Genomic DNA, 57,671 nt, shown 5'->3' on the forward strand with positions numbered 1-57,671 from the left:
ACCGCCGAAGCGGAAAATCATTCATCAGATTTTTTGCTGGTTCTGTATTTAACAAATGCAGGGCTGTCAGAACAATTACGTTCTGGAGAGCTATCTCACCTGTGCGATTCAGATAATATTGTCTGTATAAAAGCAATGGGGAGATTTTCTCCCTGTTGCTTTTTTTATTGTCGTAAACAGTTGAGAAATAATGTTAGGGAAGAGGAAATAAAGTGGGAATCATTGTACAAAAATTTGGCGGTACTTCAGTAGGATCGGTTGAAAAAATACATCACGTCGCAAACAGAGTGATCCTTGAGAAGGAAAAGGGAAATGACGTCATTGTTGTTGTATCCGCAATGGGAAAAACAACTGATGAATTAGTCAGGCTTGCTGGAGAGATGACTTCGCGGCCTGAAAAAAGAGAAATGGATATGCTGCTGACGACTGGTGAGCAGATGTCTACGTCTTTACTTGCAATGGCACTGCAGAACAGAGGCTATAAAAGTACATCTTTAACCGGATGGCAGGCGGGAATCCGCACAGAGCCTGTATTCAGCAATGCAAGAATTACTGAAGTGAAGACAAATCGCGTTGAAAGCCTGCTCGGAGAAGGGCGTGTCATTGTTGTTGCAGGATTCCAGGGCATGGATGAAAACGGTGAAATCACAACGCTTGGCCGGGGTGGCTCTGATACAACAGCCGTTGCGCTTGCTGCAGCTTTAAATGCTGAAAGATGCGATATATATACAGATGTAGATGGTGTATATTCTACCGACCCGCGTTATGTGAAAGGCGCCAGGAAGCTAAACGGGATTTCATATGATGAAATGCTTGAACTTGCGAACCTTGGAGCGGGTGTGCTGCATCCGAGAGCAGTTGAGTTTGCAAAAAATTACGGGATTAAATTAACAGTCAGATCAAGTATGGAAGAAATTGAAGGAACGTTAATTGAGGAGGATGCACCAATGGAAGAGCATTTAGTAGTAAGGGGCGTAGCGTTTGATAAGGGTATCGTAAGAATGACGGTTGTAGGTCTTGAGAATGAATTGACAGGATTCCCTGCAGTGTTCTCCATTCTTGCTGAAAATCATATAGATGTGGATATCATTATTCAAAGTAAGCTTGATACAGGGAAAGTAAATTTGTCATTTTCGATAAAAGAGTCGTCACTTGAAGAGACTTTACAGATTCTCGCGCGCAACAAAGAAGAAATTGGCTACGAGGAAATTGAGCATGAAACAAATCTGTCAAAAGTTTCGATTGTCGGATCAGGGATGGTTTCAAACCCTGGTGTGGCGGCGCAGATGTTCCGTGTGCTTGCAGAGCAGAACATTCAGGTGAAAATGGTCAGCACGTCTGAGATCAAAGTATCAGTTGTTGTTGATTCACATGAGATGATCAATGCTGCAAATGCAATTCATGAAAGCTTTGGGCTTAACAAAAATACTGTAGAAGCATAAAACAGCAGGCTCCTGTAAAACATGGAGCCTGCTGAATTTTTATAAACTGGCTTTTCTCGAAGGTAATGAATAGGGGTCTTTTTGATCCCATTTTAGCTCGATCTGAACGCAGTGTTTTTTATTGCGGGTATAAACAGCCTCGGTCTGATATTGCTTAATCATCGCAATCTGTTCAGCAATAAAGCCTGCTTCGAGTGTAAACAGCGGGTCATTGTGCTGAATTCTTTCCTGCACCACATTGCCTGCGAGTTCGAAATGTATTTCATAATTTTTTTGTTTTATGATAGAGAGGTCACCCCACTCTGCCCGGATGAAAAAAGAAATAATTTCGCCTTCGTTACTGCATGGGTAGCTTCTGGCAAGTTTTTTTCCTGCCCAGTACAGGATATCTTTTGTATGGTTACCTAAAAGATCCGGTATCAGTTCATCCCTGATCAACCGGTAGCCAAATAAGTCCTGTGTCATATTGTCATTATCGCTCATTGATTAACCGAACCTCACTTTCAATCTCTTCATTATAAATTGTTGTGTGTGAAAGTGTAAGGTCAAATAGAGATTTTCTAGCGAAATCGGCATATTGTCATATAGATAAGCAGTTTTTTGAAATAATAAATTGTGAAAAGTGATTTTGTGAATTTTTTGTGAAAAACAGCAGAAAAATATAGGAAAATCCCCTATAACTGAGCAGATAGAATAAAAAATATTTAGAATCGTTTTTATGTATACGTTTTCTTGACGCTCCATTACGAGAGGAGTACAATAAATTTGTCACATAAATGTTATACTGTGCGAAAATTTTGCTGAATCTATCATTCTAGGGAATAGCTTTCAGCAGCTGTATTTATTTTAGAGGGGGTTACATTCGATGGCGGAAAATCGAGAGTTTTATTGGAGGAGGCTGCATTCTTTACTAGGGGTTATACCAGTAGGGATCTTCCTGATTCAACATTTAGTTGTCAACCATTTCGCTACTAGAGGCGAACAGGCTTTCAACGATGCAGCGCATTTCATGGAAAGTTTACCATTCAGAATTTTCTTAGAACTATTTATTATCTTTATTCCTTTATACTTCCACGCAATCTATGGAGTATATATCGCATTCACTGCTAAGAACAACACAAGACGTTATGGAACACTTCGTAACTACATGTTTTTCTGGCAGCGTATTTCAGGTGTCATCACATTGATTTTCGTGACTTGGCACGTATGGGAAACTCGTATTCAGGCTGCACTTGGAGCTGAAGTAAACTTCGGTATGATGGAGCAGATCTTAGCGAATCCATGGATGGTTGCATTCTACATACTTGGAGTCGTATCGACAACGTTCCACTTCTCTAACGGTCTATGGTCATTTATGGTCAGCTGGGGTATCACGGTGAGCGCTCGTTCACAAAAGATTTCAACGTATGCAACACTTGGTGTGTTTGTAGTACTGACAATCATTGGTATCCGTTCAATTCTTGCATTTGTTTAATTCGTTAACTTTTTCAGCTGCAGTAAGCAGCTTTTGATATCAGTAAGGAGAGTGACAAAATGAGTAAAGGTAGAATCATCGTTGTAGGTGGCGGTCTGGCCGGCCTAATGGCAACGATTAAAGCAGCTGAAGCAGGAATGTCAGTAGACCTCTTCTCGCTTGTACCTGTAAAAAGATCACACTCTGTTTGTGCACAGGGCGGTATAAATGGAGCTGTTAATACAAAAGGAGAAGGGGATTCTCCTTGGGAGCACTTTGATGACACAGTATACGGTGGAGATTTCCTTGCAAACCAGCCTCCGGTTAAAGCAATGTGTGATGCAGCACCGGGAATTATTCACCTTCTTGACCGTATGGGCGTTATGTTCAACAGAACACCTGAAGGTCTGCTTGATTTCCGCCGCTTTGGTGGTACACAGCACCACCGTACAGCATTTGCCGGTGCTACAACTGGTCAGCAGCTGCTATATGCATTAGATGAGCAGGTACGCAGACACGAAGTAGCCGGTCTTGTAACAAAATATGAAGGCTGGGAATTCCTTGGTTCAGTTCTTGATGACGATGGTGTTTGCCGCGGGGTTGTATCTCAGGATCTGAAGACAATGGAGATCAAATCTTTCAAAGGGGACGCAGTTATTCTTGCAACAGGCGGACCTGGCATTATCTTCGGAAAATCTACAAACTCTGTAATCAACACAGGTGCTGCTGCATCTGTTGCTTATCAGCAGGGCGTATATTACGCAAACGGTGAGTTCATTCAGATTCACCCGACAGCAATTCCGGGAGATGACAAGCTTCGTCTGATGAGTGAATCAGCTCGTGGTGAAGGCGGACGTGTATGGACGTATAAAGACGGTAAGCCTTGGTACTTCCTTGAAGAGAAATATCCTGCCTACGGTAACCTTGTTCCGCGTGATATCGCAACACGTGAAATCTTTGATGTATGTGTCAGACAGAAGCTTGGAATCAATGGTGAAAATATGGTTTACCTTGATCTGTCCCACAAAGATCCAAAAGAGCTTGATATCAAACTCGGAGGCATCATTGAGATCTATGAAAAATTCATGGGTGATGACCCGCGTAAAGTACCAATGAAGATCTTCCCGGCCGTTCACTATTCAATGGGTGGACTTTGGGTAGACTTTGATCAGATGACAAACATTCCTGGACTGTTCGCAGCAGGTGAATGTGATTACTCTATCCATGGTGCGAACCGTCTTGGAGCAAATTCACTGCTTTCTTCTATTTATGGTGGAATGGTCGCAGGACCAAACGCAGTGAAATACATCCAGGGACTTGAGAAGACTGTTGAAGATATGCCTGAGGAAATCTACACGCGTTTCGAGAATGAAAAGAAGCAGGAGTGGGATGAAATCATGGCAATGGACGGCGATGAAAATGCCTATGTGATCCATAAAGAGCTTGGTGAGTGGATGACTGATAATGTAACGGTTGTTCGTCACAACGATAAGCTGCGTGAAACGGATGCAAAAATCCAGGAGCTTCAGGAACGCTTTAATCGTATTAACATTAACGATACAGCTAAATGGAGTAACCAGGGCGCAGTATTTACCCGTCAGCTGAAAGGCATGCTGCACTTAGCACGCGTTGTAACAATCGGTGCACTGAACCGTGATGAAAGCCGTGGAGCCCACTATAAGCCGGACTTCCCGGAACGTAACGATGAGAAGTTCCTGAAAACAACAATGGCTAAATTCAATCCGGGAACAAACTCACCGGAATTCCACTTTGAAGATGTCGATGTATCACTGATCGAACCGCGTAAGCGTGATTACTCTAAGAAGAAAGGAGCAAAATAATCATGGCAACAGCAACAGAAGAAAAAGTCATCAGATTTGAAATACACCGCCAGGACGATGAGAATTCTGCGCCTTATTTCGAAGAGTTTGAGATTCCATACCGTGCAAACATGAACGTCATTTCTGCACTAATGGAGATCAGACGAAATCCTTTCAATAAAAAAGGTGAAAAAACAACTCCTGTCTCTTGGGATATGGGGTGTCTTGAGGAAGTATGTGGAGCCTGCTCAATGGTCATCAACGGCAAGCCGCGTCAGTCATGTACGGCACTTGTCGATCAACTGGAGCAGCCAATTAAGCTTGAGCCAATGAAAACATTCCCGGTTGTACGTGACCTTCAGGTAGATCGCAGCCGCATGTTCGACTCACTGAAAAAAGTGAAGGCGTGGATTCCGATTGACGGTACTTATGACCTTGGTCCCGGACCGCGTATGCCTGAGAAAAAGCGTCAGTGGGCATATGAACTTTCTAAATGTATGACTTGTGGTGTCTGCCTTGAAGCGTGTCCAAACGTGAATAGTAAATCAGACTTCATTGGTCCTGCACCGTTATCTCAGGTTCGCCTGTTCAATGCACATCCAACCGGTGCAATGAATAAAAATGAGCGTCTTGAATCAATTATGGGCGATGGTGGACTATCAAACTGCGGTAACTCACAAAACTGTGTTCAGGCGTGTCCTAAGGGCATTCCGCTTACAACATCAATAGCAGCACTGAACCGCGATACAAACCTTCAGATGTTCAGAAACTTCTTCGGAAGTGACAAAGAAGTATAAAATCACTCATCCAGGTGCTTATCCGGCACCTGGATTTTTCTGTTCAAATAGGCATTGTTCATGTAGAATACAAATGAATGATCATTCATTTATTGAAGGGGATGCGGAAAATGAAGATACCATACATAAAGGATATGGAAGAGTGGAAAGCGGGATTTGAATTTTATTACCCAGTAAAAGTACGATTTTCTGAAACTGATTTATTCGGCCATTTAAATAATACAGTGCCGTTTATTTATTTTGAGCAGGCAAGAATTGAGTTTCTAAAGCACCTTGGATTTATGCAGAACTGGCTTCAGACATCTCATGAGTCAATTCCGGTTGTTGCGAATCTGCAGTGCGATTTTTTAAAGCAGGTATTTTTTGATCAGGAGCTAAAGGTTTATGTAAAAGCTGAATCAGTAGGGAATTCTTCAGTCGATATTCACTATATGGGGATGAATGCTGGCGGCGAACCGGTATTCTGTGGAAGAGGTACGATGGTGCAGATGGGTAAGGCGACCGGTAAAGGTGTACCCTGGACGGATCAGCAGAGAGAACTCCTTCTTCATCCGGCATTAAAAATAGACGTTTGATTCCTCACTTCTTCTCCCTGCCATTCATACACTGAACAAACGGTGTTATTGAATAAGGGGGAAGAAAGTGTGGCTCGGAGAACGTCAATTCTAACGAAAAGAGAAAAGGAAGTTTTTAACCTTTTACTTAAAGATAAGACAACAAAAGAAATTGCTTCTGAATTATTTATCAGTGAAAAAACAGTCCGGAATCACATTTCTAATGTGATTCAAAAGCTTGGTGTTAAAGGAAGGTCTCAGGCAATTGTAGAACTGCTAAGGCTAGAAGAACTGTCTCTCTGATCGGGAGACAGTTTTTTTGTTACATCGTGTAAATTTAAATGTTCTTGATTATTAACAATAAAAAGGCGACAATATTAGTAGAACGAAACATAGGGAGTGTATGAACCGATGGAAACTAAAGGAGTACAAGAGCTTCATCCAAAAGAGGTTGTAGCAGATATCGAAAAGGACCTCCGCTATATTTCCGGACTGATCAAACAAAAAGGCAGAGAAATTCTTAGTCAGTACACAATCACGCCACCACAATTCGTGGCGCTGCAGTGGCTGTTTGAAGCAGGAGATATGACGATTGGTGAATTATCGAATAAAATGTATCTTGCCTGCAGCACAACAACAGATTTAATTGATCGGATGGAAAGAAGCAGTCTGGTTGTCAGAGTGAAAGATGAACATGACCGCCGGGTAGTAAGAATTCATCTGTTAGAAGAAGGCGAAAGAATTATTGAAGAAGTAATTAAAAAGCGTCAGCAGGACTTAAGTGATGTGCTATCAGGATTTACTGAAGATGAAGTCACTTCTCTTGCAAAAGTGCTGAGTAAATTACACGGCGAAATGAAATAAGAGTGAGGCGTTTTTCTTGAGCAGAGCAATCGACGTAATGGATTCTGGTGTTGGCGGCCTGACAGTTGCCAGGGAAATTATCTACCAGCTTCCAAATGAACAGATCATCTATTTAGGAGACACAGCCCGCTGCCCATATGGACCAAGACCTGAAGAAGAGGTTAGAAAATACACGTGGGAAATGGCTGAGTTTCTATACAGACAGGACATCAAAATGCTGGTGATTGCCTGCAACACTGCAACAGCAGCTGCACTTGAAGAGATCAGGACAGCTTTTGATATCCCGGTTATTGGGGTCATCTCACCGGGTGCACGCTCAGCGATCAAATACACTAAGAATAACTGTGTAGGCATACTTGGTACTGACGGAACGATCAAAAGCAGGGCTTATGAAAAAGTGCTGTGCAGTTTAAAAGAGAGTATTCAGACATATCCTAAAGCATGTCCAAAGTTTGTGCCGCTTGTTGAAAGTGGAGAATATAACAGTTCAATGGCGAAGAAAATTGTTGCAGAAACGTTGAATGACATGAGGCATCATCCGATTGATACGCTGATTCTTGGATGTACACACTACCCTTTACTGCAGCCTTTAATTGAACAGTATATGGGACCGTCAGTAAAAGTGATCAGCTCAGGTGATGAAACCGCCAGAGAAGTTAGTGCGATCCTGTCTTACCGCGGAGAGTTAAATGCCCGCCATGAAAGACAGCAGCACATTTATTACACAACAGGTTCCCCTGTTATATTTGGACAAGTTGCAAGGGAATGGATGAACGATGATTCCCTGGTAGTAGAATCCGTAAAATTGCCGTGAGCTAATCACGGCTTTTATCGTTAAAATTTAAATTTATAGTAAATAATCGTAGTATTTACGTAACTGAAGATGTGTGCAAAAAACATCAGCCGGCTTATTAGAAGTCAACACAAAAGATGGAGTGAATAAATGTGAGACCTGATGGAAGAGCTGTCTCAGATATGAGACAAATTACGATAGAAAAGAATTATCTGATGCACCCTGAAGGATCGGTGCTTGTTGCCTTTGGTGACACTAAAGTTATTTGCACCGCGAGTATTGAAGACAGAGTGCCGCCTTTTATGAGAGGTCAGGGGAAGGGCTGGATTACAGCTGAGTATGCGATGCTTCCAAGAGCGACCGGACAGCGGACAATCCGTGAATCCTCCAAAGGAAAAGTCAGTGGGCGTACAATGGAAATTCAGCGTTTGATCGGACGGGCGTTGCGTGCCGTTGTAGACCTTGATGCGCTTGGAGAAAAAACGGTATGGATTGACTGCGATGTCATTCAGGCAGACGGCGGGACAAGAACTGCTTCGATTTCAGGCGCTTTTGCTGCAATGGCGCTTGCAATAGAAAAACTGACTCTCGAAAAAGAACTTCCTTTATTTCCTGTAAAAGACTTTCTGGCTGCTGTGTCAGCAGGCATTAATTCAGACGGGGAACCGATCCTTGATTTGAACTATGCTGAAGATAGTACAGCAGATGTTGATATGAACATTGTGATGACGGGTAAGGGTGAATTTGTAGAGCTTCAGGGAACTGGGGAAGAAGCTGCATTCACGCATCAGGAACTGCTCGATATGCTGAGTATCGGACGAGCGGGAATTGAACGCATTATTGATGAACAAAAATCAATTCTCGGTCAAGAATTAACAGCTAAGATTGTGAGTGATGTAAAATCATGAAAAAGATCATTATCGCCACAAACAATAAAGGGAAAGCGAAGGATTTTGAGAAGCTGCTAAATCCGCTGGGCTATGAAGTCAAAACGCTTGCTGATTATCCTGCATTAGAGGAAGTTGAAGAAACGGGTGTTACATTTGCTGAGAATGCTGCTTTAAAAGCTGAAACAATTGCACGAAAGCTTGATGTCAGTGTGATTGCAGATGACAGTGGATTGATTGTCGATGCACTTGACGGTGAACCCGGCGTGTTTTCTGCACGATATGCGGGTGCTGAAAAAAATGATCAGAAGAATATTGAAAAAGTGTTATTAAAGTTAGATGGTGTCCCTGATGGCAAAAGAACTGCGCGTTTCCACTGCACACTTGCACTGGCTGAACCAGGGAAAGCAACCAGGTTGTTTACTGGCGAAGCGGAAGGGTATATAACTTCAAAACCAAGTGGTGAAAATGGCTTCGGCTATGACCCGATCTTTTATACAGAGGTATATCAAAAAACTTTTGCAGAGTTGACATCTGATGAAAAAAATCAAATCAGCCATCGTGCAAACGCGCTCAGAAAATTACAATCACAGTTTCAGTGAGGTGATCTGATGAAGTTGTTAATTGTAAGTGATAATCATGGTGATGCACATATTATTACTGAAGTAAGGAAACACTGGGAAGATAAAGTTGATTATATGTTACATGCCGGAGATTCAGAGCTTCCCTTTGACTCTGAGGCAATGAAACCATTTGTGAAAGTTAGAGGCAATTGTGACTTTGACTCTTCATATCCTGAGGATGAAGTCGTGGATTGCGGAGATATTAAGATATTTATCACTCACGGCCATCTGTATGGAATTAAATCATCATTAGACAGAGTCCGTTATAAAGCGGATGAAAATAACGCTGATGTTGTTATTTTCGGGCATTCTCATCAGTTGGGAGCGGAGATACTTGACCATAAGCTGTTTCTGAATCCAGGCAGCATCAGGCTCCCGCGTGATCGCAATGAACCGACATATGCAGTCGTCAATGTTGAAAATCTTCAGGTTGAAGTCGTGTTTTATACAAATCAGCATGATAAACTATTATCATGGACCGGTTCATTTAATGACTAAATGATAAAAGGTGTACCGTCCAGAGTGCATGCAAGCTGGACGGTACAGCGTATAAACCGGTATCTTTTAACCCGTTTAAAATACTTTAAAATAATATTTGAAAATGCATTGACTTTTATTGAATATATTTATATAATAATAATTGTCCTTAACAAGACGTACTACATAATGTCCCAGTAGCTCAGTTGGATAGAGCAACAGCCTTCTAAGCTGTCGGTCGGGCGTTCGAGTCGCTCCTGGGACGCTAACTGAAAGCCCGCCTGTTACAAATGTAACAGGCGGGCTTTTTTATTTTTGCATAGTGCTTTTCTTGGCATTTTGTAAAAGACAATGCTACACTCAATTCAAAAAGATTACGGAAGGTGGTTCATCATATATGGCTGAGCAGCAGGGCAGGCGTGTAATACCGTTCCCGGGATTAAAAGACCGGCTCGTAGAACGAGGATTGGACATGCTGCAAAATCAGGAGAATGTTGAAGCCATCAGCCTTTTGGAGCAGGCGCTTGAACTTGATGAACATGATGCGGCGGCAGGTACTTCACTTGCAGTTGCGTATTATGAAAATAATCAATGGTCAGAATCTGCAGACCTTTGCAGACAAATGCTCCGGGAAGGGTCAGGGGAATATGACGAATTAATTGAACTTTACGTTATGAACCTGATTCAGTTAAGGAAGTTCAATGAGATTTCATCATTCATACAACCTTTATTAGAAGAAAATGAATTACAACCTGAAAAAGCCGTGCGACTTCAGAATCTGATCGAGCTTAGTGAGCAGCAAAAGGAACAGAAAGAGGCTGAGGAAGAATCATTTCAATCCTTTCAGCTTCAAAGAGACCTTGAGCAGCAAATGATTCAGGCGGCAGCACTTGCAAAACAGAATATCAGACCGATGAAGGACGATATTATTGATGAAATTGAAAAAGATCAGACGCATCCATTTATCAAAACACTGCTTTTAAACATTCTTAGAGAGCAGGGGATTTTTGAAGAAACGGTCGTCTGCAAATGGAATAAAGAAATATCCGTCTGTCCGGCGGAATTGGTGGAGCCTTTTGATCAAGAGATGTATGTTGAGGCTGCTAAGTTTATCTCAAATGAGAGTGCACAGCCGCAATTAGCAGAAATTGCAGCAGAGCTCTTGCAAAAGCATGCCTTTTTACTTTATCCTTTCACATGGAGAACAGATTCTCCGGAGGTAATTTCTGATGCTTACCTGAGACTTGCTAATGAGTATCTGGGTGTTCAGAATTCATTTGAAGATTTTGAATATAATGAACTCCTGGCAGAAATCAGAAGGCTTGAAAAAGTGGAAATGGTCTAATGGTTTGCAGTTGAAAGACAAACCGCGTATGTTATAATGAAATGGTTGCATAATGGGATTCTTAATAGATAAATGAAAGAATCATTGATTTCATGTCGAACATGAAACCATTAACTTAATAGATGTTTTGGAGGGAATTATTTATGTCAGCAAAATGGGAAAAGCAAGAAGGTAATGAAGGCGTACTAACAGTAGAAGTAGACGCTGAAACAGTTAATAAAGGCCTTGACAGTGCCTTCAAAAAGGTTGTAAAGCAAATCAACGTACCTGGATTCCGTAAAGGTAAAATGCCTCGCCAGATGTTTGAAAAGCGTTTCGGAGTGGAATCACTTTATCAGGACGCTCTTGATGAAATCCTTCCTGAAGCTTACGCAAATGCAGTTGACGAAGCTGGTATCGTACCGGTTGATCGTCCTGAAATCGACGTAGAGCAAATGGAAAAAGGTAAAGAGCTTATCTTCACTGCAAAAGTTACTGTTAAGCCAGAAGTTAAACTTGGTGAATACAAAGGACTTGAAGTGGAAAAGCTTGATGCAGAAGTAACTGATGAAGATGTAGATGCAGAACTTAAGCAGCTGCAGGAACGCCAGGCAGAGCTTGTAGTAAAAGAAGACGGTAAAGTAGAAGACGGCGATACAGTCGTTCTTGACTTTGAAGGATTCGTTGATGGAGAAGCATTTGAAGGCGGACAAGCTGATAACTATTCTCTTGAAATCGGTTCAGGTTCTTTCATTCCAGGTTTTGAAGAGCAGTTAGTTGGTCTTTCAACAGGAGATGAAAAAGACGTTGAAGTTAATTTCCCTGAAGAATACCACGCTGAAGAGCTTGCTGGTAAGCCGGCAACATTCAAAGTGAAAGTTCATGAAATCAAAGCAAAAGAACTTCCTGAACTTGACGATGAATTTGCTAAAGATGCAGATGAAGAAGTGGAAACACTTGCTGAGCTGAAGGAAAAGACGAAGAACCGTCTGACTGAAGAGAAGAAAAATGCTGCTGAAATGGCACTTCGCGATTCAGTAGTTGAAAAAGCTTCTGAGAACGCTGAAATCGACATCCCAGAATCAATGGTTAACACTGAAGTTGACCGCATGATGCAGGAATTCGAACAGCGCCTTAGCGCTCAGGGTATGAACCTTGACCTTTACTTCCAGTTTAGTGGTCAGGATGAAGATGCTCTTCGCGGACAAATGCAGGAAGACGCAGCAAAGCGTGTGCGTACGAACCTTGTACTTGAAGCAATTGCTGAAGCTGAAAACATCTCTGTTACCGAAGAAGACGTTGAGTCTGAACTTAGCAGCATGACTGAGCAGTTCAATATGTCCGTTGATCAGATCAAAGCTGCACTTGGCGGATCTACTGAAATCCTTGAAAATGACCTGCGTGTACAAAAAGCAATCGATTTTCTTGTGGAAAACAGCAAGACTGTTGCATAATAATAAGTAAGAATGGAGCAAGGCGCGATTAGATCGTGCCTTGTTTTATACCATAAGCAAGTATTAGCGGCTACTGACCGCAAAGTTATTACATACATACAGGTTTATTAGCAAAACATATCGGGAAATTCGAGTTAGTTCCGTCAAAAGGATCAATGTGATACAATTTTTTTTACAGAGTTAAAGAAGTGCTCTATTAAAGAGCAAGACTGATAAAGGGGTGAAAGTAATGTTTAAATTTAACGATGAAAAAGGACAACTGAAATGTTCTTTTTGCGGAAAAACCCAGGAGCAGGTACGTAAACTTGTTGCCGGACCGGGTGTATATATTTGTGATGAATGTATAGAGCTTTGTACTGAGATTGTGGAAGAGGAACTTGGTACAGAAGAAGAAGTGGAATTTAAAGATGTACCGAAACCGAAAGAAATCCTTTCAATTCTCGGTGATTATGTAATTGGCCAGGAACGTGCGAAGAAGTCCCTTTCTGTAGCCGTTTATAACCATTACAAACGAATTAAATCAAACAGTAAAGTGGATGATGTTGAGCTTGCAAAAAGTAACATCTGTCTGATTGGACCAACCGGTTCAGGTAAGACACTTCTTGCCCAGACGCTTGCAAGAATTCTGAATGTACCATTTGCAATTGCGGATGCTACATCACTGACAGAAGCCGGTTATGTGGGTGAAGATGTTGAAAACATTCTTCTGAAGCTGATTCAGGCTGCTGATTATGATGTAGAGCGTGCTGAAAAAGGCATTATTTACATTGACGAAATTGATAAAGTAGCCCGCAAGTCTGAAAACCCATCTATTACACGTGATGTTTCAGGTGAAGGTGTTCAGCAGGCGCTACTGAAAATTCTTGAAGGAACAACTGCAAGTGTTCCTCCACAAGGCGGAAGAAAGCACCCGCATCAGGAATTTATCCAAATCGACACGACGAATATTCTCTTCATTGTCGGCGGTGCGTTTGATGGAGTAGACCAGATCATTAAGCGCCGTCTTGGTCAAAAAGTGATCGGCTTTGGTTCAGGTGAATCAAAAGGTGACCTGACAGAACGCGAATTGCTTGCTAAGCTGGTTCCGGAAGATCTGCTGAAATTCGGTTTGATTCCTGAATTTATTGGTCGTCTTCCAGTTACTGCGACACTTGAAACATTAGATGAAGAAGCATTAATCTCTATTTTAACGCAGCCGAAAAATGCGCTCGTAAAACAATATCAGAAAATGCTTGAGCTTGATGATGTGGAACTTGAATTTGAAGAAGAAGCTTTACGTGAGATTTCAAGAAAAGCAATTGAACGTAAAACCGGTGCTCGCGGACTGCGATCAATCATTGAAAACCTGATGCTTGATGTTATGTTTGATCTTCCTTCAAGAGAAGAGATCAAGAAATGTATTATCACACCAGGTGCGGTTGAGCAGACTGAGCGTCCAATTCTTCTCAGAGAAGATGGATCTGAAATTAATCTGGATGATGAAGAAAAAACATCTGCTTAAAGTCTAAGACAAAAGCTGGCTCATCATATCGAGTCAGCTTTTTTCTTCTCTTAATCAACGGCTCGTCTCATTAGGTCACGGTTATCAAAATTTTTGGATCTTTTACGGGCTGAATGGGTAAAGTATTACTGAGTTCAAAGCAAAGAAATACATGAAATAACATGGAGGTGCTACATATGGCGGAACACAAATCACAGACCCTACCATTGCTGCCATTGCGTGGATTGTTAGTCTATCCAACAATGGTGCTGCATATAGATGTCGGTCGTGAGCGGTCAATTCAGGCACTGGAACAGGCCATGATGGATGACCATATGATTTTCCTTTCTACACAGAAAGATATGGCGATCGATCAGCCGGAGCAGGATGATCTGGCTGAAATGGGAACATTAACAAAAGTAAAGCAAATGCTGAAATTACCTAACGGGACAATCAGAGTACTGGTTGAAGGAATCGAACGTGGTAAAATTACATCGTTCGAAGAAAATGATCCGTTTTTCACGGTAACTGTGGAATCCTATCCTGACGATCCTGAAAAGTCTCCGGAATTTGAGGCGTTGATGCGCACGCTTACTGATTACTTTGAGCAATATATTGCACTTTCTAAGAAAGTTTCTAAAGAAACGCTGAATACCGTATTGGATATTGAGGAGCCGGGACGTCTCGCAGATATAATTGCATCCCACTTACCGCTCAAGTTAAAAATGAAGCAGGAAGTTCTTGATACAACTGATATTAAAAAGCGGATTACAAAGCTGATTGAAACGATTAATAATGAGAAAGAAGTATTGAGTCTCGAGAAAAAAATCGGTCAGCGTGTTAAAAAGTCGATGGAAAGAACACAAAAAGAATATTATCTCCGTGAACAGATGAAAGCGATTCAAAAAGAACTTGGTGATAAAGATGGCAAAACCGGTGAAATTTCGGATCTTGCTAAAAGAATTAGACAGGCCGCGATGCCGGAATCGATAGAAAAGATTGCACGTAAAGAGCTGGATCGTTATGAAAAAGTTCCTGCAACATCTGCTGAAAGCTCTGTGATCCGTAATTATATTGAATGGCTGATTACGGTTCCATGGTCTCAGTCAACAAAAGACGACCTGAATATCAAGAAGGCTGAAAAAATTCTTGATCGAGACCACTACGGGCTTGAAAAAGTGAAAGAACGCGTACTTGAATATCTTGCTGTACAGCAGCTGACAAAGTCTTTAAAAGGTCCTATTCTCTGCCTTGCGGGCCCTCCTGGAGTAGGTAAAACGAGTCTTGCGCGCTCGATTGCTGAATCAGTTGGCCGCAAATTTGTCCGAGCATCACTTGGTGGTGTAAGAGACGAATCAGAAATACGCGGTCACAGAAGAACCTACGTCGGTGCAATGCCCGGCCGTATTATCCAGGGAATGAAAAAAGCAGGGACGGTTAATCCTGTATTCCTCCTTGATGAGATTGATAAAATGTCAAATGATTTCAGAGGAGATCCTTCTTCTGCGATGCTTGAAGTGCTGGACCCTGAACAGAACAATTCATTTAGTGATCACTTTATTGAAGAGCCCTATGATCTATCGAAGGTCATGTTCATTGCAACTGCAAACAACCTGTCAACAATTCCCGGACCTTTACGCGACCGTATGGAAATCATCACAATTGCAGGTTATACAGAGATTGAAAAGATTAATATCGCGAAAAATCATCTTCTTCCAAAACAGATCAAAGAAAACGGACTGACGAAATCACAGGTCCAGTTCAGGGACGAGGCGATTAAAGAGATTGTCCGTTTCCATACACGTGAAGCTGGTGTCAGAAGTCTGGAGCGTCAACTGGCGACAGTCTGCAGAAAAGCAGCAAAAATGATTGTTGGAGAAGAAAAGAAAAAGGTTGTCATTACTTCAAACAGCCTTTCTGATTTTCTCGGCAAGAAAAAATTCCGCTACGGCCAGGCAGAGGCTGAAGATCAAATCGGTGTGGCAACAGGACTTGCCTACACAACTGTGGGTGGTGACACGCTCCAGATCGAAGTATCGCTCTCACCAGGTAAAGGTAAGCTTGTGCTGACTGGTAAGCTGGGTGATGTGATGAAAGAGTCCGCGCAGACGGCATTCTCATTCGTCAGATCAAGAGCTGAGCAGTTAAATCTTGAAGAAAACTTCCATGAAAAGCACGATATCCATATTCACGTTCCTGAGGGAGCTGTTCCTAAAGACGGACCTTCAGCAGGGATCACAATTGTCACAGCGCTTGTATCCGCGTTAACTGAACATCCGATTAAAAAAGAAGTTGGTATGACCGGTGAAGTAACACTTAGAGGAAGAGTCCTGCCAATCGGCGGACTGAAAGAAAAGTCGCTAAGTGCTCACAGAGCAGGACTTACAACCATTATTATTCCAAAAGATAACGAGCGCGATATTGATGATATTCCGGAAAGTGTACGTAATGAACTGACGTTTATCCCGGTTTCTCATGTAGATGAAGTACTTGAAATTGCGCTAGCAGGTGAAAAAGAATGAAAATAACACAATCTGAAATCGTCATCAGTGCTGTAAAGCCTGAACAATATCCTGAAGGAGATCTGCCCGAGTTTGCATTAGCGGGCAGATCCAACGTTGGGAAATCATCGTTTATTAATAAAATGATCAACCGTAAAGCATTGGCACGTATCTCGTCAAAGCCGGGAAAAACACAGACCCTGAATTTCTATCTGTTGAACGAAGCACTCTATTTTGTAGACGTACCCGGTTACGGCTATGCCAAGGTATCCAAAACAGAGCGTGCAGCATGGGGTAAAATGATTGAGACTTACATGACGGATAGAGCGCCACTGAAAGCAGTCATTATGATCGTCGACCTGAGGCACCCGCCAACTAAGGATGACATCATGATGTATGACTTCCTGAAGCACTTTGATATCCCTTGTCTCATCGTTGCAACAAAAGCGGACAAAATCCCCAAAGGTAAATGGCAAAAACACCTTAGCGTCACCCGCAAAGCCCTGGATATCGAAGAAGGCGACGAACTCATCATGTTCTCATCAGAAACAGGTTTAGGTAAAGACAATGCGTGGCATTTTATTGAAAGAAAAATGAAAGAGTAATAGTTTTAAAGATTAAAAGAGGAACGCCTGATTACAGTGCGTTCTTTTTTCATGCTCTATTAAATAAGGTAGCTAAATATGCTTCATTCCCTTGCAGTGGTGAAACAACATTGTCCTTTAATGTTTATAGAATTGTTTGTAAAACTTTACTCAGCTGGATCTTGTAGAGGTGGGCGGAGACTCCCGCCCCAGGAAGGGACAGGTGAGACCCCGCAAACGAAGCTGAGGAGGCTCATCGCCCGGGGGCAGGAAAGCGTAGCCCTCCACTACAAGATCCAGCGGTTCAGGAAGTATTTCTACGTTATAAAAGAAATGTTTATAAAACACGAAAGTAGTGAAAGATTAAACTAGTAAAACGTTTTCATAGAAGATTCTGATATTGAGCAGAACTATTGAAAACAATAAGGTGCTTTGGTAACCTTAGTTCAGATGAAATCTTGATACAGCAGTGCGAACCGGCTAATACCGGACGCTGTATACGTACTTTCAACGCTTGTTCACATTTACCATTAAGACATGCTGTAAATCGTGTTATAATGGGAGTAATGATTAATTCGTGGGGGTGTCATTCAGCACATGCACATTATAGTGGTAGGTTTGAATTACAAAACGGCCCCTGTAGAGATGAGAGAGCGTCTTTCTTTTCAGGAAGCGGATCTTAGTAAAGCAATGACGGAACTTCAGTCACGTAAAAGCATACTGGAGAACGTCATCGTTTCGACATGTAATCGTACTGAGATATATGCAGTAGTAGATCAGCTTCATACAGGTCGTTATTATATAAAACAATTTTTAGCTGACTGGTTTAATCTGGACAAGGATGAGTTTAGTCCCTATCTGTTTATTTATGAGAAAGATGGTGCAATGGAGCACCTGTTCAAAGTAAGCTGCGGGCTCGATTCAATGATTGTCGGGGAAACACAGATTCTCGGTCAGGTACGTAAAAGTTTCTTTACAGGTCAGGAAAATGGTACGACAGGCACTGTATTTAATGAACTATTCAAACAGGCTGTCACATTAGCAAAAAAAGCACATTCAGAAACTGATATTGCCTCAAATGCTGTATCAGTGTCATATGCTGCTGTAGAACTGGCTAAAAAGATTTTCGGAGATTTAAATAAAAAGCATGTATTAATTCTTGGTGCAGGTAAAATGGGTGAACTGGCGATTCAGAATCTTCAGGGCAGTGGCGCTACAAAAGTAACGGTGATTAACCGCACATTTGAAAAAGCGGCTGCACTTGCAGATAAGTTCTCCGGTAATGCGAAAGAGCTGAGAGAGCTCCAGTGTGCATTAATTGAAGCGGATATTCTTATTACTTCAACCGGCGCACAGGAAACCTTGATCAGTAAAGATATGATGACTGACGTTGAGAGGATGCGTAAGGGTCGTCCTTTCTTCATGGTAGATATTGCAGTACCAAGAGACCTCGATCCATCCATAAATGAACTGGATAACGTATTTCTCTATGATATTGACGACCTTGAAGGGATCGTACAGGCGAATCTTGAAGAGCGTAAGCAGGCTGCAGAACAGATTGGCTTAATGGTAGAGGAATCTATTGTTGCGTTCAAAGAATGGTTGAACATGCTGGGTGTCGTTCCTGTGATTTCAGAACTGCGTGAAAAAGCACTTGCGATTCAGGCTGAAACGATGGAGAGTATTGAACGTAAGATGCCAAGTCTGACAGATCGTGAACGTAAAGTGCTGAACAAGCATACAAAGAGTATCATTAACCAACTATTAAAAGACCCAATTTTGCAGGCAAAAGAGCTGGCAGCTTTACCTGATGGTGATGAAAAGCTGGAACTGTTCAAACAGATTTTTAATTTGACGCAGGATGCAGAATGCCAGGAAATAAAAACTGCTGAATCAGTCAAACTGAAGCCCGAGCTTTCACTGCAGAGTTGATTGGGGAGGATCACACATGTTTGAATTGTCAATGACACGGCTGCATGAAGTCATGATTATCCTCTATGCAATCAGCGTGCTATTATATTTCATGGATTATCTACAAAAAGACCAGAAGGCAAATCGTGTTGCCTTCTGGCTTTTATCAATTGTTTGGGTTCTTCAAACAATTTTTTTATTTCTCTACATGTTCAGAACGGGCAGATTTCCGGTTCTGACACTGTTTGAAGGAATTTATTTTTATGCCTGGGTGCTGCTCACGATTTCGCTGGTGCTGAATCGACTGATGCAAATTGATTTTACCGTCTTTTTTGTCAACGTGATCGGTTTTACCTTTATGGCGATCCATACATTTGCACCTGTACAGGCAAGCACAGAAGCTGCAGCTGAAAGACTGATGTCTGAGCTGCTGCTCGTTCATATTACAATGGCGATCGTTTCTTACGCTGCATTTTCCGTGTCAGTTGTTTTTTCTATTCTTTACTTACTTCAGTACAGATTGTTAAAGCAGAAAAAATGGGGTCAGAAAATTCAGCGTATCACGGATCTTGCAAAATTAGAAAAAGGATCCGTTATATTGAACAGCATCGGCTTTCCAATGCTGCTGCTCAGCCTCATATTAGGCGTTCAGTGGGCCGTTGTATCATTGCCGACTGTACTTTGGTATGACATTAAAATTTCAGGATCATTCCTGCTGCTCGCGATTTACGGAGTATTTTTATACAGAAGGTTTGGAAAAGGGCAGTCAGGTAAATCGCTGGCACTGTTCAATGCAGCCGCATTTGGCTGTTTACTGATCAATTTCCTGCTTGGTAGCAGGTTATCTTCATTCCACTTCTGGTCAGTATAATTACAGATAACTAATCATTGGAGGCATTCTTTTATGAGAAAAATCATTGTAGGATCACGCAGGAGTAAGCTTGCGATTACACAGACTAAATGGGTCATTGAACAGCTGAAGGCACTTGAACCGGGAACGGAATTCGAGATCAAAGAAATCGTCACAAAAGGCGATCAGATCCAGAATATAAAGCTTTCAAAAGTAGGAGGCAAGGGGCTCTTTGTAAAGGAAATTGAACAGGCAATGATTGATGGAGAGATTGATATGGCTGTTCACAGTATGAAAGATATGCCAGCTGAGCTTCCACCTGGTCTGATTATCGGCAGTATTCCTGAACGTGAAGATCCAAGGGATGCTTTAATTTCAAAGAATAAAGAAACGCTGGCAGAATTACCAGCAGGTTCGATTATTGGTACAAGTAGTCTGAGACGTGGTGCACAGATTCTTGCGGTACGCCCGGACCTGAAAGTTGAATGGATCCGCGGGAATATTGATACCCGCCTTAAAAAGCTTGAAACTGAAAATTTTGATGCGATTATTCTTGCTGCTGCAGGTCTTTCAAGAATGGGATGGTCAAAAGATGTTGTATCGGAGTTTCTATCTCCTGAAGATTGTCTTCCTGCTATTGGCCAGGGTGCGCTTTCAATTGAATGCAGAGAAACTGATACTGAGTTAAGAGAATTACTTGACCGCTTCAGTGATCAGGAAACGGCTTTAACCGTTACCGCCGAGCGTACATTCCTTCACAAAATGGAAGGCGGATGTCAAGTGCCGATTGCTGGCTACGCAACGCAGATCGAGGACGGAGTATCACTTACAGCATTAGTCGCCTCGCCTGACGGGAAAAAAGTCTATAAAGAAGTAATCAGAGGAAATGATCCGATTGAAGTAGGGCTGAAAGCTGCAGAAATTCTGACTGAACAGGGTGCGAAGGCACTAATCGATCAGGTAAAGATTGAACAGGAAGGTCAGTAAAATGAATTCCCTGAATGGGATGAAAATTGTATTGACCAGAGATGAGCGATCATCTGAATCTGATCGTCAGCTGATAGAAGCGAAGGGCGGTATATCCGTTATTGCGCCAATGATCCGAATTGAACCGGAATCGTTACAATTCGATCAGCAGAGAAAAGAAGAGCTTAAAAAAGCCGACTGGATAATATTCACTAGTAAGCACGGTGTTTATTACTTTCTCAGATTGATACAAATAGCAGGCGCTGAAGGTCTGCTGACAGGGAAAAAAATAGGAGCTGTCGGCTCAAAAACAGCTGACGCGTTGAAAGCCGAGGGACTGCTGGTTCACTATACTCCGCCCCTTTATTCTGCTGCAAGTTTTAAACAACATTTCAGTGAATCTGTTGATGGGGCTATTCTTTTTCCGCAGGGTAATTTATCCCGCGGTGAAATTGCAAAGTTTCTTAAAAGAAAAGGTCATGAATGCATCAGCTGGACAGTTTATAAAAACGTGGTACCTAATATGTCAGCAGACCTGCTGAATGAGCTTAAAGATGCAGATGTTATCACATTCTTTTCACCCTCAGCTGCAGAGCGTTTTCACAAGGCTGCAGGGACTGATCAGCAGCTGCTTTCAGCGATTAGGCAGGGGTTGATTAAAATAGCGAGTGTAGGACCTACAACGACCGATGCGCTGCATTCTATATCTCTTCCTGTGCATATCGAACCTTCAGAATATACAATGGAAGCGATGATTGAAGAGATCGCCTCTGTGAATAAATAGCCAATGAAATGAACCTATGAATAACAGTACTCAGGAGGGTTATTGAATGAATGAACTACAATTTCACCGTCATCGCAGACTGAGAGGATCTGACTCGCTGCGTTCGATGGTGCGTGAAACCTGGCTTCGTCCGGAAGATTTTATTTATCCGCTTTTTGTGGTAGAAGGAGAGAACATTCATCGTGAAGTTCCTTCCATGCCGGGTGTTTTTCACGTATCACTTGACGGCGTGATGGATGAAATCAATGAATGTCAGTTACTAGGAATCAAATCTGTGATACTTTTTGGTGTTCCAAAAGAAAAGGATGCTGTTGGCAGTCAGGCTTATGCTGAAGAAGGAATTGTTCAGCAGGCTACAAGACTGATTAAAAAAGAAGCACCTGAAATGGTTGTAGTTGCAGATACATGCCTTTGCCAATACACGGACCACGGGCACTGCGGCGTAATTGAAGGCGGTAAAGTACTGAATGACCCGACGCTTGACCTTCTTGCAAAAACAGCTGTCAGTCAGGCAAAAGCAGGCGCTGATATTATTGCACCATCTAATATGATGGATGGTTTTGTTGCTGCGATCCGTTTTGGTCTGGATGAAGCAGGATTTCATGGCGTGCCGATTATGAGTTATGCAGTTAAGTATTCTTCAAGTTTTTATGGACCTTTCAGAGATGCAGCACATAGCTCTCCGCAGTTTGGTGACCGCAAAACCTATCAGATGGATCCGGCTAACCGTCTTGAAGCACTGAGAGAAGCTGATTCGGACGTTAATGAAGGGGCAGATTTTCTAATTGTCAAACCTGCGCTTTCTTATCTTGATATTATGCGTGAGGTAAAAGACCGCCACACACTGCCGGTTGTAGCTTACAATGTAAGCGGTGAGTACTCAATGATTAAAGCAGCTGCAGCAAACGGCTGGATCAACGAGCAGGAAGTCATTCTTGAAAAACTCACAAGTATGAAGCGTGCCGGTGCAGATCTAATTATCACATATCACGCAAAAGAAGCATCACGCTGGCTGAAAGATCAATAAACTTTAAAAGGAGCGGTAGCATGCGTTCATATGAAAAGTCACAGGAAGCATTTACTACAGCATTAGAACTAATGCCTGGCGGGGTGAACAGTCCCGTACGTGCATTTAAATCAGTAAACATGGATCCGATTTTCATGGAAAAAGGAAAAGGATCAAAGATCTACGACATTGATGGCAATGAATATATCGACTATGTATTATCATGGGGGCCCTTAATTCTTGGACACGCAGATGATCATGTCATTGAAGAAATCAAAAAAACAGCTGAAAGCGGAACAAGCTTTGGGGCCCCAAGCCTTGCTGAAAATATGCTTGCAGAGCTTGTGATCGACCGTGTACCTTCAATTGAAAAAGTCAGAATGGTATCTTCAGGCACAGAAGCGACGATGAGTGCGCTCAGACTTGCACGCGGGTTTACAGGCCGTGACAAGATCGTGAAATTTGAGGGCTGCTATCACGGACATGGTGACAGCTTATTAATTAAAGCAGGTTCAGGTGTAGCAACACTTGGACTGCCGGACTCTCCGGGGGTTCCTGCAAGTGTGGCGCAAAATACAATTACTGTCCCTTATAATGATTTTGAAAGCATACAATATGTGTTCAAAGAGTATGGCAGTGAAATCGCCGGCGTGATTGTCGAGCCGGTTGCCGGTAATATGGGCGTTGTACCACCGGTTGAAGGTTTTCTTGAAGAACTGAGAAGCCTGACAACTGAACACGGTTCGCTTCTTATTTTTGATGAAGTCATGACCGGCTTCCGTGTCGGCTATAACTGTGCGCAGGGACATCTTGGCGTTACGCCTGACCTTACATGCCTTGGTAAAGTAATTGGCGGCGGCCTGCCGGTAGGCGCATTTGGCGGGCGTAAAGACATTATGGAAATGATTGCACCGGCCGGCCCGATTTATCAGGCTGGAACCTTATCAGGAAATCCGCTGGCGATGGCTGCAGGTTACGCAACATTGTCACAGCTTACAGAAGAAAGCTACAATCAATTTGTAGAGGCTGGGGATAAGCTGCAGGCAGGATTTACAGAGCTTGCTGAAAAGTACAATATTCCACATTCAGTTAATCGTGCAGGATCAATGCTTGGCTTCTTCTTTACAAATGAAAAAGTTACAAATTTTGATCAGGCAAAAACATCAGACCTTGACCTGTTTGGTGAGTTTTACAGATTGATGGCTGAAAACGGCGTATTCCTCCCACCGTCACAGTTTGAAGGTTGGTTCCTTTCAACAGTGCACAGTGATGAGGATATTGAGCGTACATTAAAAGCCGTTGAAGCTTCATTCAAGGAAATTGCATCTAAGCGCTAATATCTACCAGCCCGTCATCGTATACGGGCTGGTTTTTTATCATACCTGCCTCTTTTTTTCATAAGCTGTAAAAGAACTGATTACAAGGAGGCAGCGATGGCTAAAAATACAATTTATAAACTGCAGGAAAATATCATTTTTAAGGGTAAGCATGTACTGAGTGAATTGCGCTCGCTTTCATTTGAGCCGAGCGTTTCAATTACTGAGCACGCTGATCAGCTTGTTGTGGAAGGTACACTTCATCTCGCAGGAGAAGGCAGCTATGAAGCCGGAACTGAAAAATATCGTGACCTTAAGGACCCAGAAGTACAGGAATCGACTGTGATGGAAGATCTCATCTATTTTGAACACCACTTTCCGCTGTCGATCTCAATATCATCGGCGAGAGTGCTAAGAAAGCAGGATGTTGAAGTATATATCGATCATGTAGATTATGAAATTCCTGAAGACGGGATATTAAATGTGACTGCTGACATTATGATTGAAGGGATTTCTGAGCCTGAAAAGCATAAACCTGAAGAAACACGTGAGGAATTAAGAGTTCTCCCAAACCCTCTGGAACAGTGGGAGGGAATGGCTGCCACAGAAGAAGCTGTTAAGGAAGATCAAAAAACAGAACAAGCGGTTGAGGCAGGTGAAGTGTCGGCAGCTGAACCTGTCACTGAAGAGCCTTCTGTGGAAACGATTTTAGAACCGGTTGCAGAACAAGCAGATGAATCCAGCCGTGAAGAGGAGACCGAAGCGTTAAGCAGTGAAGCAAAGGACGATGAAGACAGTGAAGACGAAGTATCCAATCAAAAAAATCGGGAAGATACTTTTACTCGGTTCATTAAGGCACTTGAAGAAGAGCGTACAGTAATTAAAATACATATCGCTCAGCAGGACGAGACACCAGAAATTGTCGCAGAGCGATATGGAGTTCCGATGCTCCAGCTGATGAAAGTAAATCAGTTTGAATCAAGACGCCCTTTTGACAGAGGAGAGCTGATCCGGATTCCAAGTAGTCAAATCCATTCAAAATAAAGTACACACGCAATGCCTACTAAAAAGCCGAGTATTAACACGTCAATAGTGGATGGAAGTAAAAGCAGTCGGATTGTCTGGAAGATACAGAGTGGAATAATGATTTTCTGAAGGGTACATCTGCACTTTCTCCACCATGGCGGCTTCGGTTTTGGAAACAATCTTTTTCCCATCATAAACTCCTCTCCTGCGCATTCATAAGATATCTTATGCAGAGAGAGGTTTTTTGCGATTTTTATTGACGAAACAGCAGTATTTTGATTATGATAGAGCATATATGAGATGCATTGATCAGGAGTAGTATGCAGATTATCGTTCTTCAGAGAAGAAATTCATTTGGTGAGAGAATTTCCAGAATTGATCCTGCAGAAGTCGCCTGTGAGCAGTACCGGTGAACGATTAGTAGCCGGTGCCGGTTTGAAGCCGTTATCTGAATTAAGTGCACAGAATGAGTCTGTGTAAAAAGGTGGTACCGCGAATCAAATCCCTTCGTCCTTTTATGGCGAACGGGATTTTTTTATTTGTTGGCTATTTTAAAGGTCATTGTAGTTTCTGCACAGCTGTTGATTTTAGCGGAAGGGGGGCGACTCCAGCAGGAGAAATCGGACAGGTGGGACAGTGCGAAGCACGAGGAGGCTCACCGCCGATCCTGCGGAAAGCGTCCCCCCGTGGAGCTGCAATCAACAGCCAGCTTTAATATAGCCTATTTGTTAAGCGCTGCTGAAAAATTTTTTTGATGGAGGTAAGACATATGAACGAAACATCAATGCCTACTAAGTATGATCCAAAAGCGATAGAAGAAGGCCGCTATGAATGGTGGCTGAAAGAAAAAGTATTTGAAGCACAGAGTGATGAAAGTAAAGATCCATACACAATTGTCATCCCGCCGCCAAACGTGACAGGAAAACTTCACCTTGGCCATGCCTGGGATACAGCGCTTCAGGATATCCTGACAAGAATGAAGCGTATGCAGGGCTATGACGTATTATGGCTTCCTGGAATGGACCACGCAGGAATTGCAACGCAGGCAAAAGTAGACCAGAAGCTTCGTGAGCAGGGGAAATCCCGCTATGAACTTGGTCGTGAAGCATTCCTTGAAGAGTCATGGAAGTGGAAGGAAGAATACGCATCGCACATCCGTGAACAGTGGTCGAAGCTTGGTCTTGGACTTGACTATAGCAGAGAACGTTTTACGCTTGATGATGGCTTGTCCAAAGCAGTTCAGAAGGTATTTATTGACCTTTATAATAAAGGGCTGATCTACCGCGGAGAATACATTATTAACTGGGACCCGGCAACGAAAACCGCTCTTTCAGATATCGAGGTTATCCATAAAGACGTACAGGGTGCATTTTACCATATGAGATACCCGCTTACTGACGGCAGCGGACATATTGAAATCGCTACGACTCGTCCTGAGACAATGCTTGGCGATACAGCGGTTGCTGTACACCCGGAAGACGACCGCTACAAGCATTTAATCGGAAAAACAGTTAAGCTTCCGATTGTCGGCCGTGAAATCGAAATTGTAGCAGATGATTATGTGGACATGGAATTTGGTTCAGGTGCTGTGAAAATTACACCTGCACATGATCCAAATGACTTTGAAATCGGCAACCGTCATAACCTTGAGCGCGTCCTTGTGATGAATGAAGACGGTTCTATGAATGAAAATGCCGGAAAATACACGGGGTTGGACCGTTTTGAGTGCCGTAAACAGATCGTAAAAGACCTGCAGGAAGACGGCGTACTGTTTGAAATTGAAGAGCACCTGCATTCAGTAGGTCATTCAGAGAGAAGCGGAGCAGTCGTTGAGCCGTATCTGTCAACGCAGTGGTTTGTTAAAATGGAGCCGCTTGCCAAGCAGGCAATGGACATTCAGGGTACTGAAGGAAAAGTAAACTTTGTGCCGAACCGTTTTGAAAACTCATATATGAGATGGATGGAAAATATCAGAGACTGGTGTATTTCAAGACAGCTCTGGTGGGGTCACAGAATCCCTGCCTGGTACCATAAGGAAACAGGCGAGCTGTACGTAGGTGAAGAAGCACCTGAAGATATTGAAAACTGGAATCAGGATGAAGATGTACTTGATACATGGTTCTCATCAGCATTATGGCCGTTTTCAACAATGGGCTGGCCGGATGAGGAAGCTGCTGACCTTAAGCGCTACTATCCTACATCAGCACTTGTAACAGGCTATGACATTATCGCGTTCTGGGTATCACGTATGATTTTCCAGGGTGTAGAATTTACAGGTCAGCGTCCATTTAAAGATGTGCTGATCCACGGTCTTGTACGAGATGCAGAAGGCCGTAAAATGTCGAAGTCTCTCGGCAATGGAATTGATCCGATGGATGTAATTGCACAGTATGGAGCCGATTCACTTCGCTATGTACTGACAACCGGTTCATCACCTGGTCAGGATCTGCGTTTCTCAATGGAAAAAGTTGAATCAGTCTGGAACTTTGCCAATAAGATCTGGAATGCTTCAAGATTTGCACTCATGAATATGGACGGTCTGACATTTGATGAAATTGATCTGAGCGGTGAAAAATCAGTTGCTGATAAATGGATTCTGACAAGATTAAATGACACGATTGAAAATGTAACAAGTCTTGCAGACCGCTATGAATTCGGTGAAGTTGGTCGTACGCTGTACAACTTTATCTGGGATGATTTCTGCAGCTGGTATATTGAAATGGCGAAGCTGCCACTGAACGGTGAAGACGAGGAAGCGAAGAAAACGACACGCTCAGTCCTTGCTCACGTGCTGGATCAGACAATGCGTCTGCTTCATCCGTTCATGCCATTTATCACTGAAGAGATCTGGCAGAACCTTCCTCATAAAGGAAAATCAATTACTGAAGCAGCATGGCCTGAAGTAAATCAGGACCTTATTGACCGCGAAGCGGATGAAGAGATGAAGCTGCTGATTGAAGTGATCCGCTCTGTCAGAAACATCCGTGCAGAAGTGAACACGCCAATGAGTAAAAAGGTCAATCTGACGATCCGTGCCGCAAATGATCAGACAGCTGAACGCCTGACAAAGAACGAAGCTTATATCGAAAAGTTCTGTAATCCTGAAAATCTGACGATCGGTACAGACGTAAAAGCGCCTGAAAAAGCGATGTCAGCTGTTGTAACAAACGCTGAGCTGTTTCTTCCTTTGGAAGGGCTGATCAATATTGATGAAGAAATTGAGCGTCTTGAAAAAGAGCTTGATAAGTGGACAAAAGAAGTTGAGCGCGTAGAGAAAAAGCTTGGTAATGAGCGTTTTGTCAGCAAAGCGCCTGAAGCAGTTGTAGAAGAAGAACGTGCAAAGCAGAAAGATTACCTGTCAAAACAGGAAGCTGTTAAGACAAGAATTGAAGAACTTCGCACGGTATAAAAGTTTGAGCGGATAGACACTGCTGTCTGTCCGCTTTTTTAAGGAGTGAGGACATTGATACAGAACTTTGAGGAAGCAGTAAACTGGATTCACGGAAGGTTAAGGCTGGGGATCAAACCTGGCCTTGAGCGGATGAAATGGATGATGGAGCGGCTTGGGAACCCCCACTTAAAGATCAATGCGGTCCATATAGGCGGAACGAACGGAAAAGGTTCAACACTTAGTTTTCTAAGACACATTCTTCAGGAGGAAGGCTATACAGTTGGCAGTTTTACATCTCCTTATTTTGAAGTCTTTAATGAAAGAATCGCAGTCAATGGAAAGCCTGCCCCTGAAGAAGACTGGACCGAGTTAGTTAATATGATCAAACCACTCGCTGATGAACTTGAAGATCACGAGCTTGGCGGTCCTACAGAATTTGAAGTGATTACTGCAATGATGTTTTATTATTTCGGTGAAATGAAAAAAGTGGACTTTATACTAATTGAAGTCGGTCTTGGCGGAAGGTTTGACTCAACGAATATTGTTGAACCGATCTGTACGTGCATTACTTCGATTGGTCTTGATCACGTAAGCATTCTCGGTGATACATATGAGGATATCGCATTTGAAAAAGCAGGCATTATCAAAAATGAAACGCCGCTTGTATTGAACGTAAAGCATGAGGGGGCAAAGGAAGTCATCTTATCTCAGGCTGAGAAAATGAAGGCACCAGTATACGAATATGGTCACCAATTCACTGTCAGACATCAGGAAAACAGTGGAGTGGGGGAACAATTTGTGTATACTGACGAACTTCAGCTGAAAACGTCAATGAGCGGCTATCATCAGGCTGAAAATGCATCACTTGCTGTGACAATTGCCCGGCTGATCAAAAAGAATATTTCTAAACAGGCAATTCAGGCAGGGCTCGTAAAAACTTACTGGCCAGGAAGATTTGAGATCATCAGTGAGGATCCGCTTGTGATCATGGACGGCGCGCATAATCCGGAAGGAATCGAGATGATGATGAAAACCATTCAGCAGAAATACAGCAGCAGAAAGATTCATTTTATATTTGCTGCAGTATCCGATAAAGATTTATCTCAAATGATCAGCAAACTGGACCAATATGCAGATCAGATCACATTTACATCATTTGATTTCCCGAGGGCAGCAAAAGCGGGTCAGCTTTATCAAATCAGCAGTCACCCTCATAAAAAGGCGATTGAAGGGGCTGACTGGATATCGCAGCTTACACCATCAGAGAATACTGTTTATATGGTCACCGGCTCTTTATATTTCCTGTCGGGTATCTACAGAACGTTAAAGAACAAGCTGAATAATTAAAAGAATATTTCCATTTGTTAAAAACCTTGTGACGGCTGATCTTTTATTTGTTATGATAAAAGTTAAGTGTGACTATTATCATAAAAAAGCGTGGTGAGATAAGGTGAAAGAAGTGAAAATGTCAGTTAAGTGGGCACTATGGATCATTTGGCTGACGGCATTTCCATCAGTTCTTTATTTAGCATGGAAGCTCAGCCCGATGACAGAATTCGATTGGACGATTTTCATCAGTTTAATTGGTTTAGCGGTCATTTCAGCTTATCTCCCATTTAAAGTGGATCATTCAACGATCTTCATTATCCATTGGATTAACCTGGCAGCATTTTTAGCATACGGCATGTTTTTTGAAATGCTGTTAATGCAAGTCGTTCTGATTCCGATATTGATCAAGTCACGTATTACATTGAAAACCTCATATCGTTTTCCGCTGAATTCAACAATGTTTATGCTGATCAGTTTACTTTCAGGACTGAGTTTCTTTCAAATCGGTATAGATACTTCAGCCGGTTTCTGGCCGTTTTTCATGGCTTCCGGTATCTATATCTTTATTCATATTTTTGCAAATCATATTTATTTATACGTATTTAACTGGATCATTGGAAACCGATATGCATTTTTCAGCAGTGATACAAAGCTCGATTATGTGTCCACTATGCTGAGTATGCCTTTTGGACTGGCGCTGTTCTATTTACTGCAGCTGATAGGGCCTGCAGCGACACTATTACTGGGTCTCCCGTTTTTGGCTGTTACAGTTATATTAAGGCTCTATAATACCTCTGAAAGAGTCAATACTGACCTTGCAAAGTCTGCTAAAATCGGTCATCAGCTTGCTGAGCGTCTGAATGTCAACGAAGTTCTCGATCTATTTACAAATAAATTGTCAGACCTCATGCCGCTTGATTATACATATATACTGGATGTTCACTCGAAAAATGATGAACTGGTACTGCTGAGACGAATTGAAAACGGCAAGGTTGAGCCGAATAATTTATCGCCCGTCAGAAAAGGTGAAGGAATCTCGGGGAAAGTATGGGAAACAGGAGAAGCCACGCTGTTTAACAAAAAATCAGAATGGGTGGAAGAAGTAGAAGGATATGTACCTGCAGATATTGAAAGTATCATCTGCGTTCCCATCCAGCGGAATAAAAAGACTGTAGCAGTGCTTCTGGCAGCATCTAAAAAGAAAAATGCCTTTGGAACCCACCTGGTTGCTATTCTTGAAATTCTGTGTTCTTATCTGGCAATTGCGATACAAAACGCAAGGAACTACCAGCGCAATGTAAAGAGGAGTGAGCGCTGCGGGCTGACAGGCTTGTATAATTTCAGGTATTTCAGTGAGCAGCTTGACAAGGAATTCAGCAAACTGCAAGAAGGAAAACTGAGTGCACTCTCACTCATTCTCCTTGACATTGACCACTTTAAAAAAGTAAACGATACATATGGGCACGAAAGCGGGAACGATCTCCTGAAAGAACTTGCTGGTATATTAGTTGAAACAGCAGGTGATGAGGCGTTGATCGCGAGGTACGGTGGTGAAGAGTTTGTTCTTTTAGTGAGCGATAAAATCAAACAGGAAGCTGTGATTACCGGCGAGAAGATTAGATGTGCAATTGAAAAACATGATTTTCAAATCAGGCACGATTTAAGTAACGATAGAGAATTGATTCATATAAATGTAACAGTGAGTATAGGAGTTGCATCCTCCCCTGAAGACTCTGATTCATCACAGAACCTGATGAGAAACGCTGACAGAGCACTTTATATAGGAGCAAAGCAAAAGGGTAGAAATAAAGTGGCTGTCTATGTAAAGTGAGACCTGCATTCATGCTGTTAGGAGAGATAAAAGTAGGATTTTTATTTTTATGTGATAAAATGATTATATAGACTTAGTTAAAAAGGAGTGGTGTGCTTTGAGGAGATTATTATTAGTCCTGTTAACACTTATTTTGGTATGGGTGCCTTTCAGTACCCACATATTGCAAACTGCATTAGCAAACAGCACGAAAGAGAACCAGGTACATTTTCTTGTTATCTATGCAGAAACTCCGCCACAAAATTTATCATTTAATAGTAACGACAGCTATGAAATTACTTATGAAGCGATGTCAATGAAAAGATTTGTCGCAGACAGAGCTGATTTAAATGGAAAGTATGATGGCATTATCATCTCAGAAGGAAACTATTCAACTGAAGGCGTAAAAGTGAATAGCAAAGATCATGCCACGCAGCGTTTAATGAATGATATAACAAATAATAAAGCTGATCAGATCATAAAACATTACGTTCAAAAAAATCAGCCTGTATTTATTCATGCAGATAGTATAGCTAACGGTGGAAAGTTGCAAGCAAAATTATCTAATCTAGCAGGAAATTCAGTCAAATATTATCGCGGTGGGCAAAATCAACTACTGCAGACTGTTGCCGCATATATGAATACAGCATTTATTAAAAAGCCGTCATTTAACGTGACTCAAAAGCCGGAAGATGTGAGTAAAAAGGTTTATAGAAAAAATGAGGAAATCTCATATTCAATCAATATTCATAATACTAATGTGAGTGGAATGAAGCTGAGATTATATATTGACCAGAATTTTAATGATAGGTTTGAATCTGGTGAAGTTGTAAAAGAGGTGAATGTAACCAATCACCAGCAGACGCTAACATTTAAACTACCTCATGGTTTCTCAGGTCCGAGAACGTGGAAACTTGAACTGGTTCAACCGCGCGGACAATTCGCTGTAAGCGATTATGAGACGGGAAGCTTCTTATTTGAAGATAAAGAGATTGAAATTAACGTTTTACAGGTACACCCAAGTAACAGCAGTGCTAGCTCACTGAAGAAATCTCAAAATATGAAGCAAAGTTATCTAGAAAGAGACGGCCAGTATAAGATCAATATTGATGTGACCAAATTTGATGTGTTTAACAGCAGTCCCGGATCAGGAGGAGATTCTGGTAAATACTCTCATTCTTTGATCAACGGAAAATATGATATGATTATTTTTGGTTTTGGTGATTCCTATAACAGTAATACAAACCTGAGTGCCGGTGCAATAAAGTCTGTAGAGAACTTTATTGAGTCAGGACAAAGTGTCATGTTTACACATGATACAATTTTTCAGACTAATAATGATTGGGTTAAGCATTTTATGGATGAGACAGGTCAGATTGCTCCCCATACAAATATGGGATACGGGGCTCCGAACCGGTCAACACAAACGAAAAAGGTAAATGAAGGAATGATGACATCTTTTCCATATGATCTTCCTGAAAATGTATCAATCGCGTCAACGCACAATCAATACTATACACTTGACCTTGAAGATGAGAATCTCATTCCATGGTATAACATTACCGGCAGCAACAGAGATGTAAATGACAGCTGGAATCATTATTATACTTACTCTAAAGGAAACGTAACTTATTCCGGCACGGGGCATACGTCTACAGGATTTCCTGATGGCGAGCAGCGGCTATTTGTAAATACAATGTATCGTGCATTTACAGGTGCAAATCAGGCCCCGGAAATCAATGTGGAATCACCTGATGATGCTGAAGAGTTTCCATTGAATCAGACGATACCTATCAGTTTTACTGTAACCGATGATCATCTTTCATCAAAAAGAAATAAAGTGAAAGTATATCTGAATAATCAGGTAGTTTTCGAAAAGAATGATGTAAGAAATAATGAGTTTATCTCTTTTCAGGCAGAACATGGCATGGAAAGTGAAGGGGAAGTTGACATCAGAATTGTTGCGCAGGATGAAAAAGGCGCGGAAACTGTTAAAACGAGAACCGTAACATTATTTGAACTACCTGATAACCTGCTTGAATTATCAAGAAAGCTAGACCCGGTTAAACAGGTATATGAAGTAGAACGGGATTTGATTAAAGTAAATTATACAATTGATCTAAAGCCTATTGAAAGAAATGAAATCGGCGGGCAAAAATCGTTCTGGATTGAAAATGTTCAATATGAAGAAGTCTTTCCGCCAAATGTGGAAATTATGGACCTGCCATCCTTTTTAACAAAAAAAGGAACGCTTCAATCAGGGTATACAGTAACAGGTCTGATCGAAGAACGGATTGATTATACAAAGGATTACGATGATTGGAAAGGAAAGTGGCGCGGGGCTGATCCAGTCAGCTTTTCAATCGGTATAAAAGTGACAGAGGGCGGTAAGTACTCACTTAATGATACGACGTTAACACATGATCAGGTATACGAAAAGGAAAAGAAAAATAATGGAAATAAAGAAGATTATTCCGGGACATTTGAAAGCAGCTTCAACAGGCTTGATTTTGTCGCAGGGAATCCGATCATTGATGTCAAGTTGACTGAATCTATCGTCCTTGACAAAGGAATTGAAAGAAACCTCCTTGCATCAGGTGACTTCAGCTATGAGCCGGATGAAGCGCAGGTGGATCGAATTGAATGGTCCACATCAGATCCGGCAATTGTAACAGTAACCCCTAATGGCGTCATTGAAGCAACTGGAAGTGGGGAAGCCTTAATTACTGTAAAAGTAACTGATATGTTTGGCAATGAAATCACTAGAACTTCAAACGTGTCTGTAAGAGTACCGATTGAATCCATAGACTTAGGCAGTGTTGAACTGTATGTTGGTGAAACTGCTGAACTGCCGCTCACGGTCAATCCGTCTGATGCTTCCGGAAGTATTGAAATTTCTTTTGAAAACACTACAGTTGCATCAGTCAATACAGCCACACGAACTGTAACAGGGCTGCAGCCTGGAACAACAAAGGCTATAGCAAAGGGTATTAACGCAAATGGTACTGAAGTAAGAGCTGAAGCACTGATTACTGTAAAAACGAGAGAAATTGAATCTCTTAATGTAGAACCTGGAGAAATTACAATTAATAAGAATGACAGCTTTGATTCGTTTACAGTTTCAGTTCAACCTGACTACGCTGAGATTGACAGTCTGGAGTGGAGCTCTGATAACCCTTCAATAGCAGAAGTAACTTCACCGGGCGTCATTGTTGGTAAGGGAGCAGGAACGACGGTCATTCGTATTCAGGCGCCTAATGGTGTGCGTGATGAAGTGACTGTCAATGTCGTATCGCCACTGACTGATGCAGGATTTATCTCAGATTCAGTTACGATCAGTAAAGGCGATGAGTATCCGTTATCTTCAGAGCTACAAATTACACCTACTGATGCGACTGACATCGCAAGTATTGTCTATGAAGACATTACTGAGGGTGGTGTGAATCCATCTATCACACTTGAAAGTAATGGGAACGTCTACGGTTTACGTACTGGAGAAAATAATTATGTCCGGGTTACCGTGACGACTGAGGACGGAAAAATTTTCACCGATACGATTAAAGTTATTGTTACAGATAGAGCAGATCAGGCAGACCCTGAAGATGGAGACAGATACTAAAAGGCTGAGCAATCAGCCTTTTCTTTTTTCGTAACCGCTTTTGTAAGGAGGTATGATCATGAAAAAACGTATATTAATCGCACTCGTAGTCCTTTTATTAGCAGTGTTTGCTGTAACCTTTTATGTCTTTGGCAGACCGGCTGAAATAGATAACGAAGCTTTATTTAATGCAATAGCAGAAGGTGATCAGGCAGCAGTCTCATCTATGATTGAAAATGGTCAGGCAGTTAATCTCACAAATGATGCAGGTATGACCGCTTTTCAGGTATCAGTAACGTCGCTACAGCCGGGGGTTGGTGAATTGCTGCTTGACGAAGGCGCAGACCCGTCACAAGAAGATGCGTGGCTGATTGCCCAATCTATGATTGATCCCGCGTTAGATGAAGAAGGGATAAACGATCAGATGTTTTCCCTGATTCAAAAGCTGCACGAACAGGATAGCGATTTGATTTTCGAACTGAATGATGAAGATGAGACCCTGCTATTTGAAGCAGTGAGGATGCACCACGAAGCTTTATTTGCCTGGTTGACTGAACAGGGAGTCGATACAGGTGCCATTAATTCCTCAGGGGATACGTTGTTTCATACAGCTGCAAGGTTTCCATACAAATCTGTATCCTTTGTGACTGAATTTGTATCGTATCCGGGAGGTAAAGTGAATGGTAACAGTGATATGCCAATCACGGCTGCAGTAAAGTCAAACAATCCGGAATGGGTGAGGGTATTTGCAGAAGCCGATGAAGTAAATTGGCAAAATCAACAAGGCTGGACGGCACTCATGTTTGCCTCCGATTACGGTTTCACTGAAAGTGTTTCAATGTTACTCGAACTGGGGGCAGACACTGATATTGAAAATGATAACGGGAATACAGCTGCAGATCTTGCAGCAAATTATGATAATGGAGAAATACTTTCCCTGCTCAATCAAAACTAAAAAATCAGCGGAATCTATCCCGCTGATTTTTTTATTCTTCACGATTTATTTTTCTGTAAGTGTCTTCAATCACATCAAGCTTCTCAACTTCCGGAAGTGCCTGCAGTTTTTCCAGAAACAGCCGCTGGTTATTCCGGACAAAAAGGCGTGATTTCTGAAAAGCTGCGCTGTCTTCAGGTGTCGCTGTGAAAATAATATCATCAGGGCCTTCTGATGTATCGCCCCTGTAACTATTGAACTCAAGAGAACCTTTGCTGAATACGCCGCCGTCAATATAGACATATGATCCGACAGCGTAGATTTCTGCATTTTCATCGGTATATAAAAAAGCATTTAACTGATTTGGGAATTCTGTAAAATCAGCTGGGTTACTGAACGAATTCAGCAGCGCGATGTCAAGTCTTCCACCGCTCATCAATATCAGCTCACCACTACCTGCTGGCCGTGTGATATTGGCATTGAAGACAGTGGTTTCCCCTAATGCGTACACCACAGAATCCATTGCCAGATCTCCGCGTAATGTCACATCTCCGAATACAATAATATTTGCACTAATATCAGCTGTTTCACCAGCCGCGCTTTCTAAAATCAGATCACCCATGACCACAACCCATTTATCAGAATCTACAGACAGTGAATCTGTGTTTAAAAAAGCATCTGAGAGATATACATGATTTTTGTCAGATGATACTGATGTAATAACATTTTCTTCATGTAAAACTGTGTCATCGGACAGAGCATTCTTATAAGCAGCGGTGTTTGGGTAGTTTCTAATTGCAATAATGGAATCACCTTCTGCGATAAGATCAGCTTCTGTTTCAGTAAAAGCTGAGTCGATTTTCTGTATTTTAGAAGTAACTGTCGGCATCAGCTTAACATCAATATACTCTGTTGCTTCCCCCAGCGCAGGTGACTGATAGCTGAATGATCCCGACAGTAACGTTTCCAGTTGCAGCTGCTGCCAGTTGGGTGACTTTGTAAAAGTACCTCCAGTTGTCTCAAAACAATTAAAACCATCGGTGTAATCGCAGCTGCTTGCAATTCCTGACTCCTCCAAAACTAGACTTGATCGTTCAGATACGGTAGGGAAATCATTTTTAACTGTATTTAAGCGTCCTTCATAAATATATTTTGCTTCATTTGATACATTCAGCTGGTTGTTCGCATAAATATCTCCGTCGATATACATCCCGCCATGTAAGCTCAGTTCATCCCGTGCTCCGGCAGCATATTTTAAAAAGCTTGGCATCGCTGTAATATAAACCAGTTTTGCATAATCTTCGCTGTACCCGGTACTACTGATTTCATATACTCTGGTGTAAACATTATTCAGATCAATATCATATTCTGAAGACCGGTCTATTACATTGATATTTAATCCTTCAGAGGTGAGTGAGCTGATGATCTGATCAAGTTCACTCTGATAAATGTCACCAGGTGAAGAAAAACTGTTATTCTGAATCTGGTATTTGAGAATAACAGTCCCCTGTTCAATGGCTCTTATCGCATCAGAATCTTCAACAATTGTATCTTCCCTTAGTTCAGTGCGCTGCGTACTGCCGATTGTGACCGTAAGCAGCACAGCGCCAAGTGTGGTAAATACCAGAATGATCAGCATTACTGTTAACAGCGTATATCCGGATTCATTTTTCACAATTTCACCCCTCAAAATCCAAAATCTGACCTTAATTGAATTGGGTCCATTTTATCTGCTACCCTTGCATTTGCAGGAAGAATCGATAGGTTCAGCTCAATAATGCCGGTTGGCAGCCCTTCTTCGCAATTACTCTCACACTTCAATTCGATTGAACTTCCTTCATTCTGTAATACGACAGATTCACCAGAGATGATCAATTCAGGTGAATCACCTGCAACAGGATTACCTGATTCTTTCTCATCAGCTGTTATTTCATCAAAAACAATCATGTCTCCTTCAAAATAAATGTACATATCATGTGATGAATCAGGCTGTTCAACAAGATAGTTTGTTACATCCTTTTCAGTCAGTCTCGTCAGCATAACCCCTTTTTTTGTATCGTCTTCAAAAGGGGTGACAAAATCAGGCTTTTGTGTGTAAAGCTCATTCATGATCATCGTCGCCATATAATCCGTTTCATCTCTGGCCTGACCAAGAGATGAAGTTTTTTCATACAAAGACAGCCCGGATACGAAAACGCCATAAATAGATGCGCTGAAAATAGCGGCAACTGTAATACCAGCCAATACTTCGATCAGCGTCATTCCTCTTTCGTTTAAATTATTCACGGCGCAGCACCCCCCTGACTGTCACCTGATCATTTCTTTTTCTTTCCCATTCAACTTTTGCTTCAACCTGAATCATTTCCTCTTTCAGCACATCAGCCTGGTCACTTGTGATACTTCCGTCCTCTGCAATCCCATAATATGAAAGTACCACTTCAGCATTGTAGGTCTGATTATTAATGACAGGTTCAAAAACAGCTGAACAGGCAGCTGGATCTTCAAACAGGTTTTGGCCGGAAATTACTGCAGAACAATCATCAGCATTAATTGTTCTAACATTTCCGACAGCATCAAGGTAACCCTTAAACTGAAGAAAATCCTGACTTTCAATATACGTTACAGCGTTGCGTGCAGCATTACTGCCAATGGTCTGATCCTGGTTGGAAAAAGTGTAGTTATAAGAATTTAAAAAGAAAGTCAGAAGTGAAAAGATAATGATATTCAGAAGTGTAATAGAGGCTAACACTTCAATCAGGGTAAATGCTTTTTTATTATGAAATACGTAAAAAGACATGCTTTTTCACTTCTTTCAATTTGATTAGTTTTATTATACAATAATAATCATATATATCATATGAACTAAAATAGATGATTAGGAGTGAAGTAATGGGGGCTTATATATTTGCCATCATTGGAATGCTGATCGTAATTCCAATTTTATATTTTCTTCCGCTTGGTTTCTCGACCGGAGGAACATTTTTAATAGCCGGGATTGCATTTACAGCAGCATTGCTGTTTATTTTACTCCAGAATATTCTCGATCTCTGGACAGCGCTGCTTGCCGGAGTCGGAATCATCTTAATTAGTGCGATTGCTCTTCAAAGAAAAGGTGAATCTTTTATACTTGAAGCGGCTGATCATGAAGATGAAGATCTCCCGGATTCGCTGGACGACATAAATGAAGAAGACGTTTCTGCTGAACCGGTTCAGCAGGATGATGAAGAACCATTCGATATCATCATACATAATGAAGCGTACATGCAGGAAAAACATGATGATGTGATTGAAGAGGATCTACCTCTACCGGATCACAACCCGATAGATGAACAGGATGAATCATCTGAAAGCGAAGCAGAACCTGAACAATCAGAAATATCTGAAGATCATGAGGAAAGGGAAATGGCTGAGCTGTTTGAATCCCGTAACCATATGATCCTTCGGGTGCCGGAGCCTGAGATAATATCGGCATATGAAAAACCTGAAGCAGCTGAGAAGGATGAGGTGCCGGAGGCGGACCGTTCATGGCTTGAAAGTGCCGCTGTTTTAGATACGGAGGCAGCCCCTGAAGATTTGAAAACTAAAGAACCGGAACAACAAGACGAGGAACCGGTGATGAATCAGGAAGAGCAGTTGTTTTTTACAAACCTTCGTCTTGAAGAGGATGACCCTGAACACATCACTGATACGGACGACTCTGATAAGAAGCCAGCTGCGGAAGAGCCAGAAAGCACAGAATCTCTCATTCTGGCAGAAGGTGATATCAGGGAAGAACCTGAAGATACATCAGAGCCTTTACCAGCTCATAATGAAGAAACCGGTGTGGAACGTCAGTTAGATTTAAAAGATGCTGACCTGTCTTTATATAGTGAAGATCAGAAACATTCGACAGAAGAACAGCTGTCAGAGGATAAGGAAGTCACTTTGGCGGAATCAGCTACAGAGAATGGTGAACCTGAAAACTTCCCTGGGCCTGCAGTGATTGATGAACAGATCTTTAACCTGATTACGTCTGAATTTGATTCGCATAAAGGCGCTGATATAGAAGAGCTTGAGAATGAAATTCGGGAAACGTTGAATCTCACATCTGATCCGTCACAGCAGTTTGCGCTTTACCGGATCTTACTGGAACAGATGGTTCATCAGCAGCTAATAACTGAAGCGCTGACGCTCAGTAACGAAGTATCAGAGACCTTTGAAAACGAGTTTATTGACATTGAAATGAAAGAATTACGCAACTTGCTATCACAGAAAAATTAAAAAAGAATAGGTGTGGGAAAAATGATGAAAAATAGTAGAGAACTTATCGGTCTGCCGGTTATCTCAATTACAGATGGAACAGAGATTGGTACAGTGAAATCAATTGTTGTAAACCCTGAGAAGCGGTCAGTAGACTTTATTGCGATTGAACATGAAGATTGGCAGACAAGTGTCAGAGCGATTCCATTTAAAAAGATTATTGGACTTGGTGGCTATGCAATCACTGTGGAAAACAGCGGAGCGGTTATTGATCTGAATGAAATTCCAATTGCCAATCAACTGCTGAACAGAAAAATATCTGTTGCAGATACGAAAGCGATAACGAAAAAAGGTCAGCTGGCGGGCGAGATCAAGGAATATTACTTCAATGAAGATACCGGCTCAATTGAAACGCTGAATATTGATGCTGCTGATCAAAACGGTTTTATCAATGCTGACTTTGTTATTACCTATGGTAAAGACATTATTGTGTTAGAAGAAGAGGCGTTAGTGTCTATCCGCGAAACGATTGAAGCGGTGTCTGAACCTGAAACTAATACTGAAGAACCTTCAAAAGTCGATCAGCTGAAAGAAAAACAAATGACGATGCTTGTTGGTAAGACTCTGAAAAATGATGTAACAGATTACAGCGGTGAAAAAATTCTTTCAGCAGGAGAAGTATTGACAGAAGACCAGGTTGAAATGACAAAACAAAAAGGGCCTTCTACTTTTGCAAAACTTGCAACTTCAGTTGAATAATGAAAGTTGGTGCGGTTCATGAATCAGAACATTGCTTTAAAAATGCTTGGAGTCATGCTGCTTTCTTTTATCATCATTGCCGGTGCAGCCGTGACAGGTCCCGCACTGCTTCCTGATGTTACAGCAGGAGAAGAAATTTTCAGTGAGGGCACAATGATTGGCAGAACGAATGTTGCCGGTCTTTCTTTTGAAGAAGCTGAGGCTGCAGTGACAGAGGATATTTTAAACTGGCAGCAGCAGTCAGAGCTGATCGTTACATACGGTGAGGAAAAATCTGAATTGGATCCTGAATTAATTGAGTTCTTTCCTAGAGAAGCTGTTCAGACTGCTAATGATGGCGCTGTGAACCCTGTTCCTTTAAATGTGAATATGGGGGATGCCGTGATGATCCTGAACAGAGATTTTGGACTGCCAGAATCAGAAGTACTTGATCCTGCAAAAGTCCAGAGTGAAATTGAAAGGAGAATTACTTTCCTTCAAACGGGAGAAGAAGATCCGATTGAATTATCAGTTCTTCTTGCTTCCGGTACCGGTGAAACGCTCATTGCTGAAGCGGCAGGAAATTTTACCGTCACAGCTGCACAGCAAAATTACATCTTTACACACGAATCTGTCACGCTTGCACCGGGAGAGTACTACTCTGTATTAAATCTCTCAAATCAGGTCATTGAATCTGTGGAAGATTACGAGATAACTGATGAAGAGCTCTCTAAAATCGCAAGTGTCATTCACACAGCAGTCCTTGAAACTCCTTTAGCGATTGCAGAGCGCCACATCAGTTTGATGTTGCCTGATTATGCTGTACCCGGAAAGGAAGCGAGCATAGCAATCGCCGGAAATAACGATTATAAAGTAATGAATGCAACGCAGTCTCCATTTACGATTAACCTTGAGTCCATTCAGGGCGCGTTGTACGTTCGGATTACAGGACCTGTTCAGCCGTTCACCTATACCGCTGAAATCCCTGAAACAGATATTCTTCCATTCAGAACGGTTCGCCAGTACAGTGCGTTTGTAGCAGACGGAGCAGTTGAAGTGACAGAACCCGGTCTCGATGGTCAGCTTATACCAATTGAGCGCGTAACGCTTGACGTCGATTCGATTGAAATAGACAGGGAATTTTTATACGAAGACTTCTATCCGCCGGTTCACCGTGTTGAAGTGACCAGTCTGGATTCACCTGCACCGCTTGCTGAGGAGAACCCGGAAGAGCAGGATGATTCTGAAAACACTGATAATCCTTCAGACGCTGAAGATGAAAATAACCAGACAGATGGTGAAAATAACGAAAGCCCTGCTACCGGTAATGCAGGTGAGAATTCCGGCGCCAACGATTCGGATGAAAATTCATCCGGTCAAAATAATGCCGGGGGCGGATCTGCAGGCAGCGGTTCAGATCAGAATAATGGTGAGAACGAGCACGGCAGAAAAGAAAATGATCAGAACAAATCCATAAAACAGGATCAGAACCCAAAGTAAATGTCAGGAGGAAAGGCTGATGACAGTTCAACCAAAAAAGCGCCTTGGTGATATGCTGATCGAAGCAGGCGTACTTTCACAGGAACAGCTTGAAAAAACGCTCTCTGAAAAACAGCAGCACTTGAAGCTCGGCGATGCACTGCTTGAAAGAGGGTACATCACTGAGCAGCAATTAATTGAAGTACTCGAAGTGCAGCTTGGCATTGAGCGGGTCAGCCTTTACAGATATCCATTTGACACGAATCTGTTCACACTGATTCCGAAAGATGATGCCCAGCGCAAATTAATTATCCCGCTAAAAAAAGAAGCGGAAAAGCTTTATGTGGCTATGAACGACCCGATGGATTATTACACAATTGAAGATCTGAGACTGTCCACCGGCTTTGAAATAAGACCGGTTATTTCTACCAAAGATGATATTATCAGATCTATTAATAAGTATTATGAGACTGAAGAAGGCTTTGAAGACCTGAAAATTGATGAATCAAAAGATGTCTCTGCGCAGGAACTGACAGATATGGAGTCGCCGATCATCAGGCTGGTGAATCAGCTGTTATCAGCAGCATCTTCCCAGCGCGCAAGTGATATTCACATTGACCCGCAGGAAACAAAAGTTCTCGTGAGAATCCGTGTGGACGGTGTGCTGCGGACAGAACGCGTGCTACCAAAGCACATTCAGTCCATGCTGACTGCACGTATTAAAATACTTGCCAATATTGATATCACAGAACAGCGGATTCCGCAGGACGGACGTATTAAGATCAATGTGGACTACAAACCAATTGATCTGCGTGTATCAACGCTTCCGACTGTATACGGTGAAAAAATTGTTTTGCGTATTCTTGATTTAAGCAGCTCGCTTAATGATATTCAGACGCTCGGATTTAACCGGCTGAATCTGAAGCGGTTCCAGTCCATGATTGAAAAGCCGACCGGCATTGTGCTGATTACAGGGCCAACCGGTTCAGGAAAATCCTCCACGCTTTATGCGGCACTAAACAAATTGAACAGTGAAGATGTCAACATTATCACTGTTGAAGATCCGGTTGAATATCAACTTGAAGGCATTAATCAGATTCAGGTGAATACCAACGTCGGTCTTTCATTTGCTAAAGGACTACGGGCGATTTTGCGTCAGGATCCAAATGTCATTATGGTCGGAGAAATCCGTGATCAGGAAACGGCTGAAGTCGCAATCAGGGCGTCACTGACAGGTCACCTTGTCTTAAGTACGATCCATACGAATGATTCACTCAGTACAGTGACTAGACTCTTTGATATGGGCGTGGAGCCGTTTTTAATTGCTTCCTCACTGAGCGGGGTTGTTGCGCAGCGTCTTGTGAGAAAAGTCTGCCGTGACTGTGCAGAAAAGCAGGAAGCTACAGTCAGCGAAAAAGAGATTTTTGCCAAGCGTGGTATTCAGATTGAAACTGTCTTTAGAGGTAAAGGGTGCACGTCATGTAATATGACCGGTTACAAAGGACGAATCGCCATACATGAAGTGCTAATGATTGATGAAGAAATGAGAAATATTATCTTAAACCGTGAATCGTTTGCCAGACTGAGAGAAGTTGCGATTAAAAACAAAACGATCTTTCTGATTGATGATGGACTGCTGAAAGTGAAGCAGGGCATTACAACCACTGAAGAGATCATGCGTGTGGCAATAGAATAGGAGCTGTATGTATGAAAGAGGAAATGCATTACCTGCTGAAAACCGCTTTTGAACTCGGTGCATCTGATATGCATCTTTCTGTCGGGTCTCCACCGGTACTGAGAATTGACGGCAGCCTGAAAAGACTTGGCAAAGATAAACTTAGAGGTGAACATACGCAGAAGATGGCAGAAGCTATTTTTCCGGATGGAAAATGGCAGAACTTTCTTGAAAAAGGGGAAATCGACTTTTCCTATGGTCTCCCGGGCGTATCTAGATTCCGTGTGAATGTTTATCACCAGCGGAACTGCATGTCACTTGCGATCCGTGTGATCCCAACATCTATTCCGACATTAAAAAGTCTGAGTCTGCCGCCTGTGCTTGAGGAAATTGCCCATTATCATCAGGGACTGGTTCTTGTGACAGGGCCGACCGGCAGTGGTAAATCCACCACACTTGCCTCAATGATTCAGCACATTAACCAGACTGAGAAAAAGCACATTATTACCCTTGAGGATCCGATCGAGTATCTTCATAGCCACGAGGGCTGTATCATCGATCAGCGTGAGGTAGGGTATGACACGAAAACATTTGCCAACGGACTCAGAAGTGCACTCAGACAGGACCCGGACATTATTCTGGTGGGGGAAATGAGAGACCTTGAAACGATCCAGACAGCGATCACTGCTGCAGAAACTGGTCACCTTGTATTTGCCACGCTTCACACATCAAGTGCGGCATCAACCGTTGAACGGATCATTGACGTGTTCCCGCCTGAACAGCAGCCACAGATCAGGCTGCAGCTTGCAAGTGTTTTAAAAGGTGTCATCTCGCAGCGTCTGCTGCCTCTAAAAGATAAAAAAGGAAGAGTCGCCGCCGTTGAGATTATGACACATAACGCCGCTGTTGCAAACCTAATCCGAACGGAAAAAGTCCACCAGCTGCCTTCAGTCATTCAGACATCTATGGCACAGGGTATGCAGCTCATTCAGACAGCGGTCAGAGAGCTCTATGATAAAAATATGATTTCGCAGGAAACGGCGAAACCGTACATGTAAGGGGGGAGCTCGGGATGGCACGTTTTAAATATGAGGGCAGAACAAAAAGCGGGCTGAAAAAAGGGATCGTCTCGGCGGTAACGAGAAAAGAAGCGATCCAGCAGCTTGCCGCTGATGGGATCCGCGTGACTGATATTGAAGAGCAGCAGGAAACGCTTTTAACAAAAGATATTGCAATCGGGAATCCGGTTAAGCTTCAGCACCTGCTGATTTTTGTGAGACAGTTTTCCACGCTGTTAAAAGCAGGTGTGACAGTGGTCGACTCAACTGCTGTACTTGCAAAACAGACGGAAAGTAAAGCGCTCAGGAAGGCGTTGCAGTCAGTGGAAGCTGACCTGCGTGAAGGTAATACGCTATCTGAATCCCTGGCAAAGTTCAACCGGATATTTGAACCGTTCTTTGTCAATATGCTGAGATCCGGTGAAGCAACCGGTAACCTTGATGAGACGCTCGAGCGTTTGGGTGATCACTACGAGAAGCAGTATAATACTCGCCAGAAAATCAGGTCAGCGCTATCCTACCCGGTTGTGGTGGCGATTGTGGCATTTGGGGTTGTCATTTTTCTATTGACCTCAGTCGTGCCGACATTTGTTAATATGTTCGCAGATTTCGGTGGTGAACTGCCGCTTATTACACAGTTCGTTCTCGGTGCCAGTGATTTTATGGTCAACTGGTGGTATATCGTAATATTATTGATAGCCGGAATTGCAGCCGGGGTTATTGCGCTGAAAAAACATCCGAAAACTAAATATCAGTTTGACTATTTTGTACTGAAAATCCCGCTTTTTGGCAAGCTCATACAAAAAGCAGTACTTGCCAGGCTGACAAGAACGCTGAGCTCTCTTTTTTCAAGCTCTGTTCCAATCCTGCAGGCGCTTGCTATCTCAGAAACGATTGTTGAAAATGAAGTCATTGCAAAAGTCATCAGGGAATCAAGAGAATCACTTGAAAGAGGAAATTCACTAACAGACCCGATGAAAAATCACTGGGCATTTCCACCCCTGATCTCACAAATGATACAAATTGGTGAACAAACCGGTTCTTTAGACGCGATGCTTGGAAAAGTGGCAGACTTCTACGAAAAAGAAGTTGACCATGCCACAGAACAGCTGAAATCACTGATCGAACCGCTGATGATCGTTTTTTTAGCAGGTATCGTCGGAACAATTGTGACCGCTATCATGGTACCAATGTTTGAGATCTTTAATGACGTTCAGCAATATTAGATACATTTTAGCTATTTTATGCTATATTTATGCTATATTTTTCATGTAAAAGTATAGTAGTATAAAAGTAGAGGAAAAACACTAACAAATGGAGGAATACACATGTTTAAGAAAATGAAGTCAATGATTAAAAATGAACGTGGTCTGACACTAATTGAATTACTTGCAGTTGTTGTTATCCTTGGCATTATTGCAGCGATTGCGATTCCGGCGATTGGCGGAATTATTGATAACACAAGACAGGACGCACACGTTGCGAATGCGCAACAGATGATTAGTTCGGCGAAGATTGCAGTAGCAGGGGATAATAACTTAGTACCGGAATCAGGAAATACAGTATCAATTACACTTGGTACGCTAGAAAATGAAGGTTACATTGAAACTTTAGAGGATCCAGATGGGGATAACGATACTTATAATAGAGACGATTCGGTGGTTATAGTTACTGCTGATGCTGGAAATCAATTAACATATACTGTTTATTTAAATGGTGATGAAAGAGATGTTGAAGATCCTGCTAACGAAGATGACCCTGTTGCTGAAGCAGCATTAGATCGAAATGCAGTAGTAAACGACTAAAAAACAAGCCCCCCGGGCTTGTTTTTTTACTATCTAAAAGTCCCAAATACGTTATAATGAGATTATCCTATTTCACCATAGGACAACATTGATTGACAGCTGAATTCAGCCGAGAAAGGGTTTTTACATGCTAAAGTCATTATTAAGCCGCTCCGATCAGTTTGTACATATTGTTTTTTCAGAAGAAGCCATCAGAATGGTGGAACTGAAGTCACTGAACCCGCTTGATATTAAACAGGTGCAGTATTATGAACTGCCTGAAGGGATCATCCAGCGCGGGAAGATAGAAGACGCAGAAACGCTTGAATCCATTTTAGAGCAGTGTGTACGCGACTGGAAGATTAAAAGGAAAAAAGTGCAGTTTACTGTACCGGATCATTATGTGATTGTGCGACAGATTGAATTAAAGGAAAACCTCTCCGATCAGGAAATTCACGGTTATTTATATATGGAGCTTGGTAACAGGATTCAACTGCCATTTGATGATCCTGTATTTGATTTTGTGAAATTACCGGGTGACAATAAGAGAAATATTATAATTTTTGCTTCACCTGTTGATGTGGTGAGCAGTTACAGGGACCTGTTTGATAAAGCTTCCCTTGAACCCCTGACCGCTGATATTACACCGCTCTCCTTATACAGGTATTATCAGCATACAGGAACGCTTGATCAGACGGATCATTTAATGTTTTTACATATGGAACCGAGTCAGCTGACCGTGTCAGTATTTCATAACGGGTTCCCGTTATTTATGAGACCGATTGATCTTTGGGACATAGAATTTGAGGAACTTTATAGTGAAATCGAAAAAATTATGCGATTTTATCAGTATTCTGTTGTACAGGATGACGGTGAGATCGGGAAAATTTATTTAAGCGGAGACCACTCTGATGTGGAAGACTTTCACCAGGGGTTATCTGACACGGTGAGAGTGAAGGTTGAAAAGCCATTTATCACAAGGGAAATTAATCACCTGGATATCGATCCAAAAGGATTTGAAGTGGCGATTGGTCTTGCGTTAAAAGAGGGACTGCGATGAATCAGATATCCATTAACTTACTCCCTAGAAAACAGAGAAAACAGCGGTTTAACAAGGTTTTTATACTGCCAATTCTGATTGCTTTTATTCTTCTGATCGCAGCTGTATTTGTGCTTCAGTGGTCAAAAAATGAAGAGCTCAGCATACTTGAATCACGTCTTGAACAGGCTGAACAGGAAAAGCTGCTGCTTGAACAGCAAAATGCTGTAAGCGAACCTTCCGGGGGCATCACAGATCTTGAATCCGCGATCACCTTTATGGAGGATTATCCGATTCCAACAGTTGAAGTGCTCGATTATTTGACAGAACTTTTACCTGAAAGAGGATTTTTCGAGTCATTTCAGTATACCGACACAGGTCTGATTACGCTGACGGTTCAGTTCGATCTGAGCAGAGAGGCAGCATTTTATCTGCACCAGCTTGAGCAGTCCGACCGGGTGGCTGAAGCATCCCTTCAAAGCATGGTAACAGAAGAAATAGATACAGAGGCTGCAGGAACAGAAGAGATCCTGCCGCGTTATATTGCGCAGTATACAGTGATGCTGAACAAACAGACATTCAGGGAGGGTGATGAACTTGAATAGTGGAATAAACAAATCGTCACTGATCACCATTGTCCTCGCAGTCCTTGCAGTCATGCTTCCTGTTGCACTGTATTTTATGCTGATCTATCCATTAAATGCTGAGGTTGAACTGAAAACGCAGCAGCTCGAAACGGAGGAACAGCTGATCGATGCACTCCTTTTAAACAGTGAAAACGTTACAGCCGTAACGCTTGAAAGCAGTGCTGAGCTGCAAAAGCAGGTACCTGTTAAACCGCTCGTTGATCAGCTGATTCTTGAACTTGAAAAAGCAGAGCTCGTATCCCGCAGTCTGATCAGCTCTATAAATATTACTGAATCGGAAGTGACATCGCTGAATGAGGTGGAAGAAGCGCCTGAGCAGATGGGAAATCCGCTAGAAACGCCGGCTGAGGGAAATGCAGCACTTAATGAAGATACTGAAGAAGTTGTCGTAGAAACAGAGCCGGTTCCGCTAGATATCCAGGCACCGGCAGGGCTTTATAAAGTACTGATGAACCTGTCCGTTTCCTCTGACAGTTATTTTGAAATGCAGCAGTTTTTAGATGTACTCGAACAGTCAAACCGGATTATGGAAGTGGAGCAGATCAGTTTTTCAGATGACGGTGAGCAGGTGTCAATCAATGACCTGTCTGAACCGTTTGTCTACACACTGTCTGTTGCGGCATTTTATTATCCGGAGCTTGAAGAACTTGTCAGTGAACTGCCGCTGATCAATGCACCGCCACCGGCCGAAAAGAATAACCCGCTCTCACAATTTCCTGATCTTAATGAAGATGACGAGGAAGAGGAATGAAAAAAAACAATGAACGAGGGTTTACGCTCATCGAACTGCTCGCTGTAATTGTAATTCTCGGTATTCTCTTGTCTATTGGTGCACTTATGATCCAGACGACAATCTCAAAAGCGAAACAGGATGCTTTTATTTCAAATGCCTACACAATGAAAGAAGCTGCAAGAAAATATGCATTGTATCACCGGATTGATGAAACACCTGTTGACCGTGTAACGTATCAGGATCTTTTGAATGAAGGACTTGTTGAAGAAGCCCGGGACCCGTTTACAGGTGAAATATTTGCTGAAGATAATCCAAGCTACGTCGTATTTTCAGGGATTGAGCCGGTTTCTATCTGCCTTTATGCTGAAAGCCATAAAATCTGCGGTAGTAGGGATTCAGAGGAACCATCAACTTTTGATTCGTTATCACGTGACAGCATTACGCCATATTAAAAGGAGCTTTGAGCTGATGTCCATTTTATTTTCCGGTCTGTTTTTTCTTTACGGCACAATATTTGGTTCTTTCTATAACGTAGTCGGTCTGCGGGTGCCGAAAAAAAAATCCATCGTAAGCCCGGGCTCCGCCTGTCCTAAGTGTGGTCACCGGTTAAAATGGACTGAGCTCATACCGGTACTTTCATATTTTCTGTTAAGAGGAAAATGCAGCAGCTGCGGTTTAACGATCCCTGTTAAATATCCGGTGATAGAAGCTTTTACAGGTCTTTTATTTGCACTCAGCTTTTATGTATATGGGTTTTCAGGTGAGCTGATAGTCAGCGTCTTGTTTGCATCACTGCTGATCATTATATCTGTATCTGACCTTGAATATATGCTGATCCCTGACCGTATTCTGTTATTTTTCGGCGGCCTGCTTTTGATGCTCAGAATAATTGCTCCTTTATCCCCCTGGTGGGACGCCCCCCTTGGAGCTGCATCAGGCTTTACCCTTTTACTGTTAATCGCCATTATCTCAAAAGGCGGTATGGGCGGCGGGGACATTAAGCTTTATGCCGTTATTGGATTAGTGCTTGGGGTGAAACTGACGCTGCTGTCTTTCTTTATCGCAACATTCATCGGAACAGCAGCAGGCTTGTTTGCCATTTACGCGAGAAAGAAATCGAGAAAAGACCCAGTGCCGTTCGGACCTTCAATTGCGGCGGGTGCAATGATTGCTTATTTCTGGGGGAATGATCTGATCTCGGCTTATATGAATCTGATTTTCTGACGGGCAAAATGTCTGTCGGAATCTCTCGTGAACAGGACGACAAATGTCTTGTTCTTTTTTTTATGTTTCATGCTAGCCTCTACTTATCTGAAGAAAAGAAGGAGCGCTCAAGATGAAACAGGAACCGGCTTCGAAAAATAAAGATGGAACCATTATTCAATTTCCTTCATTTGAGAACAGAAAACAGACAAAAGGGTTAATGTTATTTCCGATTGTATCAGGTATTTTATGTGCGGCGATTTTCGGACTGATTTTAAATCTCTTGTTAGAAAAGCCTGAACAGCAGCCGCTGCTTGCTGAGCCGCCTGAAGAGACAAGCCTGTTTGAAGTACCTGCATTCACTTTTTGGGTGCTGCAGGCCGGGGCGTTCAGCACGGAAGCAGGAGCTGATGACTTCATTTCCACGCTGTCTTCTGAGACGCCATACGTTCTGGTAAAACAGGATGATATGCATCTTTTATGGATCGGGGCAGCCGGAACAGAAGAAAAGGCAAAAGCGCTGGCAGCCGCTCATACCGGAGATGTATACCTGAAACAAATCGGTGTAGAAGCGTTTCAGCTCGACCTGTCTGAAAAAGAATGGGAATGGCTGTCCGCTATAATAGGTGCAATACATCAAAAACTCACATCACCCGGCTCAGCGTTTACTGCGACTAGCGGTGAGCTGGAGAATAATGATCTTGAAACGCTGCAGAAAGTAATCAAAAATAGCAGTGGTGAAACAGCCTTTCTACAAAGTCTTGGTGCGATTTTACAGCTTGAAAAGAATAGCAGTGAATGAAGGTTAATTTCATTTGATACAGGCGGCACAGCGGGGGCCGAGTTAAATGTTCCACTATTAGAATCATTCTAATAGTGAACCGCTGAACCCCGACCCCACCGAGCCGCCTAAATCATGTAAGACTTCCAAATAAATCATCCCCACCACAAAACTTGTGCTATACTGAACCTGTCTCCCAATTATCATTTTACACAGAGGTGAAATTCATGGAAATCATTTTAGCTTCACAATCTCCGCGTCGTAAAGAATTAATGACACTACTCCCTTATCCTTTTAAGATTCACCCTTCTTCATTTGATGAATCCACCATTACAGATCCGGATCCCGAGACAGCGGTACGTAAAATCGCTGAAGGAAAAGCAGCTGATATCGCTGTTGAATATCCTGATTCAGTCGTGATCGGCAGTGACACGATTGTGTATCAGGACAAAATTTTAGGAAAGCCAAAAACAGCTGAAGAAGCAGCAGACATGCTTCGGAGTCTATCAGGCCGCACGCATACTGTTTATACAGGCGTTGTCCTGATGAAAGGGACAGAAATGGTTTCATTTACAGAACAGACAGAAGTTACGTTCTGGCCGCTTTCTGATCAGGAAATCAGTGACTACGTTGCAACTGATGATCCTTATGATAAGGCAGGGGCTTACGGGATTCAGTCCGGAGGTGCTTTGTTTGTTCATTCGATTAAAGGAGATTATTATGCGGTTGTAGGGCTTCCGGCTGCCCGTCTGAAAAGGGAGCTTCAACGCTTTCTCAGCTGTTTTCACTCATAAGGAGGAAAATCATGCTGATTCCGCAAAAAACGTTAATGATCAGAGATTACCAGGACGAAGATAAGCCGCGTGAACGCTTTATTAATCAGGGACCTCAGAGCTTATCCAACCAGGAGTTGATCGCAATACTGCTGCGCACGGGCTCTAAAGAGGAGTCCGTCATTAACCTCGCCAACAAACTGCTTCAGGAATTCAACGGATTAAGGTCTTTAAAAGAAGCATCTTTTAATGAATTGACTTCGATCAAAGGCATCGGTCACGCAAAAGCTGTGCAGGTGCTGGCTGCTGTTGAAGTAGGCCGCAGGATCGCCAACATTACTTTTGAAGACAGGTTCACAATTCGTTCACCTGAAGATGGTGCCACTTTTTTGATGAATGAAATGCGCTTTTTAACTCAGGAGCATTTCGTAGCGCTTTACCTCAACACTAAAAATCAGATTATCCACCAGCAGACTATTTTCATCGGTTCGCTGAATGCCTCTATTGTGCACCCCAGAGAGGTTTTTAAAGAAGCTTTCAAGCGTTCAGCGGCCTCTATTATCTGTGCGCACAACCACCCGAGCGGTGATCCTTCCCCTTCAAAAGAAGATATTGATGTGACCAGAAGATTAGTAGAATGTGGGAAAATGATAGGCATTGAAGTGCTCGATCATTTAATCATCGGTGAGAAGAAGTATGTCAGTTTGAAGGAAAAAGGGTATATGTAACGTTGTTAAAATACATGCGTGTAAGCTATAATTAAAGCTATGGTTTTTGACCGGCCTGTAAAAGGCTATTAGTGTAATGAGAAAGGGAGATACTCCATGTTTGGAACGAAAGATATAGGGATTGATTTGGGTACAGCGAATACACTTGTTTACATAAAAGGGAAGGGAATTGTTGTTAGAGAACCTTCAGTCGTAGCGCTCAGACAGGATACGAGAGATATTGTAGCAGTGGGAAATGAAGCGAGAAATATGATTGGCAGGACGCCGGGGAATATTGTTGCGCTCCGCCCAATGAAAGACGGCGTTATTGCGGACTTTGAAACGACGTCAACAATGATGAAATATTATATGAATCAGGCACTGAAAAATGGCTCATTCACGAGAAAGCCTTACGTGATGGTCTGTGTGCCATCCGGGATTACATCTGTTGAGAAGCGTGCAGTGATTGATGCAGCTAGACAGGCTGGTGCAAAAGACGCTTTTCCGATTGAAGAGCCGTTTGCAGCTGCAATTGGTGCCGGGTTACCTGTCTGGGAACCGACTGGCAGTATGGTCGTAGATATTGGTGGAGGTACAACTGAAGTGGCAGTCATTTCACTCGGTGGTATTGTCACAAGCGAATCCATTCGCGTGGCAGGCGATGAAATGGATGATGCGATTGTTACGTATATCAGAAAGCAATACAACCTGATGATTGGTGAACGTACGGCTGAGGCGGTCAAAATGGAGATCGGCTCTGCTGTTGCAGCTGAAAACGATGTAACAATGGAAATCCGTGGTCGTGATCTGCTCACTGGTCTGCCTAAAACAATTGAGATTACACAAAAGGAAATTCAGCGTGCGCTTGCTGATACGATTGCAACGATTATTGAATCAGTAAAAAGTACACTTGAGCATACCCCGCCGGAGCTTTCAGCAGATATTATGGATCGCGGAATTGTCTTGACAGGTGGCGGCGCATTGCTTCAGGGGCTTGATCAGTTAATGACAGAAGAAACATCTATGCCTGTTCACATTGCTGAAGAACCGCTGGATTGTGTGGCAATTGGTACAGGTAAAGCATTGGATAATATTGATTACTTTAAAAAACAGAAGTAACAGGGAAAACAGTACGTTAGGGTGTGCAGAAAATGCCTTCTTTTTTAAGGAATAAAAGGCTGATTGTGCTGCTCGTCAGTATTATACTGCTTGTCGCATTGATTGGCTTTTCTTTAAGGGAAAGAGAGAACATTTCTCTTCCTGAACAGTTTGTAAAGGATATTGTAGGATTCGGACAGAACATCGCATCAAAACCTGCAAGTTTTGTTCAGGGCGGTGTAGAAAGCGTACAGGATCTGTTGAATACCTACAGTGAAAATAAGAAGCTCAAATCAAGACTTGAAGAACTTGCGCTGCTTGAAACGCAGGTGACGGACCTTGAGAGAGACAATGAAGAATTAAGAGCACAGACAAACGTTGAAGGGAATATTCGTGATTACAGTACAACAAATGCAACTGTGATCGCGAGAAACCCTGATCAGTGGCAGGATACAATCATTATTGATAAAGGTCAGGTAAACGGGATTGAAGCTGACATGGCTGTTCAGACAGCCGGTGGAATGATTGGCAGAGTAAAAGATACGGGTCAGTTTACATCTACTGTAGAACTGCTTAGTGCGAGAAACTCAAATAACCGTGTGTCAGCTTTAATTCAGACAGAAGAATCGAATGTTTACGGATTAGTAGAAGGATTTGACCCGGAAAGAGAAGAACTTATGGTTAAGAAAATACCATTTGATGTTCCGGTAGAAGAAGGATCAAGCGTCATTACATCCGGACTTGGCGGTGTCTTCCCGCGTGGTCTTCTGATCGGTGAAGTCACAGAAGTCTCATCTGATGAATATGGCCTTACTCAGACGGCCTACGTGAAACCTGCTGCAAAACTTTATGATATTGAACATGTTTTAGTATTGGAACGCACGGCTGCAGGTGCTGATGAGATTGAATCTGAATTAGAGGAGGAAGAGGAATGAGACGGTTCCTTCTTCCGCTACTCGGTATCGTCATTTTCTACAGTGAAAGTATTTTTGCAACTTTTTCGCCAATCGAAGTGGCAGGTGACACGAGACTGCTTGTTCCCCGTTTTTTGATTGTGTTCTTATTGTTTTTAAGCTTCTATTACAGCCGGAATATCTCATATATTTATGCGTTTGTTTTCGGCTTTCTCTATGATGTGTTCTTTACAGGAATTATGGGCGTATATATGTTTTTATTCCCGTTCCTGATTTATATTTCTACATTAATTTTACGGCTTATCTTTCAGAATATTGTGATCAGCAGTCTGATTGCACTGGTGATGATTGCGCTGCTTGAGTGGTTCGTTTACCAGTTTAATCTCCTGATCGGCATTGCAGATTTAGGCATTCAGGGATTTTTAAATCAGAGATTATATTCGACATTACTTTTTAATGCAGCATTTATTTTTATCGCTGCCTATCCTTTTAAAGCCTGGATGTCAGCACTGAGAATCAGGCAGCTCGAGGATTAATACGCTACAGTTTGGGGTGAATCATGTGGGTGCACAAAATGTCATGATTAAAGGCACGAAAGACGGCTTTATTTTAAAATTAAATGATCAGTGCGGTTATGACGTTTTAAAAGAAGAGCTGATTGACAAGCTTTCTGTTCAATATAAAGCGCCTGCTGATGGTCAGGCGGTTAAAGCCAGAGTTGAAGTTGGCAACCGCTATTTAACAGATTTGCAGCAGGAAGAAATCAAACAGATTGTACATCAGCAGAAAAGCCTGCTTGTAGACGAAATTTACAGTAATGTAATCACAAAAGACGAATCAGAACAGAGAGTAAGAGAAAAAGAGATGTCTTCTATGACTGGTATTGTCAGGTCCGGTCAAGTCATTGAAGTTGAAGGAGACTTTCTGCTTGTGGGTGATGTGAACCCTGGTGGAATGATTATGGCAGGCGGAAACATCTATATTTTAGGATCGCTGAAAGGCATTGCGCATGCTGGCTGTTATGGAAAAGAGGAAGCGGTTATTGTTGCTTCCCAGATGCTTCCTGCACAGCTTCGCATTGCATCAAAATTGAACCGTGCACCTGATCATGACGATGACGCTCATGAGATGGAATGTGCATACATAGATGACAGTAATCAGATCGTTGTTGACCGTTTGCAGATTTTAAGAAAGATTCGTCCAAGTATTACAAAGGTTGAAGGAGGAAGATAGCAGTGGGTGAAGCAATTGTCATTACATCTGGTAAAGGCGGTGTTGGTAAAACAACAACAACTGCCAATCTGGGTACAGCAATCGCCATGCAGGGGAAAAAAGTATGCTTAATAGATACTGATATCGGCCTGCGTAACCTTGATGTGATTCTGGGGTTGGATAACAGAATTATATATGATCTTGTGGATGTGGTGGAAGGACGCTGTAAACCAAATCAGGCGCTTGTGAAAGATAAACGGTTTGATGGTTTACTGTATCTTCTGCCTGCTGCACAGACAAGTGATAAATCAGCAGTAAATCCTGCACAGATGAAAGAGCTTGTAGATCAGCTGAAGCAGGATTATGACTATATTTTAATTGATTGTCCTGCAGGGATCGAGCAGGGGTATAAAAATGCCATTGCAGGGGCTGACCGCGCGATTGTGGTGACAACGCCGGAAAGGTCAGCAGTAAGAGATGCAGACAGAATTATCGGGCTGCTTGAACAGGAAACAGATGAAGCACCTGTACTGATTATTAACAGAATCAGAAATCATCTGATGGAATCAGGAGATATGCTTGACATTGACGAAGTGACAACACATTTATCAATTGATCTGCTCGGTATTGTAATAGATGATGATCAGGTCATTACAGCTTCAAATAAAGGTGAACCGATTACAATGAATCCGGACAGCAAGGCATCAATTGCATACCGCAACATTGCAAGAAGAATTCTTGGTGAATCCATACCGCTGATGTCACTGTCAGATGAAAAACCAACGTTTCTCCAGAAAATCTTTAAGGTTCTCGGCAAAAAGTAAAGAAGCCGGCAGCGAATGTGCTGCCGGTTTTTTTCATAGGATGAACCACAAGCCTTAATAAGGGAGAGTGTATGTATGTCCCCTGTGAAAAAGTTTAAAGGTAAAATGCGTGAAAAGGAGCGGGGGAAAGCCCGTTTCCCTGAAAAGTTTTTAGTAAAAACCATCCTTGCCGGATTAATTGCTGTATTATTTACTGCAAATGAGGACGACCTCTGGTCAATTGAACAGCTGATTGAAGCCCAGGAGGTTCTGTATTCTTCATTTGAATTTGCCGCACACTATGATGCATGGGGCAGGCACCTTGGCTTTATGACTAACATTCAAAAAGATGAAACCGTCATGCCTGTATCTGCTTCATTTTATCAGGAAGCTTTAAGCGGGGAACGTGCTGAAATTGAAGCGGCTGTCATGGAGCCGATCTTTGCGCCGAGGAGCGGGATCATTTTATTTGCTGGGGAATCAGAAGGAGAAAGCATGGTTGTCATGCAGCATCCGGACAGGAGGAAAACCGTATATTTGTCGGTTGTACCTGCCGGGGTGAAAACATTCGACCTGGTCAATGCCGGAGATCAGATTGGTCATACTGACAGCAATACATATCAATTTATGCTGAAGCCGTCAGATACACCATTCAATCTTCATCAGCTATTAAATGAGATCAATGAGAGAGAATAATTTCAGGGTTTCGATTCATCCAATGCTCTGGTTAATGGCTTTTGCCTCTTTCATATCCGGTCAGTTCTTTTCCTTCTTTTTACTGTTTATGCTGATTCTTTTTCATGAAGCGGCTCAC

At 42.3% G+C, this 57,671-nt stretch carries 55 protein-coding genes, 1 tRNA gene, 1 riboswitch and 1 other annotated feature (2 of these 58 running past the window's edge); of the genes, 51 read left to right on the plus strand and 5 right to left on the minus strand.

Going from position 1 to position 57,671, the window contains the following annotated elements; genetic code table 11:
* Positions 1 to 101, plus strand: a riboswitch (Lysine riboswitch) (it extends 79 nt beyond the left edge of the window).
* Positions 102 to 212: 111 nt separating this feature from the next.
* A complete protein-coding gene (locus ACH6CZ_RS00820) occupies positions 213 to 1,442 on the plus strand; it encodes an aspartate kinase (protein ID WP_374095543.1) in 1,230 nt (409 codons plus the stop codon).
* A 39-nt stretch (positions 1,443 to 1,481) separates the two neighbouring features.
* Here ACH6CZ_RS00820 and ACH6CZ_RS00825 read toward each other — a convergent pair whose 3' ends face one another.
* A complete protein-coding gene (locus tag ACH6CZ_RS00825) occupies positions 1,482 to 1,925 on the minus strand; it encodes a YslB family protein (RefSeq protein WP_374095544.1) in 444 nt (147 codons plus the stop codon).
* Positions 1,926 to 2,307: 382 nt separating this feature from the next.
* Between ACH6CZ_RS00825 and ACH6CZ_RS00830 the strand changes: the two genes are divergently transcribed.
* The 23 genes from ACH6CZ_RS00830 to ACH6CZ_RS00940 all read left to right on the plus strand — a co-directional run bounded on the left by ACH6CZ_RS00830 (position 2,308) and on the right by ACH6CZ_RS00940 (position 24,930).
* The gene (locus tag ACH6CZ_RS00830) at positions 2,308 to 2,916 is read left to right on the plus strand and encodes a succinate dehydrogenase cytochrome b558 subunit (protein WP_374095545.1); all 609 of its coding nucleotides are present in this window, start codon (positions 2,308 to 2,310) and stop codon (positions 2,914 to 2,916) included.
* Positions 2,917 to 2,975: 59 nt separating this feature from the next.
* Entirely contained in the window at positions 2,976 to 4,736 is a 1,761-nt protein-coding gene (gene sdhA, locus ACH6CZ_RS00835; RefSeq protein ID WP_374095546.1) for a succinate dehydrogenase flavoprotein subunit, read from the plus strand.
* Between the two features lie 2 nt (positions 4,737 to 4,738).
* Entirely contained in the window at positions 4,739 to 5,512 is a 774-nt protein-coding gene (gene sdhB, locus ACH6CZ_RS00840; protein WP_374095547.1) for a succinate dehydrogenase iron-sulfur subunit, read from the plus strand.
* 110 nt (positions 5,513 to 5,622) lie between these two features.
* On the plus strand, positions 5,623 to 6,087 hold the full coding sequence (locus ACH6CZ_RS00845; protein WP_374095548.1) for an acyl-CoA thioesterase: 465 nt from the start codon (positions 5,623 to 5,625) through the stop codon (positions 6,085 to 6,087).
* Positions 6,088 to 6,156: 69 nt separating this feature from the next.
* Positions 6,157 to 6,369 carry a helix-turn-helix domain-containing protein gene (locus tag ACH6CZ_RS00850; RefSeq protein WP_374095549.1) on the plus strand — a complete coding sequence of 71 codons (213 nt, stop codon included), beginning with the start codon at positions 6,157 to 6,159 and terminating at the stop codon, positions 6,367 to 6,369.
* Positions 6,370 to 6,477: 108 nt separating this feature from the next.
* Positions 6,478 to 6,930, plus strand: a complete 453-nt coding sequence (locus ACH6CZ_RS00855) for a MarR family winged helix-turn-helix transcriptional regulator (protein WP_374095550.1) — start codon at positions 6,478 to 6,480, stop codon at positions 6,928 to 6,930.
* A gap of 16 nt (positions 6,931 to 6,946) precedes the next feature.
* The gene (racE, locus tag ACH6CZ_RS00860) at positions 6,947 to 7,744 is read left to right on the plus strand and encodes a glutamate racemase (RefSeq protein ID WP_374095551.1); all 798 of its coding nucleotides are present in this window, start codon (positions 6,947 to 6,949) and stop codon (positions 7,742 to 7,744) included.
* A 131-nt stretch (positions 7,745 to 7,875) separates the two neighbouring features.
* Positions 7,876 to 8,631 (plus strand): ribonuclease PH, encoded by a 756-nt coding sequence (rph, locus tag ACH6CZ_RS00865; protein WP_374095552.1) that lies wholly within the window; start codon positions 7,876 to 7,878, stop codon positions 8,629 to 8,631.
* Positions 8,628 to 9,212: an XTP/dITP diphosphatase gene (locus ACH6CZ_RS00870; protein ID WP_374095553.1), complete on the plus strand. Its 585-nt coding sequence runs from the start codon at positions 8,628 to 8,630 to the stop codon at positions 9,210 to 9,212. The genes rph and ACH6CZ_RS00870 overlap by 4 nt, the downstream gene beginning before the upstream one ends.
* Positions 9,213 to 9,221: 9 nt before the next feature.
* A complete protein-coding gene (locus ACH6CZ_RS00875; protein ID WP_374095554.1) occupies positions 9,222 to 9,731 on the plus strand; it encodes a metallophosphoesterase in 510 nt (169 codons plus the stop codon).
* Positions 9,732 to 9,901: 170 nt separating this feature from the next.
* Positions 9,902 to 9,975, plus strand: a tRNA-Arg gene (locus ACH6CZ_RS00880).
* A gap of 132 nt (positions 9,976 to 10,107) precedes the next feature.
* Positions 10,108 to 11,055: a tetratricopeptide repeat protein gene (locus tag ACH6CZ_RS00885; protein ID WP_374095555.1), complete on the plus strand. Its 948-nt coding sequence runs from the start codon at positions 10,108 to 10,110 to the stop codon at positions 11,053 to 11,055.
* A gap of 143 nt (positions 11,056 to 11,198) precedes the next feature.
* Positions 11,199 to 12,488, plus strand: coding sequence for a trigger factor (gene tig, locus ACH6CZ_RS00890; protein WP_374095556.1), 1,290 nt, complete (start codon positions 11,199 to 11,201; stop codon positions 12,486 to 12,488).
* 229 nt (positions 12,489 to 12,717) lie between these two features.
* Entirely contained in the window at positions 12,718 to 13,989 is a 1,272-nt protein-coding gene (gene clpX, locus ACH6CZ_RS00895) for an ATP-dependent protease ATP-binding subunit ClpX (protein ID WP_374095557.1), read from the plus strand.
* Positions 13,990 to 14,165: 176 nt separating this feature from the next.
* A complete protein-coding gene (gene lon / locus ACH6CZ_RS00900; protein WP_374095558.1) occupies positions 14,166 to 16,490 on the plus strand; it encodes an endopeptidase La in 2,325 nt (774 codons plus the stop codon).
* A complete protein-coding gene (yihA, locus tag ACH6CZ_RS00905) occupies positions 16,487 to 17,074 on the plus strand; it encodes a ribosome biogenesis GTP-binding protein YihA/YsxC (protein WP_374095559.1) in 588 nt (195 codons plus the stop codon). Before lon ends, yihA begins: the two co-directional genes overlap by 4 nt.
* Before the next feature lie 576 nt (positions 17,075 to 17,650).
* Positions 17,651 to 18,985, plus strand: coding sequence for a glutamyl-tRNA reductase (gene hemA, locus ACH6CZ_RS00910; protein WP_374095560.1), 1,335 nt, complete (start codon positions 17,651 to 17,653; stop codon positions 18,983 to 18,985).
* A gap of 16 nt (positions 18,986 to 19,001) precedes the next feature.
* Complete coding sequence (locus ACH6CZ_RS00915) at positions 19,002 to 19,835, plus strand: cytochrome c biogenesis protein (RefSeq protein WP_374095561.1); 834 nt, start codon at positions 19,002 to 19,004, stop codon at positions 19,833 to 19,835.
* Positions 19,836 to 19,868: 33 nt separating this feature from the next.
* Positions 19,869 to 20,801 carry a hydroxymethylbilane synthase gene (hemC, locus tag ACH6CZ_RS00920; RefSeq protein ID WP_374095562.1) on the plus strand — a complete coding sequence of 311 codons (933 nt, stop codon included), beginning with the start codon at positions 19,869 to 19,871 and terminating at the stop codon, positions 20,799 to 20,801.
* A 1-nt stretch (position 20,802) separates the two neighbouring features.
* Entirely contained in the window at positions 20,803 to 21,564 is a 762-nt protein-coding gene (locus ACH6CZ_RS00925; RefSeq protein ID WP_374095563.1) for a uroporphyrinogen-III synthase, read from the plus strand.
* Between the two features lie 46 nt (positions 21,565 to 21,610).
* Positions 21,611 to 22,591: a porphobilinogen synthase gene (gene hemB, locus ACH6CZ_RS00930; RefSeq protein WP_374095564.1), complete on the plus strand. Its 981-nt coding sequence runs from the start codon at positions 21,611 to 21,613 to the stop codon at positions 22,589 to 22,591.
* A gap of 20 nt (positions 22,592 to 22,611) precedes the next feature.
* Positions 22,612 to 23,907, plus strand: a complete 1,296-nt coding sequence (gene hemL / locus ACH6CZ_RS00935; protein WP_374095565.1) for a glutamate-1-semialdehyde 2,1-aminomutase — start codon at positions 22,612 to 22,614, stop codon at positions 23,905 to 23,907.
* A gap of 96 nt (positions 23,908 to 24,003) precedes the next feature.
* Positions 24,004 to 24,930: a hypothetical protein gene (locus ACH6CZ_RS00940; RefSeq protein WP_374095566.1), complete on the plus strand. Its 927-nt coding sequence runs from the start codon at positions 24,004 to 24,006 to the stop codon at positions 24,928 to 24,930.
* Here the strand turns inward: ACH6CZ_RS00940 and ACH6CZ_RS00945 are convergent.
* On the minus strand, positions 24,912 to 25,106 hold the full coding sequence (locus ACH6CZ_RS00945; RefSeq protein WP_374095567.1) for a hypothetical protein: 195 nt from the start codon (positions 25,104 to 25,106) through the stop codon (positions 24,912 to 24,914). The genes ACH6CZ_RS00940 and ACH6CZ_RS00945 overlap by 19 nt on opposite strands.
* Positions 25,107 to 25,208: 102 nt before the next feature.
* Positions 25,209 to 25,430 (plus strand) — a binding site (T-box leader).
* A 251-nt stretch (positions 25,431 to 25,681) separates the two neighbouring features.
* On the opposite strand from ACH6CZ_RS00945, the gene ACH6CZ_RS00950 reads away from it, so the two are divergent.
* The 5 genes from ACH6CZ_RS00950 (at position 25,682) to ACH6CZ_RS00970 (ending at position 35,995) form a co-directional block, all read left to right on the plus strand.
* Entirely contained in the window at positions 25,682 to 28,321 is a 2,640-nt protein-coding gene (locus ACH6CZ_RS00950) for a valine--tRNA ligase (protein ID WP_374095568.1), read from the plus strand.
* Positions 28,322 to 28,375: 54 nt separating this feature from the next.
* Positions 28,376 to 29,650 (plus strand): bifunctional folylpolyglutamate synthase/dihydrofolate synthase, encoded by a 1,275-nt coding sequence (locus ACH6CZ_RS00955; RefSeq protein WP_374095569.1) that lies wholly within the window; start codon positions 28,376 to 28,378, stop codon positions 29,648 to 29,650.
* Between the two features lie 103 nt (positions 29,651 to 29,753).
* Positions 29,754 to 31,463, plus strand: coding sequence for a sensor domain-containing diguanylate cyclase (locus tag ACH6CZ_RS00960; RefSeq protein WP_374095570.1), 1,710 nt, complete (start codon positions 29,754 to 29,756; stop codon positions 31,461 to 31,463).
* 97 nt (positions 31,464 to 31,560) lie between these two features.
* A complete protein-coding gene (locus ACH6CZ_RS00965; protein ID WP_374095571.1) occupies positions 31,561 to 35,061 on the plus strand; it encodes a DUF5057 domain-containing protein in 3,501 nt (1,166 codons plus the stop codon).
* 58 nt (positions 35,062 to 35,119) lie between these two features.
* Positions 35,120 to 35,995 (plus strand): ankyrin repeat domain-containing protein, encoded by an 876-nt coding sequence (locus ACH6CZ_RS00970; protein ID WP_374095572.1) that lies wholly within the window; start codon positions 35,120 to 35,122, stop codon positions 35,993 to 35,995.
* Positions 35,996 to 36,026: 31 nt separating this feature from the next.
* On the opposite strand, the gene ACH6CZ_RS00975 is transcribed toward ACH6CZ_RS00970, so the two are convergent.
* The 3 genes from ACH6CZ_RS00975 to ACH6CZ_RS00985 are packed head-to-tail and all read right to left on the minus strand — an operon-like array spanning position 36,027 to position 38,771.
* Positions 36,027 to 37,649, minus strand: a complete 1,623-nt coding sequence (locus ACH6CZ_RS00975) for a hypothetical protein (protein ID WP_374095573.1) — start codon at positions 37,647 to 37,649, stop codon at positions 36,027 to 36,029.
* An 11-nt stretch (positions 37,650 to 37,660) separates the two neighbouring features.
* Entirely contained in the window at positions 37,661 to 38,260 is a 600-nt protein-coding gene (locus ACH6CZ_RS00980) for a PilW family protein (protein ID WP_374095574.1), read from the minus strand.
* A complete protein-coding gene (locus tag ACH6CZ_RS00985; RefSeq protein WP_374095575.1) occupies positions 38,253 to 38,771 on the minus strand; it encodes a prepilin-type N-terminal cleavage/methylation domain-containing protein in 519 nt (172 codons plus the stop codon). Before ACH6CZ_RS00985 ends, ACH6CZ_RS00980 begins: the two co-directional genes overlap by 8 nt.
* 92 nt (positions 38,772 to 38,863) lie before the next feature.
* Between ACH6CZ_RS00985 and ACH6CZ_RS00990 the strand changes: the two genes are divergently transcribed.
* From ACH6CZ_RS00990 to ACH6CZ_RS01095, 22 genes are all read left to right on the plus strand, one after another.
* Entirely contained in the window at positions 38,864 to 40,234 is a 1,371-nt protein-coding gene (locus ACH6CZ_RS00990) for a phage holin family protein (protein ID WP_374095576.1), read from the plus strand.
* A gap of 21 nt (positions 40,235 to 40,255) precedes the next feature.
* The gene (locus tag ACH6CZ_RS00995; protein WP_374095577.1) at positions 40,256 to 40,972 is read left to right on the plus strand and encodes a PRC-barrel domain-containing protein; all 717 of its coding nucleotides are present in this window, start codon (positions 40,256 to 40,258) and stop codon (positions 40,970 to 40,972) included.
* Between the two features lie 18 nt (positions 40,973 to 40,990).
* On the plus strand, positions 40,991 to 42,451 hold the full coding sequence (locus ACH6CZ_RS01000) for a VanW family protein (RefSeq protein ID WP_374095578.1): 1,461 nt from the start codon (positions 40,991 to 40,993) through the stop codon (positions 42,449 to 42,451).
* A 19-nt stretch (positions 42,452 to 42,470) separates the two neighbouring features.
* Positions 42,471 to 44,126, plus strand: a complete 1,656-nt coding sequence (locus ACH6CZ_RS01005; protein ID WP_374095579.1) for a GspE/PulE family protein — start codon at positions 42,471 to 42,473, stop codon at positions 44,124 to 44,126.
* A gap of 11 nt (positions 44,127 to 44,137) precedes the next feature.
* Positions 44,138 to 45,163 carry a type IV pilus twitching motility protein PilT gene (locus tag ACH6CZ_RS01010; RefSeq protein WP_374095580.1) on the plus strand — a complete coding sequence of 342 codons (1,026 nt, stop codon included), beginning with the start codon at positions 44,138 to 44,140 and terminating at the stop codon, positions 45,161 to 45,163.
* 14 nt (positions 45,164 to 45,177) lie between these two features.
* Positions 45,178 to 46,389 carry a type II secretion system F family protein gene (locus ACH6CZ_RS01015; RefSeq protein ID WP_374095581.1) on the plus strand — a complete coding sequence of 404 codons (1,212 nt, stop codon included), beginning with the start codon at positions 45,178 to 45,180 and terminating at the stop codon, positions 46,387 to 46,389.
* Between the two features lie 102 nt (positions 46,390 to 46,491).
* Entirely contained in the window at positions 46,492 to 46,968 is a 477-nt protein-coding gene (locus tag ACH6CZ_RS01020; protein ID WP_374095582.1) for a prepilin-type N-terminal cleavage/methylation domain-containing protein, read from the plus strand.
* A gap of 127 nt (positions 46,969 to 47,095) precedes the next feature.
* Entirely contained in the window at positions 47,096 to 48,007 is a 912-nt protein-coding gene (gene pilM / locus ACH6CZ_RS01025) for a type IV pilus biogenesis protein PilM (protein WP_374095583.1), read from the plus strand.
* The gene (locus ACH6CZ_RS01030; RefSeq protein WP_374095584.1) at positions 48,004 to 48,591 is read left to right on the plus strand and encodes a PilN domain-containing protein; all 588 of its coding nucleotides are present in this window, start codon (positions 48,004 to 48,006) and stop codon (positions 48,589 to 48,591) included. Before pilM ends, ACH6CZ_RS01030 begins: the two co-directional genes overlap by 4 nt.
* Positions 48,584 to 49,384, plus strand: a complete 801-nt coding sequence (locus tag ACH6CZ_RS01035) for a hypothetical protein (RefSeq protein WP_374095585.1) — start codon at positions 48,584 to 48,586, stop codon at positions 49,382 to 49,384. The genes ACH6CZ_RS01030 and ACH6CZ_RS01035 overlap by 8 nt, the downstream gene beginning before the upstream one ends.
* Entirely contained in the window at positions 49,381 to 49,818 is a 438-nt protein-coding gene (locus ACH6CZ_RS01040) for a type II secretion system protein (RefSeq protein ID WP_374095586.1), read from the plus strand. The genes ACH6CZ_RS01035 and ACH6CZ_RS01040 overlap by 4 nt, the downstream gene beginning before the upstream one ends.
* 16 nt (positions 49,819 to 49,834) lie before the next feature.
* A complete protein-coding gene (locus tag ACH6CZ_RS01045) occupies positions 49,835 to 50,590 on the plus strand; it encodes a prepilin peptidase (protein WP_374095587.1) in 756 nt (251 codons plus the stop codon).
* Between the two features lie 112 nt (positions 50,591 to 50,702).
* Positions 50,703 to 51,371 carry an SPOR domain-containing protein gene (locus tag ACH6CZ_RS01050; protein ID WP_374095588.1) on the plus strand — a complete coding sequence of 223 codons (669 nt, stop codon included), beginning with the start codon at positions 50,703 to 50,705 and terminating at the stop codon, positions 51,369 to 51,371.
* 206 nt (positions 51,372 to 51,577) lie between these two features.
* Positions 51,578 to 52,144 (plus strand): Maf family protein, encoded by a 567-nt coding sequence (locus ACH6CZ_RS01055; protein ID WP_374095589.1) that lies wholly within the window; start codon positions 51,578 to 51,580, stop codon positions 52,142 to 52,144.
* 11 nt (positions 52,145 to 52,155) lie between these two features.
* Positions 52,156 to 52,851, plus strand: a complete 696-nt coding sequence (gene radC / locus ACH6CZ_RS01060; RefSeq protein WP_374095590.1) for a RadC family protein — start codon at positions 52,156 to 52,158, stop codon at positions 52,849 to 52,851.
* Positions 52,852 to 52,947: 96 nt separating this feature from the next.
* The gene (locus ACH6CZ_RS01065; RefSeq protein ID WP_374095591.1) at positions 52,948 to 53,949 is read left to right on the plus strand and encodes a rod shape-determining protein; all 1,002 of its coding nucleotides are present in this window, start codon (positions 52,948 to 52,950) and stop codon (positions 53,947 to 53,949) included.
* 32 nt (positions 53,950 to 53,981) lie between these two features.
* A complete protein-coding gene (mreC, locus tag ACH6CZ_RS01070; protein WP_374095592.1) occupies positions 53,982 to 54,863 on the plus strand; it encodes a rod shape-determining protein MreC in 882 nt (293 codons plus the stop codon).
* A complete protein-coding gene (gene mreD / locus ACH6CZ_RS01075) occupies positions 54,860 to 55,378 on the plus strand; it encodes a rod shape-determining protein MreD (RefSeq protein WP_374095593.1) in 519 nt (172 codons plus the stop codon). The genes mreC and mreD overlap by 4 nt, the downstream gene beginning before the upstream one ends.
* 43 nt (positions 55,379 to 55,421) lie before the next feature.
* Positions 55,422 to 56,075: a septum site-determining protein MinC gene (gene minC / locus ACH6CZ_RS01080; protein ID WP_374096488.1), complete on the plus strand. Its 654-nt coding sequence runs from the start codon at positions 55,422 to 55,424 to the stop codon at positions 56,073 to 56,075.
* A gap of 2 nt (positions 56,076 to 56,077) precedes the next feature.
* Entirely contained in the window at positions 56,078 to 56,878 is an 801-nt protein-coding gene (gene minD, locus ACH6CZ_RS01085; RefSeq protein ID WP_374095594.1) for a septum site-determining protein MinD, read from the plus strand.
* 75 nt (positions 56,879 to 56,953) lie between these two features.
* The gene (locus tag ACH6CZ_RS01090; protein WP_374095595.1) at positions 56,954 to 57,553 is read left to right on the plus strand and encodes a peptidoglycan DD-metalloendopeptidase family protein; all 600 of its coding nucleotides are present in this window, start codon (positions 56,954 to 56,956) and stop codon (positions 57,551 to 57,553) included.
* Positions 57,540 to 57,671, plus strand: partial view of a site-2 protease family protein gene (locus tag ACH6CZ_RS01095; RefSeq protein ID WP_374095596.1) — the start only. The gene runs 663 nt beyond the window's last position; only the first 132 of its 795 coding nucleotides appear in the window; it begins with the start codon at positions 57,540 to 57,542; its stop codon lies beyond the right edge, outside the window. The genes ACH6CZ_RS01090 and ACH6CZ_RS01095 overlap by 14 nt, the downstream gene beginning before the upstream one ends.

Source organism: Jeotgalibacillus sp. JSM ZJ347, from assembly GCF_044383825.1.
GTDB lineage: Bacteria > Bacillota > Bacilli > Bacillales > Jeotgalibacillaceae > Jeotgalibacillus.

What these genes read in the sequence shown, in the direction of transcription:
- ACH6CZ_RS00825 (WP_374095544.1), bottom strand. Translation starts at nt 1,925, where the DNA reads ATGAGCGATAATGACAATATGACACAGGACTTATTTGGCTACCGGTTG.
- ACH6CZ_RS00830 (WP_374095545.1), top strand. Translation starts at nt 2,308, where the DNA reads ATGGCGGAAAATCGAGAGTTTTATTGGAGGAGGCTGCATTCTTTACTA.
- sdhA (WP_374095546.1), top strand. Translation starts at nt 2,976, where the DNA reads ATGAGTAAAGGTAGAATCATCGTTGTAGGTGGCGGTCTGGCCGGCCTA.
- sdhB (WP_374095547.1), top strand. Translation starts at nt 4,739, where the DNA reads ATGGCAACAGCAACAGAAGAAAAAGTCATCAGATTTGAAATACACCGC.
- ACH6CZ_RS00845 (WP_374095548.1), top strand. Translation starts at nt 5,623, where the DNA reads ATGAAGATACCATACATAAAGGATATGGAAGAGTGGAAAGCGGGATTT.
- ACH6CZ_RS00855 (WP_374095550.1), top strand. Translation starts at nt 6,478, where the DNA reads ATGGAAACTAAAGGAGTACAAGAGCTTCATCCAAAAGAGGTTGTAGCA.
- ACH6CZ_RS00870 (WP_374095553.1), top strand. Translation starts at nt 8,628, where the DNA reads ATGAAAAAGATCATTATCGCCACAAACAATAAAGGGAAAGCGAAGGAT.
- ACH6CZ_RS00875 (WP_374095554.1), top strand. Translation starts at nt 9,222, where the DNA reads ATGAAGTTGTTAATTGTAAGTGATAATCATGGTGATGCACATATTATT.
- ACH6CZ_RS00885 (WP_374095555.1), top strand. Translation starts at nt 10,108, where the DNA reads ATGGCTGAGCAGCAGGGCAGGCGTGTAATACCGTTCCCGGGATTAAAA.
- tig (WP_374095556.1), top strand. Translation starts at nt 11,199, where the DNA reads ATGTCAGCAAAATGGGAAAAGCAAGAAGGTAATGAAGGCGTACTAACA.
- clpX (WP_374095557.1), top strand. Translation starts at nt 12,718, where the DNA reads ATGTTTAAATTTAACGATGAAAAAGGACAACTGAAATGTTCTTTTTGC.
- lon (WP_374095558.1), top strand. Translation starts at nt 14,166, where the DNA reads ATGGCGGAACACAAATCACAGACCCTACCATTGCTGCCATTGCGTGGA.
- yihA (WP_374095559.1), top strand. Translation starts at nt 16,487, where the DNA reads ATGAAAATAACACAATCTGAAATCGTCATCAGTGCTGTAAAGCCTGAA.
- hemA (WP_374095560.1), top strand. Translation starts at nt 17,651, where the DNA reads ATGCACATTATAGTGGTAGGTTTGAATTACAAAACGGCCCCTGTAGAG.
- ACH6CZ_RS00915 (WP_374095561.1), top strand. Translation starts at nt 19,002, where the DNA reads ATGTTTGAATTGTCAATGACACGGCTGCATGAAGTCATGATTATCCTC.
- hemC (WP_374095562.1), top strand. Translation starts at nt 19,869, where the DNA reads ATGAGAAAAATCATTGTAGGATCACGCAGGAGTAAGCTTGCGATTACA.
- ACH6CZ_RS00925 (WP_374095563.1), top strand. Translation starts at nt 20,803, where the DNA reads ATGAATTCCCTGAATGGGATGAAAATTGTATTGACCAGAGATGAGCGA.
- hemB (WP_374095564.1), top strand. Translation starts at nt 21,611, where the DNA reads ATGAATGAACTACAATTTCACCGTCATCGCAGACTGAGAGGATCTGAC.
- hemL (WP_374095565.1), top strand. Translation starts at nt 22,612, where the DNA reads ATGCGTTCATATGAAAAGTCACAGGAAGCATTTACTACAGCATTAGAA.
- ACH6CZ_RS00940 (WP_374095566.1), top strand. Translation starts at nt 24,004, where the DNA reads ATGGCTAAAAATACAATTTATAAACTGCAGGAAAATATCATTTTTAAG.
- ACH6CZ_RS00945 (WP_374095567.1), bottom strand. Translation starts at nt 25,106, where the DNA reads ATGATGGGAAAAAGATTGTTTCCAAAACCGAAGCCGCCATGGTGGAGA.
- ACH6CZ_RS00950 (WP_374095568.1), top strand. Translation starts at nt 25,682, where the DNA reads ATGAACGAAACATCAATGCCTACTAAGTATGATCCAAAAGCGATAGAA.
- ACH6CZ_RS00970 (WP_374095572.1), top strand. Translation starts at nt 35,120, where the DNA reads ATGAAAAAACGTATATTAATCGCACTCGTAGTCCTTTTATTAGCAGTG.
- ACH6CZ_RS00985 (WP_374095575.1), bottom strand. Translation starts at nt 38,771, where the DNA reads ATGTCTTTTTACGTATTTCATAATAAAAAAGCATTTACCCTGATTGAA.
- ACH6CZ_RS00990 (WP_374095576.1), top strand. Translation starts at nt 38,864, where the DNA reads ATGGGGGCTTATATATTTGCCATCATTGGAATGCTGATCGTAATTCCA.
- ACH6CZ_RS00995 (WP_374095577.1), top strand. Translation starts at nt 40,256, where the DNA reads ATGATGAAAAATAGTAGAGAACTTATCGGTCTGCCGGTTATCTCAATT.
- ACH6CZ_RS01000 (WP_374095578.1), top strand. Translation starts at nt 40,991, where the DNA reads ATGAATCAGAACATTGCTTTAAAAATGCTTGGAGTCATGCTGCTTTCT.
- ACH6CZ_RS01005 (WP_374095579.1), top strand. Translation starts at nt 42,471, where the DNA reads ATGACAGTTCAACCAAAAAAGCGCCTTGGTGATATGCTGATCGAAGCA.
- ACH6CZ_RS01010 (WP_374095580.1), top strand. Translation starts at nt 44,138, where the DNA reads ATGAAAGAGGAAATGCATTACCTGCTGAAAACCGCTTTTGAACTCGGT.
- ACH6CZ_RS01015 (WP_374095581.1), top strand. Translation starts at nt 45,178, where the DNA reads ATGGCACGTTTTAAATATGAGGGCAGAACAAAAAGCGGGCTGAAAAAA.
- ACH6CZ_RS01020 (WP_374095582.1), top strand. Translation starts at nt 46,492, where the DNA reads ATGTTTAAGAAAATGAAGTCAATGATTAAAAATGAACGTGGTCTGACA.
- pilM (WP_374095583.1), top strand. Translation starts at nt 47,096, where the DNA reads ATGCTAAAGTCATTATTAAGCCGCTCCGATCAGTTTGTACATATTGTT.
- ACH6CZ_RS01030 (WP_374095584.1), top strand. Translation starts at nt 48,004, where the DNA reads ATGAATCAGATATCCATTAACTTACTCCCTAGAAAACAGAGAAAACAG.
- ACH6CZ_RS01040 (WP_374095586.1), top strand. Translation starts at nt 49,381, where the DNA reads ATGAAAAAAAACAATGAACGAGGGTTTACGCTCATCGAACTGCTCGCT.
- ACH6CZ_RS01045 (WP_374095587.1), top strand. Translation starts at nt 49,835, where the DNA reads ATGTCCATTTTATTTTCCGGTCTGTTTTTTCTTTACGGCACAATATTT.
- ACH6CZ_RS01050 (WP_374095588.1), top strand. Translation starts at nt 50,703, where the DNA reads ATGAAACAGGAACCGGCTTCGAAAAATAAAGATGGAACCATTATTCAA.
- ACH6CZ_RS01055 (WP_374095589.1), top strand. Translation starts at nt 51,578, where the DNA reads ATGGAAATCATTTTAGCTTCACAATCTCCGCGTCGTAAAGAATTAATG.
- radC (WP_374095590.1), top strand. Translation starts at nt 52,156, where the DNA reads ATGCTGATTCCGCAAAAAACGTTAATGATCAGAGATTACCAGGACGAA.
- ACH6CZ_RS01065 (WP_374095591.1), top strand. Translation starts at nt 52,948, where the DNA reads ATGTTTGGAACGAAAGATATAGGGATTGATTTGGGTACAGCGAATACA.
- mreC (WP_374095592.1), top strand. Translation starts at nt 53,982, where the DNA reads ATGCCTTCTTTTTTAAGGAATAAAAGGCTGATTGTGCTGCTCGTCAGT.
- mreD (WP_374095593.1), top strand. Translation starts at nt 54,860, where the DNA reads ATGAGACGGTTCCTTCTTCCGCTACTCGGTATCGTCATTTTCTACAGT.
- minC (WP_374096488.1), top strand. Translation starts at nt 55,422, where the DNA reads ATGATTAAAGGCACGAAAGACGGCTTTATTTTAAAATTAAATGATCAG.
- ACH6CZ_RS01090 (WP_374095595.1), top strand. Translation starts at nt 56,954, where the DNA reads ATGTCCCCTGTGAAAAAGTTTAAAGGTAAAATGCGTGAAAAGGAGCGG.